50 protein-coding genes (1 of these 50 cut by a window edge) are annotated in these 57671 nt (G+C 45.0%); 28 read left to right on the top strand and 22 right to left on the bottom strand.

Annotation, left to right across the window (positions count from 1 at the left end):
- From C6Y39_RS03500 to C6Y39_RS03485, 4 genes are all read left to right on the top strand, one after another.
- Nucleotides 1-614 carry the 3' end of a tryptophan halogenase family protein gene (locus C6Y39_RS03500; protein ID WP_105929936.1) on the top strand. It extends 919 nt beyond the left edge of the window, so the window shows 614 of its 1533 coding nt (coding positions 920-1533); its start codon lies beyond the left edge, outside the window; it ends in the stop codon at nt 612-614.
- 13 nt (nt 615-627) lie between these two features.
- Nucleotides 628-1377, top strand: coding sequence for a SapC family protein (locus tag C6Y39_RS03495; protein ID WP_105929935.1), 750 nt, complete (start codon nt 628-630; stop codon nt 1375-1377).
- 19 nt (nt 1378-1396) lie between these two features.
- A complete protein-coding gene (locus C6Y39_RS03490; RefSeq protein WP_105929934.1) occupies nt 1397-2854 on the top strand; it encodes an SLC5 family protein in 1458 nt (485 codons plus the stop codon).
- Nucleotides 2855-3123: 269 nt separating this feature from the next.
- Nucleotides 3124-5253, top strand: a complete 2130-nt coding sequence (locus tag C6Y39_RS03485) for an alpha-galactosidase (RefSeq protein ID WP_105929933.1) — start codon at nt 3124-3126, stop codon at nt 5251-5253.
- Nucleotides 5254-5301: 48 nt separating this feature from the next.
- On the opposite strand, the gene C6Y39_RS03480 is transcribed toward C6Y39_RS03485, so the two are convergent.
- The 8 genes from C6Y39_RS03480 to C6Y39_RS03445 all read right to left on the bottom strand — a co-directional run bounded on the left by C6Y39_RS03480 (nt 5302) and on the right by C6Y39_RS03445 (nt 15433).
- A complete protein-coding gene (locus C6Y39_RS03480; protein ID WP_105929932.1) occupies nt 5302-6399 on the bottom strand; it encodes a tetratricopeptide repeat protein in 1098 nt (365 codons plus the stop codon).
- 152 nt (nt 6400-6551) lie between these two features.
- The gene (locus C6Y39_RS03475) at nt 6552-7838 is read right to left on the bottom strand and encodes an alpha/beta hydrolase family protein (protein ID WP_240618799.1); all 1287 of its coding nucleotides are present in this window, start codon (nt 7836-7838) and stop codon (nt 6552-6554) included.
- Nucleotides 7839-8102: 264 nt separating this feature from the next.
- Complete coding sequence (locus tag C6Y39_RS03470; RefSeq protein WP_240618798.1) at nt 8103-9059, bottom strand: hypothetical protein; 957 nt, start codon at nt 9057-9059, stop codon at nt 8103-8105.
- A 214-nt stretch (nt 9060-9273) separates the two neighbouring features.
- A complete protein-coding gene (locus C6Y39_RS03465; protein WP_105929930.1) occupies nt 9274-9858 on the bottom strand; it encodes a single-stranded DNA-binding protein in 585 nt (194 codons plus the stop codon).
- A gap of 265 nt (nt 9859-10123) precedes the next feature.
- Complete coding sequence (locus tag C6Y39_RS03460; protein WP_105929929.1) at nt 10124-11686, bottom strand: sodium/sugar symporter; 1563 nt, start codon at nt 11684-11686, stop codon at nt 10124-10126.
- Between the two features lie 368 nt (nt 11687-12054).
- Nucleotides 12055-13194, bottom strand: a complete 1140-nt coding sequence (gene galK / locus C6Y39_RS03455) for a galactokinase (RefSeq protein ID WP_105930017.1) — start codon at nt 13192-13194, stop codon at nt 12055-12057.
- Entirely contained in the window at nt 13187-14242 is a 1056-nt protein-coding gene (locus C6Y39_RS03450) for a UDP-glucose--hexose-1-phosphate uridylyltransferase (protein WP_105929928.1), read from the bottom strand. Before C6Y39_RS03450 ends, galK begins: the two co-directional genes overlap by 8 nt.
- 168 nt (nt 14243-14410) lie before the next feature.
- Nucleotides 14411-15433, bottom strand: coding sequence for an aldose epimerase family protein (locus C6Y39_RS03445; protein WP_105929927.1), 1023 nt, complete (start codon nt 15431-15433; stop codon nt 14411-14413).
- Nucleotides 15434-15755: 322 nt separating this feature from the next.
- Between C6Y39_RS03445 and C6Y39_RS03440 the strand changes: the two genes are divergently transcribed.
- A complete protein-coding gene (locus C6Y39_RS03440) occupies nt 15756-16757 on the top strand; it encodes a LacI family DNA-binding transcriptional regulator (protein ID WP_105929926.1) in 1002 nt (333 codons plus the stop codon).
- A gap of 401 nt (nt 16758-17158) precedes the next feature.
- Here the strand turns inward: C6Y39_RS03440 and C6Y39_RS03435 are convergent, their stop codons facing one another.
- Entirely contained in the window at nt 17159-18022 is an 864-nt protein-coding gene (locus C6Y39_RS03435) for an alpha/beta fold hydrolase (protein ID WP_105929925.1), read from the bottom strand.
- Between the two features lie 195 nt (nt 18023-18217).
- Between C6Y39_RS03435 and C6Y39_RS03430 the strand changes: the two genes are divergently transcribed.
- Nucleotides 18218-18835, top strand: a complete 618-nt coding sequence (locus C6Y39_RS03430) for a hypothetical protein (RefSeq protein WP_240618797.1) — start codon at nt 18218-18220, stop codon at nt 18833-18835.
- 12 nt (nt 18836-18847) lie between these two features.
- Here C6Y39_RS03430 and C6Y39_RS03425 read toward each other — a convergent pair whose 3' ends face one another.
- Both C6Y39_RS03425 and C6Y39_RS03420 read right to left on the bottom strand, forming a co-directional pair.
- The gene (locus C6Y39_RS03425; protein WP_105929924.1) at nt 18848-19432 is read right to left on the bottom strand and encodes an HAD family hydrolase; all 585 of its coding nucleotides are present in this window, start codon (nt 19430-19432) and stop codon (nt 18848-18850) included.
- Between the two features lie 29 nt (nt 19433-19461).
- The gene (locus C6Y39_RS03420; protein ID WP_105929923.1) at nt 19462-20799 is read right to left on the bottom strand and encodes an MFS transporter; all 1338 of its coding nucleotides are present in this window, start codon (nt 20797-20799) and stop codon (nt 19462-19464) included.
- A gap of 375 nt (nt 20800-21174) precedes the next feature.
- Between C6Y39_RS03420 and uvrA the strand changes: the two genes are divergently transcribed.
- Nucleotides 21175-24006: an excinuclease ABC subunit UvrA gene (gene uvrA, locus C6Y39_RS03415; RefSeq protein ID WP_105929922.1), complete on the top strand. Its 2832-nt coding sequence runs from the start codon at nt 21175-21177 to the stop codon at nt 24004-24006.
- A 203-nt stretch (nt 24007-24209) separates the two neighbouring features.
- Complete coding sequence (locus C6Y39_RS18710; protein ID WP_014947869.1) at nt 24210-24377, top strand: hypothetical protein; 168 nt, start codon at nt 24210-24212, stop codon at nt 24375-24377.
- A gap of 80 nt (nt 24378-24457) precedes the next feature.
- Here the strand turns inward: C6Y39_RS18710 and C6Y39_RS03410 are convergent, their stop codons facing one another.
- Nucleotides 24458-25960 (bottom strand): Hsp70 family protein, encoded by a 1503-nt coding sequence (locus tag C6Y39_RS03410; protein ID WP_105929921.1) that lies wholly within the window; start codon nt 25958-25960, stop codon nt 24458-24460.
- Nucleotides 25961-26145: 185 nt separating this feature from the next.
- Between C6Y39_RS03410 and C6Y39_RS03405 the strand changes: the two genes are divergently transcribed.
- Together C6Y39_RS03405 and C6Y39_RS03400 are read left to right on the top strand one after the other, a co-directional pair.
- Nucleotides 26146-26565 carry an acyl-CoA thioesterase gene (locus tag C6Y39_RS03405; RefSeq protein WP_105929920.1) on the top strand — a complete coding sequence of 140 codons (420 nt, stop codon included), beginning with the start codon at nt 26146-26148 and terminating at the stop codon, nt 26563-26565.
- Between the two features lie 22 nt (nt 26566-26587).
- A complete protein-coding gene (locus C6Y39_RS03400) occupies nt 26588-27286 on the top strand; it encodes a 2OG-Fe(II) oxygenase (RefSeq protein ID WP_014975360.1) in 699 nt (232 codons plus the stop codon).
- A gap of 19 nt (nt 27287-27305) precedes the next feature.
- Here C6Y39_RS03400 and C6Y39_RS03395 read toward each other — a convergent pair whose 3' ends face one another.
- The 3 genes from C6Y39_RS03395 to C6Y39_RS03385 all read right to left on the bottom strand — a co-directional run bounded on the left by C6Y39_RS03395 (nt 27306) and on the right by C6Y39_RS03385 (nt 29600).
- Nucleotides 27306-27791: a DUF3299 domain-containing protein gene (locus C6Y39_RS03395; protein ID WP_105929919.1), complete on the bottom strand. Its 486-nt coding sequence runs from the start codon at nt 27789-27791 to the stop codon at nt 27306-27308.
- A 137-nt stretch (nt 27792-27928) separates the two neighbouring features.
- Nucleotides 27929-28459 (bottom strand): inorganic diphosphatase, encoded by a 531-nt coding sequence (gene ppa / locus C6Y39_RS03390; RefSeq protein WP_014947861.1) that lies wholly within the window; start codon nt 28457-28459, stop codon nt 27929-27931.
- A gap of 163 nt (nt 28460-28622) precedes the next feature.
- Nucleotides 28623-29600: a class 1 fructose-bisphosphatase gene (locus C6Y39_RS03385; protein WP_105929918.1), complete on the bottom strand. Its 978-nt coding sequence runs from the start codon at nt 29598-29600 to the stop codon at nt 28623-28625.
- A gap of 316 nt (nt 29601-29916) precedes the next feature.
- Here C6Y39_RS03385 and mpl point away from each other — a divergent pair, with 316 nt between their 5' ends.
- The 3 genes from mpl (at nt 29917) to C6Y39_RS03370 (ending at nt 32792) form a co-directional block, all read left to right on the top strand.
- On the top strand, nt 29917-31275 hold the full coding sequence (mpl, locus tag C6Y39_RS03380) for a UDP-N-acetylmuramate:L-alanyl-gamma-D-glutamyl-meso-diaminopimelate ligase (RefSeq protein WP_105929917.1): 1359 nt from the start codon (nt 29917-29919) through the stop codon (nt 31273-31275).
- A gap of 72 nt (nt 31276-31347) precedes the next feature.
- Entirely contained in the window at nt 31348-31980 is a 633-nt protein-coding gene (locus C6Y39_RS03375) for a flavin prenyltransferase UbiX (RefSeq protein WP_105929916.1), read from the top strand.
- 2 nt (nt 31981-31982) lie between these two features.
- Complete coding sequence (locus C6Y39_RS03370; RefSeq protein ID WP_105929915.1) at nt 31983-32792, top strand: S1/P1 nuclease; 810 nt, start codon at nt 31983-31985, stop codon at nt 32790-32792.
- A 103-nt stretch (nt 32793-32895) separates the two neighbouring features.
- Here C6Y39_RS03370 and rraA read toward each other — a convergent pair whose 3' ends face one another.
- Entirely contained in the window at nt 32896-33381 is a 486-nt protein-coding gene (gene rraA / locus C6Y39_RS03365; protein ID WP_105929914.1) for a ribonuclease E activity regulator RraA, read from the bottom strand.
- A gap of 424 nt (nt 33382-33805) precedes the next feature.
- Here rraA and C6Y39_RS03360 point away from each other — a divergent pair, with 424 nt between their 5' ends.
- Genes C6Y39_RS03360 through C6Y39_RS03325 form a run of 8 tightly spaced genes read left to right on the top strand, consistent with a single transcriptional unit; the run spans nt 33806 to nt 40131 of the window.
- Nucleotides 33806-34318, top strand: coding sequence for a phosphatase PAP2 family protein (locus tag C6Y39_RS03360; RefSeq protein WP_167390612.1), 513 nt, complete (start codon nt 33806-33808; stop codon nt 34316-34318).
- Between the two features lies 1 nt (nt 34319).
- Nucleotides 34320-35387 (top strand): MJ1255/VC2487 family glycosyltransferase, encoded by a 1068-nt coding sequence (locus C6Y39_RS03355; RefSeq protein ID WP_105929912.1) that lies wholly within the window; start codon nt 34320-34322, stop codon nt 35385-35387.
- A 51-nt stretch (nt 35388-35438) separates the two neighbouring features.
- Complete coding sequence (gene lptM / locus C6Y39_RS03350; protein ID WP_240618796.1) at nt 35439-35636, top strand: LPS translocon maturation chaperone LptM; 198 nt, start codon at nt 35439-35441, stop codon at nt 35634-35636.
- Nucleotides 35636-36886 carry a diaminopimelate decarboxylase gene (gene lysA, locus C6Y39_RS03345; RefSeq protein ID WP_105929910.1) on the top strand — a complete coding sequence of 417 codons (1251 nt, stop codon included), beginning with the start codon at nt 35636-35638 and terminating at the stop codon, nt 36884-36886. Before lptM ends, lysA begins: the two co-directional genes overlap by 1 nt.
- A 35-nt stretch (nt 36887-36921) precedes the next feature.
- Nucleotides 36922-37752, top strand: coding sequence for a diaminopimelate epimerase (gene dapF, locus C6Y39_RS03340; protein ID WP_105929909.1), 831 nt, complete (start codon nt 36922-36924; stop codon nt 37750-37752).
- Complete coding sequence (locus C6Y39_RS03335; RefSeq protein WP_105929908.1) at nt 37749-38444, top strand: DUF484 family protein; 696 nt, start codon at nt 37749-37751, stop codon at nt 38442-38444. The genes dapF and C6Y39_RS03335 overlap by 4 nt, the downstream gene beginning before the upstream one ends.
- Nucleotides 38445-38449: 5 nt before the next feature.
- On the top strand, nt 38450-39370 hold the full coding sequence (gene xerC / locus C6Y39_RS03330) for a tyrosine recombinase XerC (RefSeq protein ID WP_105929907.1): 921 nt from the start codon (nt 38450-38452) through the stop codon (nt 39368-39370).
- 20 nt (nt 39371-39390) lie between these two features.
- Nucleotides 39391-40131: an HAD-IA family hydrolase gene (locus C6Y39_RS03325; protein WP_105929906.1), complete on the top strand. Its 741-nt coding sequence runs from the start codon at nt 39391-39393 to the stop codon at nt 40129-40131.
- A 99-nt stretch (nt 40132-40230) separates the two neighbouring features.
- Here the strand turns inward: C6Y39_RS03325 and cysE are convergent, their stop codons facing one another.
- The gene (gene cysE / locus C6Y39_RS03320) at nt 40231-41028 is read right to left on the bottom strand and encodes a serine O-acetyltransferase (protein WP_105929905.1); all 798 of its coding nucleotides are present in this window, start codon (nt 41026-41028) and stop codon (nt 40231-40233) included.
- A 416-nt stretch (nt 41029-41444) separates the two neighbouring features.
- Between cysE and uvrD the strand changes: the two genes are divergently transcribed.
- Both uvrD and C6Y39_RS03310 read left to right on the top strand, forming a co-directional pair.
- Nucleotides 41445-43616, top strand: coding sequence for a DNA helicase II (gene uvrD, locus C6Y39_RS03315; protein ID WP_105929904.1), 2172 nt, complete (start codon nt 41445-41447; stop codon nt 43614-43616).
- Nucleotides 43617-43658: 42 nt separating this feature from the next.
- Nucleotides 43659-44936 carry a GGDEF domain-containing response regulator gene (locus tag C6Y39_RS03310; protein ID WP_105929903.1) on the top strand — a complete coding sequence of 426 codons (1278 nt, stop codon included), beginning with the start codon at nt 43659-43661 and terminating at the stop codon, nt 44934-44936.
- 71 nt (nt 44937-45007) lie between these two features.
- Here C6Y39_RS03310 and rarD read toward each other — a convergent pair whose 3' ends face one another.
- From rarD to C6Y39_RS03295, 3 genes are all read right to left on the bottom strand, one after another.
- A complete protein-coding gene (gene rarD / locus C6Y39_RS03305; RefSeq protein ID WP_105930015.1) occupies nt 45008-45925 on the bottom strand; it encodes an EamA family transporter RarD in 918 nt (305 codons plus the stop codon).
- A gap of 230 nt (nt 45926-46155) precedes the next feature.
- Nucleotides 46156-47493: a magnesium transporter gene (mgtE, locus tag C6Y39_RS03300; RefSeq protein ID WP_105929902.1), complete on the bottom strand. Its 1338-nt coding sequence runs from the start codon at nt 47491-47493 to the stop codon at nt 46156-46158.
- Nucleotides 47494-47580: 87 nt separating this feature from the next.
- Nucleotides 47581-48081 (bottom strand): thioesterase family protein, encoded by a 501-nt coding sequence (locus C6Y39_RS03295; RefSeq protein ID WP_105929901.1) that lies wholly within the window; start codon nt 48079-48081, stop codon nt 47581-47583.
- 269 nt (nt 48082-48350) lie between these two features.
- Between C6Y39_RS03295 and recQ the strand changes: the two genes are divergently transcribed.
- Entirely contained in the window at nt 48351-50192 is a 1842-nt protein-coding gene (recQ, locus tag C6Y39_RS03290) for a DNA helicase RecQ (protein ID WP_105929900.1), read from the top strand.
- 53 nt (nt 50193-50245) lie between these two features.
- On the opposite strand, the gene C6Y39_RS03285 is transcribed toward recQ, so the two are convergent.
- The gene (locus C6Y39_RS03285) at nt 50246-50914 is read right to left on the bottom strand and encodes a glutathione S-transferase (RefSeq protein WP_105929899.1); all 669 of its coding nucleotides are present in this window, start codon (nt 50912-50914) and stop codon (nt 50246-50248) included.
- 104 nt (nt 50915-51018) lie between these two features.
- Between C6Y39_RS03285 and C6Y39_RS03280 the strand changes: the two genes are divergently transcribed.
- The 4 genes from C6Y39_RS03280 to C6Y39_RS03265 all read left to right on the top strand — a co-directional run bounded on the left by C6Y39_RS03280 (nt 51019) and on the right by C6Y39_RS03265 (nt 56676).
- Nucleotides 51019-51336: a hypothetical protein gene (locus tag C6Y39_RS03280; protein ID WP_105929898.1), complete on the top strand. Its 318-nt coding sequence runs from the start codon at nt 51019-51021 to the stop codon at nt 51334-51336.
- A gap of 135 nt (nt 51337-51471) precedes the next feature.
- Complete coding sequence (locus C6Y39_RS03275) at nt 51472-54312, top strand: putative bifunctional diguanylate cyclase/phosphodiesterase (RefSeq protein WP_105929897.1); 2841 nt, start codon at nt 51472-51474, stop codon at nt 54310-54312.
- 132 nt (nt 54313-54444) lie between these two features.
- The gene (gene ribA, locus C6Y39_RS03270) at nt 54445-55059 is read left to right on the top strand and encodes a GTP cyclohydrolase II (RefSeq protein WP_105929896.1); all 615 of its coding nucleotides are present in this window, start codon (nt 54445-54447) and stop codon (nt 55057-55059) included.
- 168 nt (nt 55060-55227) lie between these two features.
- Complete coding sequence (locus C6Y39_RS03265) at nt 55228-56676, top strand: DUF3300 domain-containing protein (protein WP_105929895.1); 1449 nt, start codon at nt 55228-55230, stop codon at nt 56674-56676.
- A 68-nt stretch (nt 56677-56744) separates the two neighbouring features.
- Here the strand turns inward: C6Y39_RS03265 and C6Y39_RS03260 are convergent, their stop codons facing one another.
- On the bottom strand, nt 56745-57623 hold the full coding sequence (locus C6Y39_RS03260) for an ATP-grasp domain-containing protein (RefSeq protein ID WP_105929894.1): 879 nt from the start codon (nt 57621-57623) through the stop codon (nt 56745-56747).
- Nucleotides 57624-57671 lie beyond the last annotated feature (48 nt).

Genomic DNA, 57671 nt, shown 5'->3' with positions numbered 1-57671 from the left:
AATACGTAGGCGACGAGTACGGCGACCTAAAAGCCCGCACAATACGCTTTAATTCTGGCTATAAGAAACGAATTTGGAAAGGCAACTGCATTGCTGTTGGACTCTCTGCGGGTTTTGTAGAACCTTTGGAAGCCACAGCTCTTATGCTTATTGAGATTTCGGCTCGCTATATTGCAGAGCAGATGCCGTTGCCTACATCGGCCATGCCTATCGTTAGTCAACGCTTTAACAAGCAAATGAATTATCGCTGGCAGCGTATCATTGATTTCTTAAAGCTCCATTATATTTTTAATCAACGCAGTGAACCTTATTGGGTTGCCAATCGCGATGCGGCTTCTATCCCAGACTCTTTAAAAGAAGACTTGGAAATATGGAAGTATCGCGGCCCCCAAATTGCTGATTTTTCAGCGGCTATTGAGCTATTCCCCGCCGCTAGCTATCAGTATGTACTTTACGGAATGGGATTTTCTCCAGACTTTTCTTTGCAATCCCATTTTTATAACGAGCGCGATCTAGCAGATAAAGTTATTAAACAAAATCAGCTTATTACGCAGCAAAAACTAAGCAGCTTACCTAACCACCGCGACTATATCGAGCAGTGGTTGGCAAGCTAACGAGAATTATAATATGCCAAAATTTGAAGTTTTATCGGCCGATGCCCACAGCAATATCACTATTGATGAAAGCAAGTTAGCGACGACTTTCTCTAAATTCCATTTAGTTAATATTGAAATTAAAGAGACCGTGCAGGCAGCGAGTGAATTCCCGCTGTTTTTTAGTAAGTCACCCGATGCAAAATATTGGACTATCTCGGCACTCTGTGGGTTAGCGCCGCAGGAAAATGTATTTGAAACCCAAGGCACGTGGCTAGGTCATTATGCGCCCTTAAGCTTGCGTACCCTACCTTTTATAGCCCGTGTGAACAATGACTCACAGCAGCAAGAAATTCTCGTTGATGTTGAATCACCTGCTGTTTCTTCACAAACAGGCGAGACACTGTTCTTAGAATCAAAGCGCCCAACTGCCTATTTAGATAATAAGAAAAAGCTACTTGAAGAGCGTATTGCTGCTATGCAACAAACCGCTGTCATGCTCAACCAACTAAACGAAATGGGGCTGATACACGCCGTCGATTTGATTATTGAATATAAAGATAACACAAATCAGCGAGTTGGAGGCTTAGCTACAGTAAACGAGCAGCGCTTACAAAATCTTAGTGGCGATGAGCTTGCTACCCTCAACCAAAAAGGGCTATTGAATGTGCTTTTCAGTATTCTCGGCTCAATTTTTCAAGTGAACCGCGTTATTCGCCTTCATAACACCAAGTTCCCTGGTCGTGCTGTTAACAACATTAAGTTCGAAACCAGCAAGTCATAACTGCCCCTAGGAGTACAACATGTTTTCCAGCACTATTCAGGTGTCTGTTTTTGTCTTTGTGACTGCTTTAATTGGTTTTCTTACCTATTTAAGTTGCCGCGGACAAAATAGAAATGCACAAAATCAAAACCGCGAATATTTCTTGGCAGGCGGTGGCCTGGCTTGGTATTTCGTTGCCGGTAGTATTACGCTCACTAATTTGAGTACCGACCAGCTTGTTGGTATGAACGGTAACCAAATGGCATTGCTTGCTCTTTGGGAGCTTTCTGCTGTGGTAGGTCTTTTCGTCTTGGCCAAAGTATTCTTACCCGTGTATTACAGGTTCAAGTGCACAACCACCACTGAGCTTCTAGAGCAGCGTTATCACGATAAGCATATTCGCGCTGTTATTAGTGCTTTGTTCTTCGCTGGTAGCGCTCTGATATTCTGCCCTGCGGTAATTTATTCTGGCTCTTTGTTTATGCAGTCTATGTTTAACGTTGAACTGCCGCTGATGTACATTGCAGTTATCTTCGTTATCGTTGGTGCCCTATACGCTATTTTCGGCGGTCTACGTGCGGTAGCGGTGTCTGATACCTACTCAGGCGTGCTGCTTTTATCCATGGCCGTACTAGTGGTTATTCTCGCGCTTCAAGCCATCGACTATAACTTTGACGGTATCCCACAGGAGCGACTCACGCTTATTGGCGATGATGAGTCTCCGATCCCCTGGCATACGTTGCTTACCGGCATGATCTTCATTCAAATGTTTTACTGGGGTACTAACCAAGTCATTACTCAACGCGCAATGGCGGCACCTTCTTTAAAAGAAGCACAAAAGGGTGTGTTTGCCGCAGCCGGTATTCGCCTGCTAATTGTGCCTGCTATTATCGTTATTCCAGGTATTGTTTCATATAAACTGTTTGGCGATATTGGTGATAGTGCTTACGGAAAAATCGTGGCAACGGTATTACCTGATTGGCTATCTGGCGTATTCGCAGCGGCCATGGCAGCTGCGGTGTTAACCACGTTTAACAGTAACCTAAACTCTGCAACAGCCCTTTACGTGTGCGACATTCACGAAAGCTATATCAACAAAACGCCAAACGTACCTAAGCTAAGTGGCTATGTTACGGTTTTATTGTGTGTAGTATCGCTAGCGCTAATCCCTGTATACCAACAAGCTGATAGTATTATAAATCTAGTTCAGAAGCTCTATGGCCTATTGAGCATGCCTATTCTTTCGGTATTTATTGTTGGCTTACTGTTTAGAAACGTCCATGCATTCGCAGCTATTGGCGCAGTGTTGTTCGGCGTTTCAATTTACGCATTAATGAGCTTTGAAGCTTCACCTCTATATGCGCCATTTGGACTTCATTACATACACCTAATGTTCGCAACCCTTATTAGCTGTGTCGCCTTTGCCCTTATTGTGAACCGCGTTGTGTTTAACCAAAAGGCAGAGTTTTCGTTAGAGCTTTATAGAAAAGAAGCTTAACATTTTAGAAACACATAAAAGAAGGATGTCTCTGGGCATCCTTTTTGTTTTTTACAAATTTTATCGTCTATATTTTATACCTGTTGGTCAGACTTCATTTCCCTTGCAATGCAGACTACCATTGAAAGTTAAACGTTTACCCTTTAAGTATAGAATCCGCAAGGTGGACGTGATTTAATACGGCGTAGTATGCAGTGAAAAGTCACTGCCTACGTTGTAAATATTTAGCTTTACCACCAAATTTACGTTTTATTAACGCTGAGGTTTTTATGTCGTCACTTTCTCAATTCGTACGCCTGTCGAACGAAAAAGTTACCTTAATATTCGACTGTCAGGGTCGTATGCCAAAAGTCATTTACTATGGTGCGCCATTGAGTGACAGCACAACGCCTGAAATGCTTAGCGTTTTAAACACACGCCAAGAAGCTAAATGTGCGCCAGTAATCGAGCCACCCATTACCTTAGTGCCTACCCATGGTGAAGGTTGGACAGGACAGCCAGGTCTTGAAGTTTCAGGTGATGCTGACCAGTGGTCAGCATGCTTTAGCTTGGTGGACATAAACCAAAGCGCGCGATCGGTGTCTTTCATCGCTGAAGACACCCACCGCGGAATGCGTCTAATCACTACCGTTGAACTAGACGCTGAAACGAGTATTGCTAAATATGTATCTCGTTTAGAAAACACCGGCAGCAGTGCACTAAACCTAAACTATCTAAACGCAGCAAGTCTTCCGCTTCCCTCAACGGTTAGTAAAATTAAAACCTTTGAAGGTCGTTGGTCTGCAGAGTTTCAAACCAAAGATCACGACTTATTCTTTGGAAGTTATGTACGTGAAAACCGTCGTGGCAAAACCTCTCACGACACTTTCCCTGGCCTGATTGCATTCCCTCAAAGTACGGGTGAACTTAACGGTGAGTGCTATGGTTATCACCTTGGCGCTTCAGCAAATCATAAGCTTCGCGCCGAACTCATGGCCGACGGTAGAAGCTATGTTCAATTTGGTGAGTTATTGTTCCCGGGTGAAGTGGTACTTAACGCTGGAGAAAGCTATACATCACCAGTGCTTTATACCGGCTATGGCTGTGAAGGTTTTTCTTCCCTGTCGCGGCAGTTCCACAATTTTATTCGTAGCAATGTGCTAAACCATAGCGCAGAGTCTAAGCCTCGCCCAGTGCACTACAACACGTGGGAAGGAATTTACTTCGATCACAACGAAGACGAGCTTAAAGCCTTAGCTGACAAGGTAGCGCCGCTAGGTATTGAACGCTTTGTATTAGACGACGGCTGGTTTAAAGGGCGCAGAAACGACAAAGCTGGGCTTGGTGACTGGTTTGTGGATGAAGCTATTTACCCTGAAGGGCTAGATGGTTTAATTGACCATGTGACTGGGCTCGGCATGGAATTCGGCATTTGGTTTGAACCGGAAATGGTGAACCCAGATAGTGATTTGTATCGCGCGCACCCTGAGTGGGCACTACAAACTAAGAACAACCCCCATGTGCCTTTTAGAAACCAATACGTGCTAGATTTAACCAACCCAGAAGTGGTTGAGTACCTGTATAAAGTGATTACTGATGTACTAAAAGCCTATCCAAAAATAAGCTACATCAAATGGGACATGAACCGCGACGTAAACCATCCGGGCAACCTACAAGGCAAACCGGCAATGCACGGCCAAATGGCAGCGCTTTACAGCTTGATTGACCGCGTAAAAGCGGCGAAGCCAGGCATTGAAATAGAAAGCTGTTGTTCAGGCGGCGGACGTGTAGATTTAGGCATATTGCCACACACAGATCGCTTCTGGACGTCAGACTCTAACGATGCACTAGACCGCTTATATATTCAGCGCGGCTGCTCTTATTTCTTCCCCTCTGAAGTCATGGGCGCCCACGTAGGACCGCGTGACTGCCATATTACGGGTCGTAACTTACCTATCGAGATTCGTTCAGCAGTAGCTTTGTTTGGTCATATGGGTATAGAAATGGACCCACGTGAACTTACGGAACACGAGCAAAAAGTACTAACCGACGCCATTTCACTTTATAAGAAATATCGTCACATTACCCACGGCGGCGACCTATTCCGCATGGATGATGACGGCATGAATGTGAAGTTTGGTTATGTGTCGAAAGACAAGCAGGAAGGTATTTTTGCCTATAACAGTGTTACAGAAACCGTACGTACCACGCCGAACCGTTTCTACTTCGCAGGGCTTGATGCTAACAAGCAATATACCCTTGAGCGTGTATGGCCTGAAAAGCTAAAAGAGTACACCCCATCAATTTTGCAACAAACAGAAGGGCAAGTATTCTCAGGTGAAGTGTTAATGAAATACGGTATGCAGCTGCCAGTACTCTTCCCGCAAACAGCCTTGATTTATACCGTTAAAGCGATTTAGCGCATTAACGCATAGATTAAAAGATGCGAAAAAACGAGCTTTGCGGTGCTACACCGCAGCTCGTTTTTTTATTGCCTTATTAATTTTTTTGAGGATCTTAGAAAACCGTTCGTCGTGCTCACCCTCTAACAAATTAACCATACGTTGCGCTTCATCTATTCTATCGGCATTTAAGTAAAGTTCAGCTAAACGCAGCTGCGCCCACTTAGTTGACGGCAGGCTTTCAGTATCTATGTTGGTAGTGGCATAGTCTTCTAAATATCCTTCTAGTGCATTAATGCCGACATTCGTATATTCGCCGCTTTCAACAGCAACCTGCCCTAAACGATATTTTCCATAGAGTAAATTACTCTTGGTTTTCTGATAAGCCTCCCATGCTTCGCTTCCTTTTTTTTCCACTTCGGCTAGCTCAACATCTACGAGGGGGGTCAAGATTTCATACGATGAGGCATACTGCTTATCGCCCAGATAGAAGCTGCCTAACTCAACTCGCCCTCGAATTCGCGTAGTTTCATCTTCAATTAGCTTGGCGAATAAAGCTTTGGCCTCTGCTTCTTTTCCGTCTTCTAGATACACTCGAGCGAGCGCAAATTGGCCTTCTTTAATATCTAGCTCAGAAATCTTTTGTGTGAGCTTTACTGCTTCATCAATATCACCACCAGCAATAGACGGCGCCATTAAATGAAATTGCATTAATGCTTGGTAAACCGCGATATTGTCAGGCGCAATCTCAACCGCTTTTTCTAGGCTTTTCTTCGCTTTTTTGGCATAGCTCAGCGCGGAAAAAATACTGCTCGATGCTTGCGCTCCCATCACGCTTGCATGCATGTGGTAGGCTTTAAAATCATTACTGTACACATGTATAAAATCCTCAGCGGCCTCTTCAGCTTCATCTAAATCTGTATTCATTAGCGCTGAAATGAGCATATTGTAATGTTTCGGAGTCTTATTTTTTAACGGCTTAAGCGTTTCAATAACTTTTGAAAATTCATCACGTTCAAAACTTTGTTTTAACGCTTCATCCTGCGCGGTCGTGTTTTCAATTGCAGCACGCTCACTTTCATTGGCGTAAGCATTGAGGGAGGATACAGGGGTTAAAAACGTCACCGCACACAACACTGTTGCAGCAAGGTTACTTATCTTCATTTCAAGTCCTTATGTATTTAAAAAGGTAACAGCACTGGTCAAGCAACGCCAAAAGGAAATGCTAAAAATCTACGTTAAAGCAGTAACATGTGAATTTCTAAGCAAATATGTAACAAGAAATAAAAAAGGGCGCATAGCGCCCCTTAAAATCATTATTTGCCTTGCATTTCTAGGCCTAATGCCCATCGGTCATCAAAGCCTTTCCACGGTTCAGGTTTCTTGCCATCAACCGGCTCTTGTGCGCTAGAGCCTTCAACATTCAGAAGTTCACAAGCATCGGACATCGATTTCACGTGACAGTTCATAAGTGCCAATGCAAAGTGCTCATTGATAGCGTTCAGCTTTTGCACTTCCCACGCAGGTTCTATATAGCTTCCCAAATCAAACTCGCTGCCATAGGCTTCTTTCGGTGCCGGATGAGGGGCTACATTATGGCGGGCGTTTTTGATGGTAAGTAGTTTAGAGCCTTCACTACCCGTATTTTCGAATAGCCACTTAATGCCCTCGTAACCAGATATATCGTCGTTATCACCCGCTACATAAAGAACCGGCACCTTAATATTATTTAGTGATTCAACATCAAATAACTGATGTTGCCCGCCCCATGGTGCCAGCGCAAGCGCTGCTTTCCATGCTGGAAGCACATCTTTACCACTGTCGTTACCACCTGCGCAGGTGTTTAGCGCGTCTTTGATAAGCGCTGCCACTTTAGGATCTTGTGTACCGGTGAAGGTCGCTGCCGCTTGGTCATTAAAAGCATAACAGCCGCCTACTGTGCTTACCGCTCCATAGCCTCCCATTGAGTAGCCGATAACCCCTGCCTTACTTGCATCAACGCTGTCTCTAAAAAACTCATGTTCGCTGATGCTGTTCAAGGTTAGAACTTGGTCTCGAGAGCGATTTAACAATGTGCTAGGAAAACCAGAATACGGGTTTTCTGCAAAATTCACGTCTTTGTTTGTGGAGTCTGTATGGTCGATGGCCGCAACTACATAGCCGTGAGACGCAAGGTGTTCACCTAAATAGTACATAAGTGTGCGATAGCCAGTATAGCCGTGAGAAATAACAATCACAGGGTAACTAGATTCTGCTTTAGCAATAGGCGCATCGCGGCTTGCATCAGCTTCAATTTCAAACACCTGACCGCTTCGCGTTTCATTCACATACGTTGCCGTTTTTGCAGCACTTGAAGCCGGATACCAAACCTCTAGCGTCAATTTGCGCTCTACATCATTTCCAGCAATATCTTTCACTTTTTCTGGGTAGGTCGCTTCAATGGTTTTTACGCCAACGACGTAAGCGCCTTTCTCGCTTAGCGATGGCATAACATCCGCTGGAAAAGGCTTATAAAGGTTCTGAGCTGCAGAAACCGGTGTAGGTAACAAAGTAGTACTAAACGCGAGTGCAGCAGCGCCGCAGAGCAGGGTTAACGTTTTCATAATTTGGCTAATTTTCTTGTTATTGACAGGCAAATTTATAATACCGCCTCACGAATTCCTTACAAGTAAACCTCCATTATTATTGCTGATTAAACGAAATAAGAAGCAGTAATAAAACAGCCAATATAAGGGCTCAGCAACAACGACAAAAGCTATACAGTTTACGTTAAAGGGTATAGGGAATAGGTTATGGACTATTTAGAAAGATCCACATAGCCCTGTAAGAAAGGCACTGAGAAAGAGGTTAAACGTGCTACCCAGCGTTTACTTTTTCGACAGAAAAGTATCCCATCGTTCATCAAATAAGGGCCTAAGGCGATGAGAATAACCATCGGCGCTGAAATTAGCATTTTTCAAAATTTCACTTTTTTCAGGATTGGCAAAAATACGCGCTAGCGCTTGATTCAAACTCGTTGTTACCTCTTGCCCTAGCGCTGTCTTTGAACATAGCAAGCGCTTTGTCCCTCTCAACTCTTCCGACAGTTCACTTACTTGATACACATGGAAGGTGTCGAGTTCTTCTTTTGATAATGCAGCTATTTCACGGGGACCGACATAACCAAAATCAATTCGGCCGGTTTTAAGCAATGCGATGGTATGCATGCCCAGGTCTCTACCTAGACTGTGCACTCTTAATACATTGGATTTTGTTGCCCACTGTTCGACGGTTCGTGCATAAGCGTTACTTACGTCTTTGTAGAGCACTGTTTTTAAGTTCTGATTGAGTACAGCTTGCAAAGAAACTGACTCAAACAAGCCTTTCACACTTTGTGACAAGCCGACATTTTCTTCATCATCGATTAAAGGTGGGAGCGCTTTTCTTGACACAACAAGTAAAGGCAAATTGATAGAGGTAGGTTCAGAATAATACCCCCATTTCGTTCTCTCTTCTTGGTATGACGCGCCGTAAAAACAATAGACCTTTTGAGACGACTTTTCATGTTGAATTAACGACCAGGCACGCTTAACTGGGTAGGCTTCAAATTGGTGGCTATAACTTTCAAGATAACTAGAAAGATGAAGCATGAGATCATACACCGGGCCAGATGTAATAGTAATACCAGGCCCTTCAACACCAAGTTCAGGTGGACGCATCCAAATAATGGTAGGCTTCTTCTCATCACAACCTTCAACGTCGCACTCAACATTATTTTGAGCTATTGAAGCGCTGATGTTAATACTGAAAAATGCAAAAACGAATAATCTTGCTAATACCGACACGTTATAAGACTACCCTTGGATGTGAAATTTAATGACGTTTATCCATCACCTGTCTAAATGCGGCGCTGTGGATATAACTAGAATGTGATCTTACATTAGTCGGATACAAAATTATTGGTTTCAGTCTCATAATTCGCTGAATTTAGCTCAAAAAAAAAGCCGCTAAGGAGCGGCTTTCTAGAGAATTTTTCAACATTCTACATTTTGTTCGTTCTTAGAACGGAATGTCGTCGTCGAAATCAAAATCAGGTTCAGCCATTGGCGGATTTTTAGGCTGAGACGGATTTCCACCTTGAGGGGCTTGATTATAGCCGCCACCTTGGTTTTGATTATAACCACCTTGTTGACCACCGCCTTGCTGTGGCGCTTGGTTATAGCCGCCCTGCGCTGGTGCTTGGTTATAGCCACCTTGATTGTTTTGAGGACGCTGGTAACCACCGTTACCGCCACCACCTTCACCGCCGCGACCGCCAAGCATTTGCATTTGGTCTACGATAATTTCAGTGGTGTACTTGTCTTGACCTTGCTGATCTTGCCACTTACGCGTTTGCAATTTACCTTCTACGTAAATTTGCGAGCCCTTTTTCAGGTACTCTCCGGCAATTTCGGCCAAGCGACGATACATAGTAAGGCGGTGCCACTCAGTGCGCTCTTGAACCTGACCCTGTTGGTCTTTCCAGCTTTCGCTAGTTGCTAGGCTTAAGTTCGCAACGGCGTTTCCGTTAGGCATGTATCTAACTTCAGGATCATTGCCAAGGTTTCCAACAAGAATAACCTTATTAACGCCTTTCGTTGCCATTGATGTCTCCTGTAACGTTTTTAGTGGCTTGCTGCATGAATCTTCTTATTCAGACATCAGCAAGCGCGAAAGTTCATCGATAATTAGCCCGCTAGTATATCGTATTTTGCAGGGGAAAATTATAGTTTTTCGACCCACTTTTTCGCTACTAACAGCAATGTCCCCTAGAATTTAACAAAATTCCTTATTGAGGTCCTCTGAACTTTCGCGTTGTTTTTAGCAAATCACGGTAAGACATTTATGTTAAAAACGCCCTTACTGCTAGCTACCACCACGTGATATAGAATGCAGCGGTGAGCAACACCACAGCAATTGACGCTACGTTAAATCCACTAGTGGTCTTAAACTGTACGTCATTCACGTCTACCGCATTTTCACTAATGCCTTTTTTCTCAAGAAGAGACACGACTACAGCTAGGCCTACACAAAGCAAGAATACAATACCGACTCGGTCGATAAATGGCAGCTCTGGCAAAAACTGTCTAAATAAAATGCTTAGAACAAAAGAGCCAAGTGCAGCAAGCAGCCCTCCGTTTGCGGTGGTTCTTTTCCAAAACATCCCTAATACGAAGAGAGCGCATATACCTGGCGTAAAGAAACCCGTGAACTCCTGAATGTACTGGAACGCTTGATCGAAGTTACCTAATAAGGGTTTGGCAACAACCATTGCGATAATTAATGCAACAAAACTCACGATACGGCCTACTTTGACATAGTGTTGCTGCGATTCATTCGGGCGCTTATCTTTATAGAGATCCATGGTGAAAATCGTGGATACACTGTTTGTCATAGACGCTAGTGATGACACAATTGCCGCTACTAAGGCTGCGAAAATGATACCTTTAAGCCCGACTGGCATAAGGGTCATTAAACTTGGATAAGCTTGGTCCGGCTTAGCTAAGTCAGGCACGATAAGTACCGCAGCTATTCCAGGCAGCACGACAATTAGCGGCATAAGTAGCTTTAGAAAAGCAGCAAATGCGATACCCTTCTGTGCTTCCTGAACACTTTTCGCAGCCAACGTCCGCTGAATAATGTACTGATTAAAGCCCCAATACGACAGGTTCATTATCCACATACCACCTACTAACACTGAAATGCCCGGCAAATCCATATAGTGTGGATTGTCTTTCGACAATATCATATCGAACTTTTCAGGCAGTTTATTCGTCAAGTCAATAAAGCCTTGAATCGCACCGTTACCATCACTGATAAGGTTAAGCGCAGTGTAAGAGAGAAATAATCCACCAAGAACAAGTAACACAACTTGAATAATGTCTGTCAGTGCCACCGCTTTCAAGCCGCCGTAAAGAGAATAAGTAAGCGAGAAAAGGCCAAGGAACATCATGCCGTAAATCATATCCACACCTGCGATGGTGTTAATTGCCAACGCACCAAGCCAAAGCACAGCCGTGAGATTTACGAAAACATAAACACCCAGCCAGAAGATAGCCATAACTTTACGTACGCGATGGTCGTAACGCTGCTCTAAAAACTGTGGCATGGTGTAAATTTTATGTTTCAAGAAAATAGGCAAGAAGAACTTACCTACGATAAGCAGCGTAACTGCAGCCATCCACTCGTAGGACGCAATTGCGAGCCCTAGTTGATAGCCGGAACCAGACATACCAATTATTTGCTCGGCTGATATATTGGCAGCAATAAGGGATGCGCCTATCGCCCACCACGGTAGGCTTGAGCCTGCTAAAAAGTAATCGTTGGTGTCTTTTTGGTGACCCTGCTTTTCACGAGATACCCACCACGCAATTCCAATAAGCGCGACGACGTATATCACAAATAAAGTGATATCTAATGATGCTAATTTCATAGTTTTTCCCAAAGTTTTTATTTTGGGTGCGGCGAATTTTTGTATGCAGGGTACACAGGTGAAAAATTGTTTTTATTATTTTATTTGGTTTTGCCACACCAGTGTCACGTCAATTTAAAAGACGCGTTAACAACCCACTAATTGCATAATCAACGCTCTAAGAACGTTCATATAGGCTGCTAGCGTTTGCGGCTCTATTAGTATCACACTTTGTTTACTTTTTTTAATAGGAAATGTGCGTTTTATGTAAAAAAAAGCCGCAACGTATAGATGCGGCCTAAGGGACACCAACAATTCTAACGAATAGGATTGTTTGGAAAAGGGAGAGTTTTGCGTTAAAAAACAGTAAACATTTCGAGATATTTAGCCTACGCAAATGCACCTTGTGTTGCGGTACACACGTAGATATCTGCATGGTAACCAGTTTCGTCAAAGTACTTATCTGCGACCACTTGTTTTACTGCATCGACTTTATCAGTGGGAGCTAGTGCAACTACGCAGCCGCCGAAACCGCCGCCAGTCATGCGAACACCGCCTGTTTTACCGAGTACTTCATCGATGATCTCAACTAAATAATCAATCGGGCGAACGGTAATTTCAAAATCGTCACGCATAGACACGTGAGACTGTGCCATGGCAGTGCTGACTGTTTCAATATCCCCAGATTTTAAGGCGTGGCTCGCGGTAAGTGTTCGCGCATTTTCAGTGATAATGTGCTTTGCACGACGATAAACCACTTCTGGCATATGGGCTTTCGCTTCTTCGAGCATCTCCATTGTTGCTTCACGCAATGATGTTACGCCAAGCAAAGAAGCCCCCTGCTCGCACTGTTGGCGGCGCAAGTTATACTCACTGTCCACCAAGCCACGTTTTACATTCGAATTAATGATAACGATTTGGTGCGATTCAGGTAGCGGGGAGTGTTCGATAGCCAGTGACTGACAATCAAGCAGCATCGCCATACCTTCATTACCCATGGCTGATATTAACTGGTCCATTATTCCGCATGAACAACCCACGAAAGTATTTTCAGCTTTTTGACCGAGAAGCGCAGCCTGCACACCGTCTAGCGGTAGTTCATATAAGGCGCTAAGCGCCTTTAAAATAGCCACTTCAAACGACGCCGATGAACTTAAACCCGCCCCTTGCGGTACGTTACCCGTTACCAGTAAATTGGCACCAGCAAAGTCTGGCATGGCCTCTTTTAATACTTTAACTACACCGCGAACGTAGTTTGCCCAACCTTGCTCTTCGTCGTAGTTAATATCTGACAATGAGAACTGGTTTTGCTGGTTTTCATAGTCCATCGCAGTAACCAAGATGTCATTATCTTCGCGCTTGGTTGCCGCAACCCAAGTACCAAAGTTAATTGCAGCTGGAAACACAAAACCTTCATTGTAATCGGTGTGTTCTCCAATTAGATTAACTCGACCAGGCGCATGCGCGATAAGTGCCGGTGCATGACCGTATTGCGCTTCAAACTTACTTGAAAGTACTTGGTTATCCATTTGCATTCTCACGTTTTTTATAATGCACTGTGGGAAGTGCTTTTAATCTGTCTGCTGCTTGTTCTGGCGTTAAATCTCTCTGCGCTTCGGCCATCATTTCATAACCAACCATAAATTTTCTCACACTGGCTGAGCGTAACAATGGAGGGAAGAAATGTGCATGTAGCGTCCACTCTGGGTGGCCTTCATTATCAAATGGCGCGCTGTGCCATCCCATAGAATATGGAAAAGACGTTTCAAATAGATTGTCGTATTTCGCCGTTATCTCACCAATAATTTTGGCAAGTGAAAGGGACTGGGAATCTGAAAGCTTATGCAAAGATTGAACATCAAAACGCGGCAATAAAAGAGTTTCAAATGGCCATGCTGCCCAATACGGAACTACCACAACCCAATCATCGTTTTGGCATACTACGCGCTCCTGCTTTGCTACTTCTTGCTCTGCATAGTCAAGAAGCATAGGCGTTCCATTATCACCAAAGTATTGTTTTAACTGCACTACTTTCTTCGCTGGGTCAGTAGGCACGTGTTGCTGTGCCCATACCTGACCATGAGGATGTGGGTTCGAACACCCCATCATCGAACCTTTGTTTTCAAAAACCTGCACCCAGCGATAGGTTTTGCCGAGTTCTTCGGTTTGCGCTTTCCACGTGTTTACTACGTCTACACGCTCATCGTCAGTGAGTTCAGGTAAGGTTTTACTGTGATCAGGTGAAAAACAAATGACGCGACTACAGCCTTGTTCGGTTTCAAACTGAAATAGGCCGCTTTTTTCACTTGCTTGTTCAGTGTCTTGCTTAAGGGCAGCAAAATCGTTTTGAAAAACAAATGTCCCTTTATAATCAGGATTAACTTCACCATTTACTCGCGTATTGGTCGGACACAAATAGCATGACGCATCATAAGATGGCTTTTGCTCATTGTTAGGCTCTTCTGAAGCACCCTGCCAAGGACGCTTCGCTCGGTGAGGCGACACTAACACCCACTCCCCCAACAACGGATTGTAACGGCGATGTGGATCATTTGTAGGGTCGAAAGGAGTTCCCATAATCACTCTCTCTGAATTGGCCAGCTACGCAATAGCGCGTAAAGCTCAAAGGGTTAAACGTTTACCCTTTCAATAATATATCAAGCTCCTCTTTTTATCAATTAAGGAACAAAGAAAATTAATTGTTAAATTGATAACAATTAATTTTCTTTTGCCATTATAGCCAATTCAAAGAGTGCTAAACGTATATTTAATTGAAGCTTTGAAAGTTTCATTAGGTTTTACAAAACAGTTGGGGAATTCGGGCTTGTTCGGTGCATCAGGAAAATGCTGAGGCTCTAAACACAGTGCGCCAAGCTGATCATCATTTTGAAGATTCCCTGTGTAGAACTGCAAACCGGGTAATGTTGTATATAACGCCATCGTAATTCCCGTATCAACAGCATTAACCGTCGCTTGTGGCTCTCTACCACCCGGCGCACGAAGCACATAGTTATGGTCGTAACCGCCCACCATATCAAATAGGGGATGTGATTGATGTTGAGTTGCTCTTTTCGCTATTGCCGTAGACGTTAAGAAATCGAACGGTGTATCGCGTACTTCAACTAATTTTCCAGTTGGTAGCAACGTATCATCAGCGTCTGTTACTGTTTCAGCATCAATATACAGTAGCGTTGTACCTACTTTTGCTTCTTCACTTAAAGTGAAATAAGCATGTTGAGTAAAACTAAGCGGTGTTTCTTTATCTGTTGTGGCTGATAGTTCAAGTGAAAGCTCATTATCGTTATTAAGAGTATAACGAGCGTAAACCTCTACATTTCCGGGAAAGCCACCTTCTCCGTCTGGACTGGTTAAGTTAAATGTAACGCTAGCACTGTCACTTAAGTCCTGCACATTCGCTTGCCATACTTTTTTGTGAAAGCCTGCAAGGCCGCCGTGAAGGTTGTGTTCACCGCCATTTTTATCTAGCTGGTATTGTTCGCCATTTAACGTAAAAGTGCCGTTTCCAATCCTGTTAGCATAGCGACCAACGATTGCCCCACGATAACTTGGGTCATCTATATATTCCTGCAACGTATCAAATGTCTGAACACAGCTTACTACCCTGCCCTGTGCATTGGTTACGTTTATTTCTTTAATAATACCACCGTAGTTAAGCAAAGTTACGGACATGCCATTGGTGTTATTTAACGTGTATGCACAAACATCCTTGCCGTCTACTTCACCGAATACAGAAACATTTATTTTCATAACAAGTTATTTACCTTAGTAAGTGCCAACAAGATAAACAGAGCGTACCTTTGGCATATCGCTGTGAACAACAGCTATCGAAATTAGTGTTTGAGCCGTAGAAAGGTTATACGTTTTCCATAAGCATTTACAGTCTTTAACCTGATAAAAATAAAAGGTGGGACCTCTTTAATTGTAAGCTTTCTAATGATGCGTTAGACATCATCTAAAACCCGCTTACCATTGCCAAATTGAGATGTTTTATCTTTTTTTGTAAATATAATGTACGCTATAGCTAACGCCTGTAACGGCCTTCCACGCAAAAAACGAAGTTAATAAAGACATGGCAACAATAAAAGATATAGCCCAGGCCGCCGGAGTTTCCCTGGCAACAGTATCCCGAGTGATTAATAACGGCCCTAAAGTGGGTAACGACACCCGAAAACGGGTTAAGAAAATCATGGAAGAAATGGGGTATCGCCCCAATGCTAATGCGCGTGCACTTGTAACTAAAAGAAGCGCGTCTTTAGGTGTAGTTATTGCCGAACTTCACGACCCCTTTTTTGCCATGCTCGCTCATGGTGTGGAATCAGTCACTCGCAAGAATAATGTACAAATACTTCTTAGTGCTGGCTCTATAGAAAAAGAAACCGAGCTTCGCGCTATTGAAACACTATTAGAGCACCGCGTAGAAGCCATGGTTGTTCACAGTAAGGCCTTGGATGATGAAACACTGATAGGCTTCGCCAAACAAGTTCCAGGCTTTGTACTTATAAACCGTTATATTCCTGAAATTGCAAATCGATGCGTCTGGCTGGACAACGTAACCGGCGGTCGATTAATGGCCGAGTATGCGATTAACCAAGGCCATAAGCATGTTGCCGTTATTAGCAGTCAATACCGAATAGACGACCCTAACCATCGTCTTGAAGGTATAAGAAACGCTATCGACAACGCAAATTTAAGTTTGCCTGAGAGTATGATTGAGTATGCTACGCCAGACCAAGAAGGTGGGGAACTGGCGATGCAAAATTTATTGGCAACTGGTGCTAAGTTTACGGCAGTGCTTGCTTATAATGATGCTATGGCATCTGGCGCAATGACCATGCTGCAAGACCACGGTATTGCCGTTCCCGACCAGGTATCAGTAATGGGTTATGACGATGTTCTCCTTGCCAAATACTGCCGTCCTAAATTAACAACCCTTCGCTACCCTGTTGAAATGATGGCAGCAAAAGCAGCTGAGTTGGCATTAAAGTACGCATCGGGAAGTATGCCAGAGGACGGGCTCACGTTTAAATATACGCCAACGGTAGTTAAGCGCGATTCAATCGTAAGAGTCTAAACTCACTTTCCAAATTTATCCTAGGGAAAAACATACCTGCAGACCGCGGGTATGTGCTTAAATTAACGCGAGCGCAAATGGCTGATTAATCGTATTTTGGTGCATTCTTGTTCAGCCACGTTCTAAAAAATTCATAGCACTAGTGTATTGACAAAATCATCCACTTGATCGTTTTGTTTTTAATTTTTATCCCCAATCAAGAAAATTGCTTGATCCTATGGACCTTTACGATCAAAAAACAATGTGATCTGAACCAATCGCGCTACAGCGCTTGATTTAACTAGCATTTCGTGATCCGACCAGCTGAAATCCGAATGATCGTGATCAGTTGCCGTATATGGCTATTAACAGACTTACCAACAAGGTTTTCCACTAGTTATCCACAGCGAGGAATATTGTGCTCAATTTGCGAATCTTGATAAAAACTGTCTGTATTGTTTAATCGCGTAATCACTTTTCAACGTTGCGCTATGTGTAGCATCAGGGATTACAGAAATGTATTTTTCGCTGCTTGCTGCATCTTCTAGCAACTGTTGACTTATAGGGTAAGGGGTAATTTTATCTTTCTCTCCTACTACTAACCAAAGCGGGCCATCGTAGTGGCGCAATATGGGCGCAATTTGCATGCTATGGACTTCGTCGTGTAGCTTCATCATGGTAATTGAGTTAGAGAACCCTGGCACCATGTTGGCAATCAAATCTGAAATATTATTGAAAGCCCCATCTAAAACCAAAGCATCAATTTTTCGATTCGCTGCAACATAACTGGCAAAATAACTGCCAATTCCTCGACCATGCACAATGGTTGGAATGGACGCATCAAAAGCACTTTCTACATAGTCAAATTGCGTTAAGGCATCTTGTTTAATAGCGTTAATGCTCAAGTCTTTTGCTTTATCACTGGCCCCCACTCCTTGATAATCTAACCATAAAATGTTGGCTGGCAACTTACCCAATCTGTGAATAACACTGTTGTTTTCACTTATAGGCATACGGTTGTCGGCAAAAAATACGATGTTAACAATTGGGTTGGGATAAGATACAGCAACGCCTCGTAGAACTAGACCCTCTTTATTCTTTACCTCAACACGGGTAATACCCGCTGCCGTTTTATCGTTTTGAATAGCCGCATGTAGCTTGGTGACATCCAACGGCTGTTGCTCTGAGTCTTGGTAGAAAAAAGCAGAGGGAGAAACGTTTATTGCGCATCCGCTAAGAGAAACACATAAAAACAAGCCGAAAAGTGTATTTTTAAAGGTCGTCATTTAAAAACTGTCCGTGTTGAGTCATTACTGTGAAATGCTGGAATGATTTGGCTCTCAATTACGCCATTGTTCAGATTTCACGCTAAATCTATGCTAAATAAGCTGTTACAGTTTGCAACAGTTGTTCTGTTTATTCGCGCTATTAATTTTCATATACTTGAGTGTAGTTTATCCGCACAGAACAAAAATAACTTAATGAAAAAATTAACATTTTCTATGTTTAAAATTAAGCCAGCGTCGCGCCTATTTTTTGCCTGTTGTGCACTAGCTTTGTTGATAGGCTGCGAGTCTACATCGCCAGAATTAGACTCTTCCCTGATCCCTGAAGCCCAGCGAAAAGAGTATCAACTCGCCATGTCTAAAGCTAAAGCGTGCCCGATAAACTTAGCAGAACTCACTGATTCACGCTCAAGTAAAGATTTACTTGTAGGAAGCAGAAATGTCACTGAAGATACTTTATACACGCTTTTGCAGCAAAGCCTAGAAGCTATGAATGTTAGCCCAAATAATGAAGCAGGCAACAGCGTGAAAATAGTGTTAAACCGCGCATTTGTGAAAAGCTTAGGGAGTAACATGGTTGCGACTGTCGTGCTCGACGTAATGTATAAACCCAGAAATGCTAACGAATTCTCACCTTCAGCTACGTTTCGCGGCCAAAGCGTGAATGTGATAGAGGATAGTAATCATAAAGACAGTAACGAAATTGCTATTGACGCGATGCAAACCGCCATTATTGATGCCACAAAACGCATAAAGTCTTCACTGTTACATAAGTGTGGCGATGCATTGAGCGAACTGGAGCACGCCGTCTAGCTTAAAATAGCGCTAATACACAAGCCTGTTGTTTTCGATCATAAAACACGACATTCCACCATCTAGCGCTGCTTTTCTTCCCATCTCAGTGTCTTCAAAAACTACGCAGAATTGTGGGTCAACACCCATGAGTTCTGCGGCTCGCACAAAAGTTTCAGGATGAGGTTTTCCATTAGCTACATCATCAGAAGTGACTAGGGCGGACAACTGAGATAAAAGACCGTGTTTATCTAATACCCATTGCGCATGTTGTTTGTCGGAACCCGTCCCTACAGCAATCGGCATGCTCGCTTTATAGTGATTAAATACCTCTAACGTGTCTTGTATTAAATTCGGTATATGATCCAAACGTTCGAACGCCTGTTTTTTATATACGGCAACCTCTGAAGGGTTATGGTTTTTACCGTACTTCGCATTCATCAATTGCACCGTTTCGATTGTAGGTACACCGCCGAGACTGTGCTGATATGCACGGTCAAAAGGATAATCGAATGCCTTGCAAGTCAGTTGCCACGCATCAATGTGTGCCCCCATTGAGTCGACGAGTGTGCCATCCATATCAAAAATAATGGCTTTGTAGTTACTTAAGTCAATCATGGCTGGGGACTTCCTTTCATAAAGTCTTTTTATGCTGTTAAAACATCTTTTGCTTTGACCGCGTCAAAATCTCGATTGACCTTTAAATAGACTGCGTTGCTTTCAGTGTTCAAGGTTACTTCAAGTACACCTGGTACCGACATTAATTGACCTTCGATAACATCAATATCAGTATCATTGAATTGTCCATGCATCATCACCCGTTTTACGCGGCTCACCTCTTTTACACCGAAAATGATGAAAAGCCATACGAGCGTGCTTGCAGCACCGATACCATAGGCCAGCTCTTGCGACCATATATCCGTAACCAATCCAGATATTACACCGCCTAAGAATGCGCCGAAAAACTGAAAGCTTGCATAAAGTCCCATCGCCGTGCCTTTTTGACCTGCGGGGGCAATGCTAGATACTAAGGCTGGAAAGTTCGCTTCTAAGTAATTAAACCCGGTAAAGAATAAGACTACCGCCGCAGTTACCCACCACCAGCTATTATCTTCTAAACTCAGCGCTAAAAACGCGCCACCCATTAACACAACGCCGGTTATAAGGAGTGATTTAGGCGTACGACCTCTTGCTGCTCCCATCATTACAATTAGACCAACAATTGACGCGCCTAGAACAGGTAAATAAACCGTCCAGTGACTGTCTAACGTCATATCAAAATTCAGAAGCGTAACCGGCAGTTGCACGAACAGTAGCGTTATCATCATATGCAAAATCATAACGCTAATGTTTAAACGCCATAATTGAGAAGAGAATACCAAGCGCTTTAACTGATCTTTTTGTGGCAGTGTATCGCCACTACTTAACTGCACACCGTTTGGCACTACCCATTTAACCAATGGCATACATAGGATGGCCAATATGCCCGTAATACCAAAAACACCAGCGAGACCATAGCTGTTGGCAATGAGCGGCCCTAGAATTACGGCTAGATAGAATGAAAAACCAATAGCGATCCCGATAATTGCTAAAACCTTCGCTCTCTGGCTTTCGCGGCTTACATCGGTAGCCAAGGCCATTATTGCGCCTGCTATTGCCCCAGCACCTTGGAGAATACGCCCTACAATCATCATGGCCATACTGTCGGCATTGGCCGCCACAAAGCTTCCTATTGCAAATACAGCAAGCCCTAACAAGATAACAGGCTTGCGTCCCCATTTATCAGACATCATGCCCATGGGAATTTGAAGCGCAGCCTGCGTCAAGCCGTAACCGCCCACAGCAAGTCCAACCAACAATGGCGAATAATCTGGATAGTCCATCGCGGCCACAGCCAACACGGGCATAACCATGAACAACCCCATCATGCGTAAAACGTAAACGGAGGCGAGTGCAAGCGCGGCGCGCAATTCCAAAGCGTTCAAAGCGTCTGTGTCCCTCAATAAATAGAATCAAAAAACAAAATCGTGCGCAGAGAACACCTGTTTCTGCAGCGATAATAACAAGGCCGCGAAGTGTAGCATAATACCAGTCCGCATAGACAATTGCCCACTTACCTTAAATTCGATTAATACAATTGGTGCTTTTCTCAATGATGAGATTGTTTTGGCCCTTTTGCACCTTAAGGGGTTTAAAAGTGGGGATAAAATCACCATTTTACAATGCAGTTCGGATGTTGTGTTCGTGAGCTTATTTCCGCGAGGTGATCTGCTCTCTCCACTCACAGTATAACTTGATTGTCATATCACTTTACTTGACACCTATGGCATACTGATTCTTTAACTCTCATTTAGGCTTCAATGGATAAAATCGAAATTCGCGGTGCTCGCACCCATAATCTGAAAAACATCGATTTAACACTGCCACGAGACAAACTGGTGGTGATTACCGGCCTTTCCGGCTCGGGCAAATCGTCTCTTGCATTTGACACGCTCTATGCAGAAGGTCAGCGTCGTTACGTTGAATCTTTGTCTGCCTACGCTCGTCAGTTTCTTTCTATGATGGAAAAACCCGATGTTGATCATATTGAGGGTTTGTCACCTGCAATATCCATTGAGCAAAAATCAACGTCACATAACCCTCGTTCAACGGTGGGAACGATTACCGAAGTTTACGACTACTTGCGTCTAATGTTTGCTCGAGTAGGCACACCTCGATGTCCTGACCACGATGTACCGCTTGATGCGCAAACGGTAAGCCAGATGGTGGATAAAGTGTTAGCCATGCCAGAAGGCAGCAAGCTAATGCTATTAGCGCCTATCGTGAAAGAGCGTAAAGGTGAGCACGTCAAAACCCTGCAAAATTTATCAGCACAGGGCTTTATACGTGCCCGCATAGACGGTGAAGTGTGCGATTTATCTGATCCTCCTCCGTTAGACTTGCACAAGAAGCACACCATCGAGGTGGTAGTGGACCGTTTCAAAGTACGCGACGATATGGCCCTTCGCCTATCCGAGTCTTTTGAAACAGCGCTTAGTTTGGCGGGCGGTAATGCAGTTGTGGCAGATATGGACGACAAGGATGCAGAGGAAATTATATTCTCTGCAAACTTTGCCTGCCCGCACTGTGGATACAGTATCAGTGAACTAGAACCTCGTTTATTTTCGTTCAACAATCCTGCCGGTGCCTGCCCTACCTGTGACGGTTTAGGAACGAGACAGTTCTTTGACCCGGCTCGGGTAGTGGGTAACACAGAGTTGAGCCTTTCAGGCGGTGCTATTCGAGGTTGGGATAAACGAAGCTACTATTATTTCCAAATGCTTCAAGCAGTGGCTGAACATTACAAGTTCAGCCTAACGGCTCCCTTCGAAGATTTAGATAAAGAACACCAAGATATTGTTCTTTATGGTTCTAAAGGCAAATCGCTTTCGTTTAAGTACATTAACGAGCGCGGCGATGTAATGGAGCGCAAGCATCCTTTCGAGGGCATTATTCCGAACATGGAGCGCCGCTATCGTGAAACAGAATCTAATTCTGTACGCGAAGAACTCGCTAAATATTTGAGCCAACAGCACTGTAGCAGTTGTAACGGCACTCGCCTTCGCGTCGAAGCGCGCAATGTGTTTATTCAGGACACAAATTTGCCAGCCATTGCAAATATGTCCATTGCTGATGCTTATAGCTTTTTTGAAACGCTGAATCTGGAAGGACAGCGTGCGCAAATCGCTGAGAAGATCCTGAAAGAGATTATGGACCGTCTGCGCTTCCTTGTGAATGTGGGTCTAAATTACTTATCAATGTCGCGAAGCGCCGATACTTTATCCGGTGGTGAAGCTCAGCGTATTCGACTTGCCAGCCAAATTGGCGCTGGCCTCGTTGGCGTAATGTACGTGTTGGATGAACCTTCCATCGGGCTGCATCAACGGGACAACGAGCGCTTGCTTAATACCCTTACGCATTTACGTGACTTGGGAAATACTGTTTTAGTTGTAGAGCACGATGAAGACGCCATTCGAGAAGCAGACTACATCGTCGATATCGGTCCCGGTGCTGGGGTACATGGTGGCGAAATTATTGCTGAAGGCTCTTTAGAAGATATTAAAAATAGTGAACATTCACTCACAGGAAAATATCTTTCAGGAAGAGAAAAAATTGACATTCCGGCGTCTCGTACGCCAGTTAAAGACGATAAGTGGTTAGAGCTTACCGGCGCAACGGGTAACAATCTACAGTCTGTGGATTTGCGCATTCCCACAGGCGTAATGACTTGTGTTACTGGCGTATCCGGCTCTGGCAAGTCGACGTTAATTAACGACACTTTCTACAAGATTGCACAGCGAGAATTAAACAAAGCAACCACAGCTGAACCAGCACCACACAAAGCGATGACGGGGTTGGACCAGCTAGATAAAGTGGTTGATATTGACCAAAGCCCAATTGGCAGAACACCTCGCTCTAACCCTGCTACCTATGCTGGTATTTTCACACCTATTCGTGAAATGTTCGCGGGAACGCAAGAGTCGCGTTCACGGGGTTATAAGCCTGGCCGCTTTAGTTTTAACGTGAAGGGCGGTCGCTGTGAAGCGTGTCAGGGTGACGGCGTAATTAAAGTGGAAATGCACTTTTTGCCAGACGTGTATGTGCCATGTGATGTATGTCAGGGCAAACGCTACAACCGTGAAACGTTAGAGATAAAGTACAAAGATAAGAACATTCATGAAGTGTTGGAAATGACTGTTGAAGATGCCCGTGAGTTCTTTGATGCAATTCCGGCTATTTCACGTAAATTGCAGACACTCATGGATGTGGGCTTGTCGTATATCCGACTGGGGCAAGCTGCTACTACTTTATCTGGTGGTGAGGCTCAACGAGTTAAGTTGGCAAAAGAGTTGTCAAAAAGAGACACTGGGCAGACGCTTTATATCTTGGATGAGCCGACAACAGGTTTGCACTTCCACGATATTAAACAGTTATTAGCGGTACTTCACCGACTACGCGATCACGGTAATACCGTTGTGGTTATTGAGCATAACCTCGATGTAATTAAAACCGCAGACTGGATTGTTGACCTTGGACCGGAGGGCGGCTCCGGAGGTGGCCAGATTATTGCAGAGGGAACACCAGAGCATGTGGCCCAACAAGAAGTTTCACATACTGGACGATTCCTAAAGCCCATGCTCAATCAAGCTTAAGCTTGCGTTGAGCGATTAACATCGTAATAAGACGCGCGGCTTTTATAATAGGTTGCTGTGTAAATTACACGGCAACCTGTAAAAAGTGCGTTTTATTCGATGATTTTTTCGTTTTTTCGCGCTGGTCAGAGCTTGTTTTGGCAAATCATACGTTACGATGATTTAAGTGAATTTTGCAGTTAGAATTGCTGGAGCGAAACCCAATGACTCAAACGCCGCCACTAGCCTTAGTGAAAACATGGTACCACCTACTTTCGTCATCAGAAGACAATGATGTAAAAGCACGCGCACAAGAAATGCTGTTAAAAGCTTTCGAGTCGCCAGAGGCTATCGCGATTTATCTCAAAGAGCACAATATTCTTAAGCACTGATCAAAAAAGCCTTAGCGTAGTAAGCGCTACTACGCTAAGGCTTAGTGCTAGGTATAATGCTTAAAGGAAGCTAGGCCATATCAAGCGTGCTTAGCCGCTTGAATAGCTAACCCTTCGCATACCGAGTTGAATGCGTCATTCTCTAACCGAGGTAAACCAGTAAGCAGGTTTTCATACAGCGCATCAACGACGATTGGCGATAAACTCATACCGCCGGTTATCATCACCACTTCTGGTTTTTCACTGCTATTTTCCAAACATTCCACTACCAACGCTTTCACTTTATCAAGCCAAGGTTTTAGTGCTTTTTTAAGTGAATCTTGAGAAATCTCTACATCAAAGTCATCTTCAATATAGTGCAGCGGTAAAGTAATGTTCTGTTTGCTAGAAAGTAGTTCTTTGGCTAATCGCGCTGAGTTGACAACGCGGGCAGACAACTTGTTCTCTTGCACAATAAGCAGGCGCTCTAGTTGAGCAGGCTCCTTTATTACCGACATGGTTTGAGAAATATCTAGCCCATAATCGTCAGAGAAAAAGCGGGTTAGTGCCGGGATGTTATCAACGGCGCACATGTCTGAAAAATAGGTGGGTGGAACGGGAAGCCCGTTAATCATTTTAAGACCCATACCCATTTCAGGCGCTATACCTTTTAGCACTAAGCTTTTATCGCAATCCATACCGCCTAAACGTCTACCTGTTACCGACAGAACATCATCTTTGCGATCAAGCTGGTTTGAACGTTCCGGCGAAAGCTTAATACAGCATATATCCGTTGTCCCCCCACCAATATCAACAATGAGCGTGGTGGTATCTTTAGGCAAAGTTTGCTCAATTTTGTACGCCGCAGCGATAGGTTCATCTAGGAAATTAACCCCTGAAAACCCGGCTTTAGTTGCCGCTTCCGTCATAATTTGAATGGCTTGGATGTTTCCTTCTTCACCGCGAGTACCGTGAAACTTAACGGGCCGGCCAATAACAGCGTTATTAACAGCTTTGCCTAACTGCTGTTCTGCACACTGTTTAAAGTATGCCAACTGCTTAGCAATAATACCGATGAACGCTTGTTTTTGGTCGCCGTCTAGCGATGCGCCTAAAAAGTTCTTAGGGGAATAGATAAGCCGGCCTTTATCAGGCATTTTAAGAAAGCGTCTAAACCCTTCTTCACCAAAGGCAAACTTGCCGTGTTCTACTAAGCGTAACAGCGGAATTTCATCTAGCGACATAGCATGCATCAACTGTGCAATAGCTTTGCGCTGTAATGCAGGCTTGTTATGAAGGTCACCGCGCAACGAGTCGATACGGTCGCTATACATCGCCTGTTCTTTTGGGTCTTTCGCCGAATAGTAACCGTCTTTTGCTTTATCTATTTGTTCACTGATAACGCGCTGTAGCTGTGCAACTTTTGCCTCGACCATCACATCAGGTGGCGGCGGCAGTTCATCTTCAAAATAGATGAACACCGAAGAACGGATTTTATTGCTCTTCTTATCTAGCGGGTCAAGCTTGATGTGCTGATGGGCCGTTCCATCAAAATACACAACTTCAGAATTTGATGTACCGTAGTCAATCCCAATCGCAGTCATAGTATGTTCGCTCAAAAAGTTAGAAGCGGATTGTAATGCAAAAGCACTTAACGGCACACCCCTGTAAGGTAATCAAAACACAACGATTTACCTTCAACACAATCCCTTACATAAGGGCCTACTGAAAACTCCCGCGCATAATGCTAGAGTGGAAAACAAACTAATAACAAAGCCTACAAAAATTTATGAGTAATACAGCACCACTTGTCACATCTTTTGATGTACGTTTTTGTGAAACCGATGCCCTGCAGCATGTCAGTAACACGGCACTAGTCGCTTGGTTTGAAGCGGCCCGAGAGCCCATATTCAGAATGTTTACCCCTGAGCTAGACTTACAAAACTGGCCGCTTATTTTAGCCAGCTATAAGGTCGATTTTTTAGCGCAAATTTTTTATGGCAAACCGGTGACGGTGAAAACCTATATTAGCCGATTGGGTAACAGTGCATTCGATGTGTTTCAAGAGTTATGGCAGGACGACAAGTTATGCTCAACCGGCGTGACCACTATGGTGCATTTTGACTACAAAACACAGCGCTCTGCGCCTATCCCAGATAACGTGAAGTCGGAACTACAGTCACACTTTAAAGAACTACCCACTAAATAATAAAGCGCCGTACGAGGTATCCATGAGCGATTTAATTGAAGTTATTGATGATGTGTTACCACCAGAGCTGTGCAAGCAACTCATGGAACGCTTCGAAAGCAGCCCTAATTTGTCTCAAGGCCGCACCGGTGGTGGCGTCGATTTAGATAAAAAACGCAGCATGGATGTGTCGATAAGCCGTAACCCAGAATTTAAAGACTTATTTCAGCAAGTGATGCAGCACACCGGTCAGCAGCTGGTCTCCTACATTGAAAAGTACTATTTTGCGCTTGTTGGGCCTATTGGCTTAACCGTACGCCATCCCAAAACTGGTGAGCCGGTAAAAGTAACAGGTGAGAACTTTGATGAAGTTGGGAAACCCAATTTGGCTAATTTGGTGAATTACTTGTTTCGAGTTGGCGATGTTAATGCCCAGCGCTACACCGCGGGCAACGGCGGTTACCCGTACTGGCACTCAGAAGTGTACCCGCAGCTTCAACATAACGATGCACTGCACCGCGTATTGCTGTTTATGTACTACTTAAACGACGTGGAAGAAGGGGGCGAGACCGAGTTTTATTATCAAAACCGTGCGGTCAAGCCCAAAGCAGGCAGAATGGTGATTGCGCCCGCCTATTTTACTCACACGCACCGCGGCCAAATTCCAAAAAGTAACGACAAGTACATTTTAACGTCTTGGCTTCTTTTTAACCGCGCTGAGCAGATTTATACGCAGGGCTAGCCTATTCGGCTAGCTATCCTTAAAAGCCTTCAACTGCTTCGCCTTTCAAACGGTAACCTACCGACGCAATATCGCCTTTCCAACCATCTGTCGACAGTTCACCGGTTACCCAAATCGCGTCGTAAATATTGTCTATGCGCACACCTTCTTCAAATTTCACGTACACAATTTGATTAGAAGGCGGTGGTGGTACGTGAATACAGGCGCCAAAATAGGGAACAAGTAAGAATTCGGTGGTGAGTTCTGCTGTACCTTCAAGCGGCACAACAAAACCAGGGATTTTGACTCGTTTGCCGTCAAAGGTATCGACCGTTGGCGCATCAGGCTGAAGCTGACTCATCTCGCCATTGTGTTGTACTGAAGGCGGCGCAAGCTCGTTAAAACCTTCAGGCACTAGGTCTTCCCAATATACTTCAATGGCAGTCTCATCTGCTGAAGCACTGAAGGTTACAACCATCATCAGTACGGCAAATAATGAGGTCACGGTTTGTTTCAGGTGGTACATACTGGTCTCTTTCAGGTATTTGTTTAGCTTTCTGTTGTAATGCCTAGTTTTAGTTATCAATCTTCACTTTTAGACCACATACAAAAAGGGCTGGTATTACACCAGCCCTTTGTATCATCAATTTAAAGCAGCGTGAATTATTCTGCTTCGAAACGCGCGATGCTTGCGGTAATTTCTTCTTTTGCAGCTGCAGCGTCGGCCCAACCGTCAATCTTCACCCATTTGCCTTCTTCAAGATCTTTATAGTGCTCGAAGAAGTGCTCGATTTGCTTAAGAAGAAGCGGAGGTACGTCTGCAATCTCTTTTACGTCACGGTAAATAGTAGAAAGCTTGTCTACTGGTACCGCTAGTACTTTTGCATCTTTACCAGACTCGTCAGTCATGTTTAGTACGCCAACTGGACGACACTTAATTACAGAACCTGCAAGTAGTGGGAAAGGTGTCATAACTAGTACGTCAACTGGGTCACCATCTTCAGACAATGTGTTGTTAACGTAACCGTAGTTAGTTGGGTAGTGCATGCAAGTTGCCATGAAACGGTCAACAAATAGCGCACCTGTGTCTTTGTCTACTTCGTACTTCACCGGGTCAGCATGTGCTGGAATCTCGATGATCACATTCACTTCATCTGGTACGTTTTTACCAGCAGAAATTGCACTCAAGCTCATTCTTAGGTCCTTTCAATGATGGATTAAAAATTTTGGTCGTAAGTATACGGTGACAGAGGCAAAATAAAAACGCTTTACGACCCATGTCGTACTAATCTCTTTATTTTTCGTTAAATTTTGCCGCCTTTTAACAATCAAATGGCCCTAACGGGCCATTTTTTCATTACTTCGCGTTGTCGTTGTAGCTTAAGCACATATCAACTTCGTCTTTAGAGCCGATGATGCAAGGTACGCGCTGATGAATTTCTTCAGGCATTACTTCTAAAATTCGGCCAGTACCGGTTTCTGCTTTACCACCGGCTTGTTCCATCAAAAACGCCATTGGGTTGGCTTCGTAGAGCAAGCGTAATTTACCTGGCTTTGACGGATCTCTGTTGTCGAATGGATACATAAAGATACCGCCACGACAAAGCAAACGATGAATATCGCCCACCATGGCAGCTACCCAGCGCATATTAAAGTCTTTACCACGTGGACCTTCTTTACCTGCTAACAGATCGGCAACATACGCCTGCATTGCCGGTTCCCAATGACGCTGGTTCGACGCATTAATCGAGAATTCAGAGGTTTGCTCCGGCACCTGTATATTCGGGTGAGTCAGCAAGAAGCCACCATGCGTTTTATCAAGGGTATAGATGTGCGTACCGCGTCCTGTCGTCAGCGCTAACATTGTAGACGGGCCATAAAGCACATATCCCGCTGCAACCATCTGTGTACCAGGCTGCAAGAACGCAGACGGGTCATCTGGCTTCATCCACTGCGGGGCGTGAGCGATAGAGAAGATAGTACCAATAAGGCTATTAATTTCAGTGTTTGACGACCCGTCAAGCGGATCGAAACTTACTAAGTAGTTACCTTCTGGATTGCACGGTACTACATCGTCTTCTTCTTCGGACGAAATGGCTTTAACGTAGCCAGATTCCCTTAGCGTGTCTTTTAAAATGTGGTTAGAGATAACGTCGAGCTTTTTTTGTGTTTCGCCTTGTACGTTTTCTGAAAGCGTTGAACCGAGCACGCCAGCAAGTGCGCCTTGACTCACGCGGAAAGAAATTTCTTTACAGCCCGCTAGCAGTGTACGAATGAGCAGAATTAACTCAAGTGGTGCACCGTCTTGTTGCAATTGGGAATTTAAACGTTTCATTGAATGTAAGCCTTTTTTTTCGTGTGTAGGGTGTCGTGCTAGCCATCGCTCAGCTTTCCTTACCGGCTTTTTTTATTAGCAAGCACGCACAGGTTTTTATACCTGCGGTTAGATTGTAACCGTGTTCACTGCGAAGTGGAACATACCAGTTCAATGACATACACACACCATACCAGTTTGCATCCCGCAGATGTCCTGAGGTGAGCGTAATTTAAAGGCATGACGCATATGTTTAAATACAAAAATTGAATTATCTATAGGTTGCAGGGTTCTGATAAAGTACCCCGATAACATGAAAATTCATTGAGAATGCGCTATGCATGTACATATTTTAGGCATTTGTGGAAGTTTTATGGGTGGCATTGCCGCCATTGCCAAAACACTCGGCCACAAAGTTACAGGCTCAGATAAAAACGTTTATCCGCCAATGAGCACCCAGCTCGAAGCATTAGGCATTGAGCTTACCGAAGGTTACGGCGAGAGCCAGTTTGACCCAGCCCCAGATATTGTGGTCATTGGTAACGCCATGTCGCGCGGTAACCCCGCCGTTGAATACGTGTTAAATCGCAATTTACCCTACACCAGCGGCCCTCAATGGCTGCTTGATAATTTACTCAAAGATCGTTGGGTAATTGGGCTGTCTGGTACCCATGGTAAAACGACCACCAGCAGTATGGTGGCGTGGATTCTTGAGCACGCGGGTCTCAATCCTGGTTATTTGATTGGCGGCGTGCCAGAAAACTTTGGCGTATCAGCACGCGTGGGTGAAAGCCCTTTTTTCGTGATAGAGGCTGACGAGTACGACAGCGCATTTTTCGACAAACGCTCGAAATTTGTGCACTATCGCCCGAAAACCTTGGTTATCAACAACCTTGAGTTTGATCATGCGGATATTTTTGCTGACCTTGCTGCTATTCAAACCCAGTTCCACCATTTAGTCCGAATGGTACCTGAAAACGGGCTTATTCTTACGCCAAACAATACACCGGCTATAGAAGATATGCTCAAGAAAGGCTGCTGGTCGACGCGCCAATCACTAGGCAAAGAGTGGCATGCTGAACTGCTAAAAAAAGACGGCAGTGCGTTCAACGTAGTGCATAACGGTGTTACTGCAGGAACCGTCTCATGGCCTTTGGTAGGTCAGCACAATGTAGATAACGGCTTAATGGCCATCGCCGCAGCTCACCATGCTGGTGTCACCTTACAGGATGCCATAGAAGCCTTATCATTTTTTAAGAATGTTAAACGCCGCATGGAAGTAAAAGGTGAAGTAAACAACATCACCCTTTATGACGACTTTGCACACCACCCTACCGCTATCGCAACCACACTAGATGGACTGCGCAAAAAGGTGGGTAATGCACGTATTCTGGCTGTGCTAGAACCTCGGTCAAACACGATGAAAATGGGCGTTCACAAAGATACGTTGGCAAATTCGTGGCAGAAAGCCGATGAGGTTTATCTTTACGAGCCAGAGGGAATGGATTGGTCACTTGTTGATTCCGTTGCCCATAGCAGCGCCCCGACGCATTGCTTTAGGGAAGTAGAGAAGATCGTTCAAGGTGTTTGTAACGTAGCACAACCAGGCGATCACGTACTTGTAATGAGTAACGGCGGCTTCGAAGGGATCCACGGCCGACTTTTAGATGCCTTAGAATCGAAGTTTAAATTATAAAAAGCACTAGTCTTAAAATTAGCTACAGCTAAAAAGCTAACACTAAGACGTAGTGTCTACAGAGGCAATGTAATGAAACATGACAAGCAAGTCACACTTGCTATCACAGGTGCATCTGGCGCACCTTACGCACTTACACTCTTGAAATCGCTGGTTAATGCAGATTATCAAGTGTACGTACTTATCTCTTCCGCGGCCAAGGTAGTCTTTGCCACTGAAGAAAATGTAAAAATACCTGGGCGTCCTGAGGACGCTGCCGCATTTTTTACCGAGCATTGCGGTGCCAAACCCGACCAAATAAAAGTGTTTGGTAAAGAAGAATGGTTTTCCCCGGTTGCGTCTGGTTCAGCTGCGCCTGCCAAAATGGTGGTATGCCCTTGCTCTACCGGCACCCTGTCTGCCATCAGTATAGGTGCGAGTGACAACCTTATAGAGCGTGCCGCAGATGTGGTGTTAAAAGAAAGAGGCCAACTTATTTTAGTTCCGCGAGAGATGCCACTTTCTTCTATACATTTGGAAAATATGCTTAAGCTGTCACAAATGGGTGCTACTATTATGCCCGCCGCGCCAGGCTTTTATCACAACCCGAAGACTATCGATGACCTAGTTGACTTTGTCGTGGCGCGCATACTTGACCATCTTGGCATTGAACAATCTCTTGTTGCTAGGTGGGGCTACCAATCATCCAAACATTCTAAGGATTAACCATGTTCGCGCTTAAAAACAGGACATGCGCAGTTGCGCTAAGCACACTTTTAACATTATGCATCGCTTCTCCCGCTTTTGGGTGGGGTCAAACGGGCCACCGCGTAACCGGCGCTATCGCTGAGCAGTACCTTAGCCCACTCTCACAAGCCGCACTTATGGAACTGCTGCCTCATGGCTCACTCGCTGAAGCTTCTACCCATGCCGATGAAATGCGCTCGAACCCCAGCGAATTTTGGCAGAAGACAGCGAGCCCTTGGCATTATGTGACTGTGCCTGAAGGCAAAACGTATAACGAAGTAAGCGCCCCTAAGCAAGGTGACGCGGTTACCGCTTTAAAGCAATTTACCGAAACGCTAAAAAGCGATGCAGCCAGTATTGAAGAAAAGCGCTTAGCTCTTCAGTTTATCGTGCACATTATTGGTGATCTTCATCAACCTCTACATGCAGGCAACGGCACTGATCGTGGTGGTAATGATGTAAAAGTGCGTTTTTTCTGGCAAGACTCTAATCTTCACCGCGTTTGGGACTCTCAAATGCTGGACCAGCGCGACTTGTCTTACTCAGAGTGGACTGAATGGCTAACAAAAACGATAGCGGCGAAGGATATTCGCAGTTGGGCAACCACCGACCCTCTGGTATGGATTGAAGAAAGCACCGCTATTCGCGATACCATTTATCCAGAAGATGCGAATAACATGAGCTATGACTATTTATATCACCATCTTCCTACTGCCAAAAAGCGCCTTCAAATGGCCGGTATACGCATTGCGATGTACTTAAACATGGTCTTCGATGAGGCTAACAATTAGCATTGACCACAATATAAATAAAAAACGGAGGCTAAGCCTCCGTTTTTTATTTGTTCTGTAAAACCTTTTGAGCTTTCGCTACAGGGTTAGGGCCTAGCGCAACCTAGTCTAAGTCAAGTGGTTCAGGTGAAAGAATGACCCCTGTACTATCAGCGTACAAATGATCTTCCGGTAAGAACGTCACGCCACCGAAGTTCACCGGCACGTCCACCTCACCAATACTTTCGCTTTCAGCGTTTACAGGAATAGCCGCCACCGCCAGCACACCAAGATCTAATTCGGCAAGGCTGTCTATTTCACGCACACTTCCGTAAATCACTACCCCTTCCCAATCGTTATCAATGGCCACTTGTGCAGAAGACGCATCAAATAGTGCCCGACGATTAGAGCCACCGCCGTCTATCAACAGCACTTTGCCGGCGCCGGGCTGTGCTAAAACGCGATCGATAAGCCCTCTATCTTCAAAGCACTTCACAGTGGTTATTTCACCACCGAAAGAATACCGGCCACCAAAGCTCGCGAAAATTGGGTCTACCACGTCAACGCTATCAGCAAACAAATCGCATAATTCAGATGTGTTGTATTCCATTATTTTGCCTTACTAAAAATTGAGAAGAGGGATAAAAGCTCTCTGTGCAGTTTCAATCTAGCATAGCATTAAACGCAGCGTTGCAAACGGTTGATTTAGTGCCTTTCGCTTTATTTTATTATTTTGTGAAACTTAACCTTTTTCTTTTCACTCGTGCGCATCACTGAGCACGTATTTTGCTTAACTTTTGCTTTCATAACGCGTTAAACGCTAATTGGATTAGCAGGCATAAATAACGTCTTTTTTGAGCCTTAAAGATCACTGATAAATTCTCAGTCCACTTAGCCATTTTTACTATCTGAACCCGAAGGACGACGTGAACCCCACTTTGCTGTCAAAAAAGTTTCTTTTTTTCGTCACCCACTGGTCACAGATTAACTTTAGCCTGTGCAGTAATTAACCGATAGGGGACAAGGCGATGCTAATGAAATCCTTGACCAAATACGATACTGACTTGTTTTATCGCCTGTATAAACTGACGCTAAAAAGAGACTGCCGCAGCATTATTTGGCTCTCTAAAACAGGCGACGGATACCTGTACTTCGTTATCGGTATGCTGCTTTGGGCTTTCGAGCCTGAACACGGTGAGCTCTTCCTTTACACAGCGCTGATGGCTTACGCGCTTGAATTACCCATTTATGTGCTGCTTAAGAAAATGTTCAAGCGCCCGCGCCCTTGCGATTTTCTAATGAATTTAACGGCACATGTCACCCCATCAGACAAATTCTCACTGCCATCCGGTCACACTGCCGCAGCCACACTGATGGCATGTATTGTTGCGCATTATTATCCATCGTTTGCGGTACTTGCCTATAGCTGGGCAGCGCTAATTGGATTGTCACGGGTGTTATTAGGCGTTCACTACCCATCTGATGTGGTAGCAGGTTCACTTCTTGGTGTCACAATTGCAACACTGAGTATTTCAATTCTGGGGTAGCATGAAATTACTGTATGGTGTGCAAGGCACCGGAAATGGGCATATTGCTAGAGCTCGTATAATGGCGTCAGCGCTCGCAGAGCGCGACGACATCAGCGTAGACTTTGTTTTTACTGGCCGCGCGCCTGAAAAATACTTCGATATGGAAGTGTTTGGAGAATACCGTACTTTTACTGGGTTGAGCTTTATAACAAAAGCCGGCCGCGTGGATAAGTGGGCTACCGTTAAGGAGGCTAACGTCAGCCGTTTAATTAAAGACGTAAAAGCCTTTGATACCAGCGGCTACGATTTGCTGGTTAACGATTTCGAGCCAGTGACGGCGTGGGCCGCCAAACGACAGGGGTTGCCGTCTATATCTATTAGTCATCAAGCCGCCTTCGCCTATGACGTACCTAAAAGTGGCAATACCATTTTTGATACACTATTGATGAAAGTGTTCGCACCTACTGAACTTCAATTAGGTGTACATTGGTATCACTTCAATCAACCTATCATCCCTCCGTTTGTGGCTGAAAAGCCGGTTTTGTCTCCGGGCAATGGGCATGTATTAGTATATTTACCCTTTGAAGACGTATACGATGTTCAGCAAATGCTAGAGCCACTAAGCGATCAAATCTTTCACTGCTTTCATCCTGATATCGATGAAACAAGAGAAGTAGGTCATATACATTGGCACCCGACATCTAAAAAACATTTTCAGAAATCCCTCCAGCATTGCAATGGTGTAATTGCAAATGGGGGGTTTGAACTGTCTAGCGAGGCATTACAGCTAGGCAAAAAACTCCTTATTAAGCCATTGCACGGTCAATTTGAGCAGTTGTCGAATGTACTCACCTTAGACAAACTTGATCTATGCCAAACCCTTTTTCAATTAGACACTGACATTGTAGAAGAGTGGCTTGAGGCCCCCGAAAACGAAGCGATTGCTTTTCCAGACAACCCTCACATTCTGATTGATTGGCTTAAAAGCAAAGACTTTTCTGATACCCAGAGCCTATGTGATGCGCTATGGAAAAACGTTCGATACGGTGATAAAACGCAAGAACGCTTATTGGCTCTTGCAATTTAATACCGCAATGCGATGATAGCGGCATTTGTCGTATTCTTCGCGGGATTTTTCGTGCTTAAAAAGTCAGTGGTTTTCTTGCTAACACTCACAGCATTGTGTGGCTGTGGTTATAAAGGGGCGCTTTATATTCCTGAAGCGCCTGCACAAAACACGTCGGCTGAACCAGCGTCTTCTAGCACGCTAGAAACCGACACTTCACCTGGCGATAACAACACTTCCCCCGCACCTACCTCTGGAGAACAGAACTAGTGGATTACTTTGCCTACAGCGAAGGTCAGCTACATGCTGAAAAAGTGGCTGTTTCTGATATTGCAGCGCAATACGGAACACCCGTTTATATATATTCACGCGCTACGTTAGAGCGTCATTGGCATGCGTTTAACGATGCAATTGGTGAGCATCCTCATCTTGTGTGCTACGCCGTCAAAGCTAACTCAAACATCGGTGTTTTAAGCGTTCTCGCTAAACTAGGCTCAGGTTTTGATATCGTGTCTGCTGGTGAACTAGCCCGTGTTATCGAGGCAGGTGGTGACGCCAGTAAAGTGGTATTTTCCGGCGTGGGTAAAAAGCACGACGAAATCCGCTATGCCCTTGAACAGGGCATCATGTGCTTCAACGTAGAGTCAGAGCCTGAACTGCATCGTATTAACGAGGTGGCTGGTGAACTGGGCGTTAAAGCGCCAATATCGCTTCGTATTAATCCTGACGTAGATGCCAAAACGCATCCTTACATTTCAACCGGCTTGAAAGCCAATAAGTTCGGCATTGCCCGAGAGCGCGCCCTCGCAACTTATGAACTGGCTGCGTCTTTACCCAACTTAAATGTAGTCGGTATGGACTGCCACATCGGCTCACAGCTAACGGAAATTGGCCCGTTTGTTGATGCACTAGAACGCCTGCTTCTGCTTATTGATGAGCTGGCCGAGCGCAATATCATTATTGAACACTTAGATGTAGGTGGTGGTCTTGGCGTAACGTATAACGACGAACAGCCACCTCATCCGAAAGCTTATGCTCAAGCCATGGCTGAAAAAATGGTTGGCCGCGAAAACCTGAAGCTTATTCTAGAACCTGGCCGCGCTATCGCCGCTAATGCAGGCATTTTGGTTACCGAGGTTGAGTTTATTAAAGAAGGTGAAGAGAAAAGCTTCGCGATTGTCGACGCAGCAATGAACGACCTATTGCGTCCAGCGCTTTACTCCGCGTGGCAAAAAATTATTCCTGTGAAGCAGGAAAGCTCGGCAACACCCCGCATTTATGATGTCGTTGGGCCCGTATGTGAAACCGGTGATTTCATAGGCAAAGACCGCGAATTAGCCATTGGACCCACCGACCTACTTGCTGTTCGCAGTGCGGGTGCCTATGGTTTCGTCATGGCATCAAACTACAATAGTCGCTGTCGCCCAGCAGAAATCATGGTTGATGGTGAAAAGGCAATTGTGGTTCGCGAAAGAGAAAAACAAAAAGATCTCTGGCAAGGTGAGCATAAACTTCCGTAAACTAGAGACAAACTAACAAGAAAGATGCGCGTTTAATGCAGGTTCAATTTTCAAAAATGCACGGTTTGGGTAACGACTTCATGGTTATTGATAACGTTACTCAAAACGTATTTTTCTCTAAAGAAAAAATTCAGCAATTGGCTAACCGTAATTTCGGCATTGGCTTTGACCAGCTGTTGATGGTTGAACCGCCTTACGATCCAGAGCAAGACTTTCACTACCGTATTTTTAATGCGGATGGCTCAGAAGTGGAGCAGTGTGGAAACGGAGCACGCTGTTTTGCACGCTTCGTCAAGCAGAAGGGATTGATTAACCGCAACAAAATTGTGGTGAGCACCAAAGCGGGGAAAATGGTGCTTTACCTAGAAAAAGACGGTCAAGTAACCGTTAATATGGGTAAACCAGAATTTGAACCGGCCAATATTCCTTTAAAAGCTAACAAACAAGAAAATACCTATATCTTGCGCGTAGGTGAAAGCACCTTATTTATCGGCTCGGCCTCAATGGGCAACCCACATTGTGTGATGGAAGTTGACGACGTTGATACTGCTAATGTCGCAGAACTTGGCCCTCTTGTTGAGAGACACGAGCGCTTTCCCGAAGGCGTAAACGTTGGCTTTATGCAGGTTATCAATGAATCTCACATAAAGCTTAGAGTCTTTGAACGGGGTTCTGGCGAAACCCTTGCCTGTGGCAGTGGCGCATGCGCGGCAGTTGCAATTGGTCAAATACAGGGTAAATTAGGAAAAGATGTAAGGGTAGACTTACCCGGGGGCAGTTTACGTATACGCTGGCCCGGCCCAGATAACGTACTCAAAATGACAGGGCCTGCCGAACACGTATACGACGGACAGATAAACTTATGAGCGACTTATCGGGGCAGTCTAACGCCACGCAATTAATTGAGCCATTTAACGACACATCTGAATTGTCGAGTTCAGATGTCCGCAGGTTTTTGCTAGAAAACCCCGAGTTCTTTGCCCAACACCCTGACCTACTCGAAAAAATTAAGCTTCCTCATGAGCACAAAGGCAGCGTGTCGCTGGTAGAAATACAAAGTGAGCAGCTGCGACAGAAAGTAAGGCAACTTAACTTCAAACTTAACCAGTTAGTGAGTATTGCCAAGCAAAACGAAAAAATTTATCGGGTTTATACCGACTTAAACGTACAACTCTTACGCTGTGAGAGCGTAGCCGAAGTGCAGTTTACGCTAGAAGATGTCCTTCAAGAGCGTTTGCAACTCTCTTCTGCCGTGATTAAAAGCTTCAAGGGTCCACACGCCATTCCGGAGCTACAGCAGCGTTTATTCACAGAGAAACGCTTTAAGAATACCAATTTCTTTTTTGGTCGATTGTCCCAGCACGAGCGCCAGCTATTGTTCGGAGAAAGCCCCGCTGAGTCTGTTGCACTGATGTTGCTTGGCGATAATCGAGAGCTAGGCATCTTGGGGATTAGCAGCAGCGACGCAAGTCACTTTACGCCAGATATGGATACCCTCTTGCTTCAACAACTTCAGCAAGTGCTTAATATTATCTTGCCTGAAATGATGGGGTATTAACGTCAGTGTCTGCGGACGCGCTTGTCAGTGAGTCTTGCCAGGCGTGGCTAGATAAGTTTTTACTTCACCTTCAGGTAGAGCGAGGTCTATCCCTCCACACTATCAAAAACTATCAGCGCCAACTCACTGAGGTTGCCAAGTTACTTGGCCTTTATGAATGGTCTGGACTTACTCCAACCGATACAAAGCGCGTTATGGCAGATGCGAAAATGTCGGGGCACAGCCCCCGCAGCATTGCGCTGAGATTGTCAGCACTGAGAACGTTCTGTCAGTATTTAATTGATCACCAACAGCTTTTCAGTAATCCCGTAGAAGGAATTCAAGCGCCCAAGCAAGGAAAACCCCTCCCTAAACAGCTTAGTGTTGATGAAATGCAGCAGTTGCTCAACGCCTCACCAACAAGTAGTGAAGATGATGAAGGAATGCATCTCAGAGATATCGCCATGTTTGAGCTTCTTTATGGCTGCGGATTGCGTTTAAGCGAATTGACCGGCTTGAACCTAGCAGACTGCCTCAAAGACGGCACAGTAAAAGTCATGGGTAAAGGCAGCAAACAACGCATTTTGCCACTCGGTCGACACGCACAAAGAGCACTTAATGCATGGTTAAAAGTACGCCCTGCCTACGCATCACCCTATGAAAGTGCGGTATTTGTGAGCAAACGTAAAACCCGCATTTCAAACCGACAGGTTGCTAATCGTCTTGATAAAATGGCAAAAGAGCAGTCGCTTTCACAAAAAGTTAGCCCTCACAAACTGCGCCATTCTTTTGCCACGCACGTATTAGAATCGAGCGGTGATTTGCGCGCGGTTCAAGAGTTATTAGGTCACGCTAATTTGTCGACCACACAGGTTTATACCCATCTCGATTTTCAGCATCTCGCCAATGTCTATGATGCGGCTCATCCTCGCGCGCACAAGAAGTAAAGCTAAACTAAGGGTTATCCATGCAGTTTTTTAGGTCTATCAACCACGTCGATGCCATGACATTCGACCTTGACGACACGCTCTACGATAATGAGCCTATCATTCGCCAGGCTGAGCAGGCGCTGCAGGCGCACATTGCAAAGCATCACAAAAAAGCGGCGGCCCTCACACCAAACGATTGGCAACATCTTAAACGTGCTGCGATTGCTAAGAATAAACGTTTAGCCTCAGATATGGGGCAGCTTAGACGTGTTGTTTTGACCGCCGCCCTTTCAGGCACCTCGGCAGATAAAGTCGAGATTGACGTAAGCAAGAGTGATGATATTAGCGAAGCGGTAGAAGCCTGTTTCAACTGTTTTTATGACGCTAGGAGCAACTTTGAGCTGGCTGAAGATGTACATCAAGCGCTTAAAACGCTGAGCGAACGACTGCCATTGGTCGGTATCACAAATGGCAATGTTAATGCCCAAAAAATAGGTATTGATGGCTATTTCGAGACCATACTACACGCCAGCACCACGCGACCAATGAAACCGGCTCGAGATATGTTTGATGAAGCTGCCACATGCTTGCGCATCGCGCCATCCCACATTCTTCATGTAGGGGATAATATAATTAAGGATGTAAAAGGGGCGATTAATGCTGGCTATCAGGCAGCTTGGTATGCCTGTAACAGACCGATGAAACTAGCGAATGAACCTGTAAGCGTGCTTCCTCACGTAGCGCTAGACAACCTCAACGAACTAACCCAATTCCTATGAATTTGGGGGGTCAGAGTACTTTAACCGTTTAAATCTGGGGCTAGGGTACATTAACCTTTGACGAAGGGTGAAGGCGAAATGAACTCAAACCCGCAAATCTTAGTTATCTTCTAGTACGTTTTGGCGCATAGATTCGCAGGGGCTTTCGCAAACCGGTCTGCCGACCACTTTAGCGGGAACGCCCACCACGGTAACATGGGCTGGTACGTTATTAAGTACCACGCTGCCTGCGCCAACTTTCGAGCCTTCACCTATTTCGATATTGCCTAAAATCTTCGCTCCAGCGCCAATTAACACACCTTGACGAATTTTAGGATGGCGGTCGCCCGATTCATTGCCGGTCCCACCAAGGGTAACGCTTTGCAAGATTGACACGTTATCTTCAACCACGGCGGTTTCACCCACCACAATACCCGTTGCGTGGTCGAACATAACGCCTTTGCCAATGCGCGCTGCGGGATGAATATCGACCCCAAAACTTGCTGAGTTACGACTTTGCAAAAACAGTGCGAGTTGATGGCGACCATGCATCCAAAGGTAGTGCGCCATTCTGTGCACTTGTACCGCGTGAAAGCCTTTAAAATGCAGTAACGGAGTGAGGTAATCATTTACTGCTGCATCTCGCGCTTTAATTGCGAGAATGTCTGCCGTAGCGGCTTCACTTATCCCAGGCTCTAGCAGGTAGGCTTCGTCAAATACTTCGCGGATCGCAATGGCAGGCATAACGTCATCTGCCATTTTGTTCGACAAGATAAAGCTCAACGATGACTCGAAGTTATGATGAGCAAGCACACTGGCATGCACATAACTAGACAGCAAAGGTTCTTTTTCTGCAACAACTTGCGCTTCTTGTTTTAGCGTCGACCAAAAGTCGATTGGCGTAGAAAGTGCGGTCATGAGCATGTTCCGTTAATGTATAAGTGTCACGTATGGTAGATTCGGTCTGTTAGCCACTGCTTAACAGTATTAATCTACGATTGAGTGCTGCGAAATAAAGCATGTCGATTCAGGTACAAAGTTTACCTGAGTTTGGTGTGGTGCAATACCGATGTGATACCGCCTTAGCGTTAAAATCGATCAATCTATCTGATTAATTTGTTATAGCAAAGGCCAACAAGATCTAACCGTTGCTAACGATTATAGCCCCTTCCCGTCTTTTGTAATTTGTTGTGTTACTGCTTGGTAATAAACGTTAAAAGGTAAAAGATTACGATAAAGGGTGTGTAGAAAACTAGACTGTATAAATTCACAGTCAGATGGCATAATAATCGGCTGCTGAATGTATAAAATTATCAACCAACAGGTACCACATTATGGATGTATCTCGACTGCTAGACGAGCTTAACGACAAACAACGTGAAGCTGTAGCAGCCCCATTGTCTAACGCTTTAGTACTTGCCGGCGCAGGTAGTGGTAAAACCCGCGTATTAGTGCATCGTATTGCGTGGTTGATGGAAGTCGAAAACATCGCGCCTTTCTCGATATTAGCAGTAACCTTTACGAATAAAGCGGCCAAAGAAATGCGCGGCCGTATCGAATCGCTTATGGGGCGCAGTCTACACAATATGTGGATTGGTACCTTCCACGGACTAGCACATCGCTTACTACGTGCCCATCACGCAGAGGCAAATCTTCCGGAAAATTTCCAAATTATCGATTCTGACGACCAGTACCGCTTAATTCGTCGAATTCTTAAAGCCATGAACCTAGATGAAAAACATTGGGCTCCCCGCCAAATCCAATGGTATATCAATGGCAATAAGGACGAGGGTTTACGCCCTCAGCACATAGAAACCCATGGCGATCATATCCAAAAAACCATGCGTGAAGTATATGCTGCATATCAGGATGCCTGCGACCGTTCTGGCTTAGTTGACTTTGCCGAGTTGCTATTACGGGCTCATGAACTGTGGGCTAAAAATCCAGAAGTACTCGCTCACTACCAACGCCGTTTCCGCGCAGTGCTGGTCGACGAATTTCAAGATACCAACAATATTCAATACGCTTGGCTTCGCATGCTTTGTAGTGGCGGTAATAACAACATTATGATTGTTGGAGACGACGACCAATCTATTTATGGCTGGCGTGGTGCAAATGTCGATAATATTCAGCACTTCCTCAAAGATTTTAATGAACCTAATACCATTCGTCTTGAACAGAACTATCGTTCAACCGGCAACATCCTAAAAGCGGCGAACACGGTTATCGACAATAACACGGGCCGTTTAGGGAAAGAGCTTTGGACCGAAGACGCTCAGGGCGAGCTAATTTCTGTATATGCAGGTTTTAACGAACTAGACGAAGCGCGATTTATTGTTTCGAAGATTAAGGACTGGCTTAACCAAGGCAATGCCCTAAGCGATACCGCAATTCTTTATAGAAACAACGCTCAGTCCCGAGTTCTAGAAGAAGCGTTACTCCACGAGGGATTAGCCTACCGTATCTACGGCGGCTTGCGCTTCTTCGAACGTCAAGAAATTAAAGATGCCCTAGGCTACATGCGCATGGTAAGCCACCCGCATGACGACGCAGCATTTGAACGTGTGGTAAATACCCCAAGTCGGGGGATTGGTGAAAAAACCCTATCACAGGTGCGCGAGACGGCTCGCGCGCACAACTGCTCTATGTGGCAGGCTTGCCAGCTGCTTATCAACGAAGGCGGGTTCAAAGGTCGAGCATTGAATGCAATGCAAAGCTTTGTGCTACTTATTACAGAGCTTGAACAATCGACCTTGGATGAACCGCTTGATCAACAAGCGGATAAAGCCATAAAACAATCGGGTCTTTACGCGATGTATCAAGCCGAACGTGGTGAAAAAGCGCAAGCTCGACTGGAAAACTTAGAAGAACTGGTTACCGCATGTAAAACCTTTATCGTGCCTGACGAAGCTGAGGAAATGACACCTCTTGCGGCGTTTTTGGCTCACGCATCTTTAGAAGCCGGCGAGACACAAGCAGACAAAGATCAAGATGCTGTGCAAATGATGACTATTCACACCGCGAAGGGTTTGGAATTTCCACTGGTATTTTTGGCCGGTGTGGAGGAAGGCATGTTCCCTAGCCAAATGACCAACGATGAGCCTGGCAGAATGGAAGAAGAACGCAGGCTTTGCTATGTTGGAATGACCAGGGCTATGCAAAAGTTGTATATCACTTATGCTGAAAGTCGTCGATTATATGGGCAGGACAAATATCACACCGCCTCTCGATTTATTCGCGAAATGCCAGCAGATTGCGTCGAAGAGGTGAGATTAAAGTCAACGATCTCGCGCCCGGTACATAACCGATTCAGCCAGGCAACATCACATGCGAGTTTTGAAGAAACCGGATTTAGTTTAGGCGAACGCGTTGTACACCGTAAATTCGGCGAAGGTATAGTGCTTAATTACGAAGGTAGTGGTGAGCACGGCCGAGTTCAAGTAAACTTCGATGAATTTGGCAGCAAGTGGCTGGTACTTGCTTACGCAAAGCTGGAGAAGGCGTAATTTATTAATGTGGCAAGGCAGCCTTAACCTTAGTTGGAATGTATGCAGCAACATGTGCTGATCATCGAAAATGGTGAAGGCAACCTTGAACTCATTGCGAAACTCGTGCGCCGTGCAGGCCTTACGCCTGTTGGTGCAACGTCGCTGATAGAGGGAAAAGCGCGATTTTCGCAAAACATGCCCGAAACCTTTTTATGCGCCATTGTTGCCTATTCACTTCCTGATGCGCCTAAAGGCGAGGCTATCGACTTTGCAGTTGAGTCTTTCATTCCCACCATAGCTACAACGGAAAGCCTAGACAACACTATTCGCGATAAAGTACTAGAACGGGATGTTGTCGATTATATTCCGAAAGAAAACTCTCAGAATTACGATTATTTAAATCGTCTTATTAGTCGGCTTGAGAAAAACAAGTCCACCGGCGTAGTCGTAGTCAGCACAAACCGAGTGCTTCGTACAAGAACCGTATCTCTACTTCAGCGCCATAACTTTATCGCTTTCGAGTGCTTAACTGCCACCGATGCTATGCAGTGCTTATCTGAAAATAAAAACGTGCGCCTTGTTATTACAGATAACACGCTTCCCGATATGACTGGTACACATTTTGTGGCGGGTTTAAGAAAGGCTTTTTCAAAAGAACAGCTATCGATAATGGGCATAGCGGGAGGAAAAGGCATGCTTATGTCTGCCCACTTTATTAAAAGTGGCGCTAACGATTTCCTTCGTGTGCCCTACTGTCATGAGGAGTTTTTGTGCCGCGTAATGCAAAATGTTGAGTATATTGAGAGTGTTGAGGAAATTCGCAGGGTTGCCAATACGGATTATTTGACAGGCTTACCCAATAGGCGTCACTTTTTCTACATGCTTACGGTTCAGCATCAAAATCTATCCGAAGATCATGCGCTTGCCCTTATCGATTTAGACTTTTTTAAATCGATAAACGACACCTATGGACATGACGCTGGCGACATTGTTTTAAAAGCAGTCGCAGCGCTGATTGAATTTTATTTTCCTGACGAGATCATTTCTCGATTTGGTGGCGAAGAGTTTTGCATTTATATGCCATCAACTTCACTTACCGAAGCTTGTGAACGCTTGGAAGACTTTAGAAAGGTCGTCGAAGCCGAAGTGATACAGCTGCCTAAAACAAACATTAAAGTCACGTGTAGTATTGGGGTAAGCGGCGCTCACACGCAGCGGGTCGATAAGCTGCTAAGCCTTGCTGACAAGCAGCTATACGCAGCAAAAAATAGCGGCCGTAATCAGGTCAAGTGCGAACCACCTGACGCGCCCAACTTAGAACAAGGCACACTGCTTTAACCCCACGACGATGAGCACCACAGCCTTAGTCTTACACCTCGAACCACACGTGAACGCAACTTTGAACTGATTTACTGCTCTACTGCGAGCTTACGAGCTTGACGCTGACTGCGATAATTTATTAGAGAATCGGCACTGAATAAGATAAGTGCTACCCATACGAAGCCGAAGGTCACAAGTCTCGACTCCTCAAGAGGTTCTCCGTACAAGTAGACAGCCAGCACAAACATCAGCGTTGGCCCAATATACTGAAAGAAGCCTAATGTTGAATACATAATTCGCCTTGCCGCAGCCGTAAAACACAGCAACGGGGCGGTAGTTACAATACCTGCTGCCACAATAAGCATGTTCAATGACACATCGTTATTGAATAAATTGCTGTACTCGGAGCCAAAAAATACCCAATAAAAAATGGCTAGCGGAGATAGCATAAGAGTTTCAATGAAAAGACCAGGTAGAGAATCGACCGCAACTTGCTTCCTAAGCAAACCATATACGCTAAAACTACCGGCTAACACTAGGGCAATCCACGGCACATGCCCGTAAGAGAAGACTAGAATAGCAACGCCAATAACGGCAAGCCCAACGGCTACACGCTGTAGATTGCGCAGCCTCTCGCCTAAAAACAATCGACCCAAGAAAACATTGATTAAGGGATTGATGTAATAGCCTAAGCTTGCGTCAAGAATATGGTCGTTATTAATGGCCCAAATAAACAAAAGCCAATTTGCACCAAGCAGAAGCCCAGCAATAAACAATATTTGCATAACCCGTTTGTTGCGAAACGCGGCGCCCACTTTGGGCCATTGTTTTAACGCGGCGATAAGACCAATTAATAAAATGACTGACCATATCACCCTGTGCATCAATATTTCAGCAGCCGGCAAAACCATAAGCTGTTTAAAATAAACAGGCGCTACGCCCCACATACTGTATGCGGCAATGGCACATATTACACCGACTTGAGCGGCACTGGCTTGCTTAGACAAGGCTGGCTCCATAGACTGTCAAGATAACAAGGCGCGTATTGTTTATCAGCTTCAAGAAATACACAACCTTTACCGCTTTCCAAAAGAGATAAGCAGGCATTAGACGAAGATTAACCACTCTTGCCTGCCGTTTTTAATCTAGTCCGCTTAGGCATGCCTCGCTAACTCGGCGCTCCGTTTACGCATGTTCTGACAAACCTGCTGTTTACGGCCTAATAAAGAAACCTAGTTCAAAGTAAAAACAAGGTACCCAAACCTAGGAAAGCCACAAACCCTACAATGTCTGTAACCGTTGTTAGGATAACCGAGCCCGATAAGGCCGGGTCTATTTTGAGCTTATCAAGAATGACGGGCACAAATACGCCTGCCAACGCTGCTGCCACTATATTGAATAAAATAGCTAAGCAAATAACCAGACCCAACATGGCATCAGTGAACCAAAAATAGGCAACAACACCTATCACTAACGCCCAAATAACGCCGTTCACACCGCCTACTTTGAGCTCTTTCACCATCAGCGCCCTTAAGTTAGCTGGGGTCACCTGTCCTAGCGCTAGCCCCCGCACAATTAGCGTTAACGTTTGGCTTCCAGCAATCCCTCCCATACTCGCCACTACTGGCATTAGTACGGCAAGGGCAACAACCTGTTGAAGCGTGCCTTCGAACAGACCAATAAACCACGAAGCTAGAAATGCTGTGAGTAAGTTAATGCCCAACCACAGTGCTCTGTTGCGTGCGCTTTTCGCCACTGGCGAGAACAAATCTTCGTCCTCATCCATACCTGCAGACGCCATCACCTGACGTTCGTAAAATTCATTCACTAATTCGCTAGCCGACGTCACATCCAAGCGACCAAGCAGCTTATTATTCTCATCAACCACCGGCAATGATGCCAATCCAGAGCGTTGAACAAGAAGCGACGCATTCATGGTGTCGTCGGCGCCTTGAATAGTTGTTACGTTTTCTTCGGATAAATCAAACAACGACACGTGATCTTGGGCAGTAAAGAGATGACTAATTTTTACCAGTGCAGAAAATTGCCCCGAGCGGTTGACCAGAAAAATACTGTCGCAATGCTGTGGTATCTCTCTTCTCAGTAAACGCAAGCCCTCACGCACTTTTGCATTGGACGGCAGAACTAGCTGCTCGTGATTTACCCAGTGACCAATTTGATTATCAGGAAACTGCGTGGCTTCTCTAAAATATTTACGTTCTTTAGAGTCAAGAGACTCATAGGCCATATCGACCAAGCGTTTTGGGAGTGAATCGAGAAGCTCTAGTAAGTCCTCGGCGTCAATGCCGTTAAAAATAGATGCCCACTCGTCATGTGGTGTATTGTCGATGAGAATTTCACGAGGGTCGCTACGCATCTCTACCAATACATCGAGCTTGCGGTCGCGCGGTATGCCTTCCCACACCGTCAAGCGCTTCTCTACGGGTAGTGATTCTAAAAGAGACGCAATGTATACCTCGTCTTGTCCTGCTAAAGCGGCCAACAAGGTTGCTGGATCATCACTCATACTGTCAGTAACAATCTCTTCAATTAAATCTGGTAATGGCTCTGCCATGCTGCACCTCCCGTTAATACCACTCACTTCCTTTACACAACGCAAGTACCGCTATACGGGATTGGTGAAAGCTTACTTTCAAGCATATTACCCGAGCATGTAAGTACCTGTCCCAAAGGCTATATGATCGCCTTTTTCATTGTGCAATTCCATTCTGCAAACCACTAGTTTACTGCCTTTGCGTATGACCGCCGCTGTTGCGATAAAACGCTCACCTCTTCCAGGTCTTAAGTAGTCAACGCGCATATCAATCGTGCCCATGGTAGGCAATCTAACTTGAAGGTCCGCAAGGTGTTCAAGTGCGGTTTGTTTGATGGTTTCTACAATCGAAACTAAACCGCCGATGGTGTCTAGCATAGTCGCTGTTACACCACCGTGTAGAATTTTTTGCATTGGGTTGCCGGTAAGCGTGGGCTGCCAATTAAGATGCAAAGAAATCTGCGTTTCTACCCCAGTGCCTTGCGTAATAAATTCTAAGCCCAACAACTGGTTAAACGGCATATTATCACGAAAAAGCGCAATCACATGATTGATCATAGCTTGGTGGTCTATTTTTTTACTAACCTTAGTATGCTCACTGAGTGACATGCTGAATCCCTTTATTGTCAAAGTATCAATAACGTTACTATTGAAGATAACGAGAAGGGAAATTCATCCAACCAATGTTAGTTAATCAGGATAAGTTATACGATTTGATCCGCCTGTGAGTTTACAAAACGTGAGAACTCCCAACCTGCTCAAAATCCAAACACCTATAACCACCTTCCGGTTGCTGAATCATGCTTACACTGAATTTTCGTCTAGTTTTTGCAATTGCCCCGTGAAGACATCGCCAAAAACGCGTAAAATCCAGCGCCATGACTACTGCAATAGCTTCATTAGAATCCGAGCCGCAATCGCGAAACGCAAAAACACCTGAAACTATCTTAAAAGATGTCTTCGGTTACGACGCATTCCGCGACGGTCAGGGCGAAGTCATTCACCAAGTATGTGAAGGTAAAGACGCACTTGTATTACTGCCTACAGGCGGTGGTAAGTCTCTGTGCTATCAGATTCCTGCTCTGGTGCGAAGCGGCACGGCCATTGTTGTTTCCCCCCTAATTTCCTTAATGCAAGATCAGGTAGAGCAACTTAAAGCCTTAGGTGTAAAGGCGGCATATCTCAATTCTACACTAGACATTGATGAGCAAGGGCGCATCAACGATGCATTGCAAGCCGGTAAACTTGACCTGCTTTACGTCTCACCTGAGCGGCTCATGCAATATCACTTTCAGCAGTCACTTTCACACGCTGACATTAGCCTATTTGCCATTGATGAAGCACACTGTGTGTCGCACTGGGGCCATGACTTTAGGCAAGACTACCGCGCGCTAGGTCAAATAAAGTCTCGCTTTCCTCATATCCCAGTTATCGGGTTAACCGCCACAGCAGACACTGCAACCCAAGCAGATATACTTACCCAACTGAACCTGCAAGACCCGTTGGTTTACAAGGGGAGCTTTGACAGGCCCAACATTCGCTACCGCGTTATGAGTAAGTATAAAGCCTTCGACCAGGTGGTTGCGTATGTAAAACAGCAAGAAGGCAGCGGCATAATTTATTGTAATAGCCGTGCGAAAGTTGACGACCTGCACGCAAAGCTATTCAGACAAGGCTTTCGCTGTGCGGCTTATCACGCAGGCATGGACAGTGATGAGCGAGAGTTGGTTCAGCGCCAATTTCTCAACGACAAGGTCGACATTGTGGTGGCTACCGTTGCCTTTGGAATGGGCATCAATAAATCAAACGTTCGCTACGTTGTTCACCACGATGTGCCCCGCAGTGTGGAAAGTTATTATCAAGAAACAGGCCGTGCTGGGCGAGACGGCTTGGCGTCTGAAGCGCTACTATTGTTTGATGAAAAAGATGCAGCCCGCGTAAAGCAATGGATTGAACAAGGCGAGATTGCCGAGCGAAATCAAATCGAGCTACAAAAGTTTGCAGCCATGGAGGCATTTTCAGAGGCACAAACGTGTCGTCGGCAAGTATTGCTCAACTATTTTTCGCAGTTCAGCGACAGCGCCTGCGGTAACTGTGATATTTGCCTCGACCCGCCGAAAATGATTGACGGTTTAGTGATTGCGCAAAAAGTCTTGTCCTGTGTACTTCGGCTTTCTCAACAAGCCGCTAGCCAATATGTTATCGATGTATTGCGAGGAAAGCAGTTGCGACGCCTACAAGAGGCAGGCCATCACCAGCTTTCCACCTACGGCATAGGCAAAGATAAGTCTGATAGCTACTGGCACAATATTATCAATCAGTTGGTACACAAGGGGCTTATTCGTGTGGACATCACAGCACACGCGGCATTGCGTCTAACTGAAGCCGCCCGCCCGGTGCTAAAAGGTGAAGTTGCTGTTCAACTTGCTGTACCTCGGTTGGAGTTCAAGCCTGATAAGCAAAAAGCCAAGCAGGCTCCAGCTAATTACGACAGAACATTATTCACTCGCCTAAAGCATTTGCGGAAAGTTCTTGCAGAAGAAAACGAGGTGCCGCCCTATGTCGTGTTTAGCGACGCCACCCTCGTTGATATGGCTTGCAAGCTCCCCACCACACGCAACACATTGCTGGACGTGAGTGGCGTAGGTCAAACCAAGCTAGAGCGGTATGGCGACGCGTTTATTCAGTTAATTGATGGTTATATTAACCGAGAGCATTAGGGGTAATTTCCCTCCTAACCCCTCTGTTAAACCCTTAAAGAGAAGCGCTGCATTTAAGCGTATGCGTATTCGCCGCCTTTTTCTAACGCCGCTTTGTATGCTTCTCGCGCGTGGACGCGCTTAACATAGCCTTGAATTGCGCTAAAATCCTTGGCTCTACCGCTCGCAACTAAAGATTCCAATGGAAAGATCATTTGCACATCTGCCCCGGTGGGTTCATTGCCAGCAAACCAGGTATTTTTCGATAGATAAGATTCTACGTAACGTAAGCTCTGCGCTAAGTTAGGACCATAATAAGCATTTAAAATACCGTCTATCAGTTTGTTGGTGACCGGCTTTATAAAAAATGGCTTGGACCCTTTTTGGCGTGCTTTTTCTAATACTAGATTCGCAACAAGAGGCGGCATTAGCGAGCCTTCTGCGAAATGAAGCCAAAACCAATACTGCTGAAGTGCTTCTGGGTCTTGCGGAACAGCAAACGACTCACTCGCGTGATGGCGCACGAGATACTCTACAATAGCGCCAGATTCAGCAATCGGGCCGTGGGGCGTGGTTAGAACAGGAGAGCGACCTAGCGGATGTACTGCCCGCAGCGAGTCTGGTGCCAAATTAGTTTGGCTATCTCGTTGATAGAATTCTATTTTATACTCTACTCCCAGCTCCTCGAGTAGCCAAAGTATTCGCTGTGAGCGAGAGTTATTTAAATGATGTAGTGTTAGCATACCCCGTCCTTAATGCGCTTGAATTAACGCTGTTGTTATTGTGTTGTACTATATACACTTATTAATGCTAGCAGGTTTACATAAACCGATAAATTGACAGAACTATGCAACCTTTTACTCTCCAAGATGTTCAACAATATGCCAGAATCAGCGAACAAAGTGTCGAAATTTGCCTTGAACTACCTGCCACACCACTAAAAACCCAACAGTGGGTATCGCACTTCTGTTCGCTATTTAATTTTTCGATATCTGAAACTGACTGGGGAGCAGATCGCTTTCAAGCCATTATCACAACGCAATCTAGCGATACTGCATTTCAATGCATGCTTTGTATAGAGTGGCTGTGCGAAGCAATCTGGCTAGAACCCATTGGCACGCAGCAGTCTACTCGCGCTATTTTTGATTATCTTACCCACGCCTAGGGTGATTTGCTTTGTGCTTGGCTTTTTACGCTGACTAGTATTATTCTAGAAAAACACTTGGGATTAGTGGACTTAGCGACTAATCGCATTTCCAAACCAAAGATCCCAATAAAGCGTGCTCTAAGGAATTAACGAGTGGTAATAGCCCGGCTAACAAAGTATGCAATAGCAATAATCATTGGTTGGGTGATGGTTTGTTGTAACGCGCTGGCTAGCAGCCAACTTGTTATCAATGAATCATTTGAGCGAGCCATCATCAACCAACATGCAGAGCTCTCTCTTGCGCCAAACAGTGCTACCTATTTTGATATTTTAAACGGCAATGCGTCCAAGCCTTCCTTGGCAAGCCCAAAAGCGCGTGAGCAAATTTGGTATTCCACAAAGCTAAATCACTCTGGCTACAGCCCTATCCCTCTAGTGCTGAATATTGAACGACTAAACATCGATGATTTACAAATTTATTTACTCGATAGTAGCCAACGTATTATCAAGTCTTATCGCTACCAAGCCGGTAAGGGCGACTTTTCGTTAAAACAACCTATTCCCAACATACGGCTTGGATTCACGCTGCAGCCCTATCAAAATGCTCAACTTTTGATTTCCGTAAAAGATGACGGTCTTGAATATTTCCCCATTGCCCTGTGGGAAAGAGACTTGCTAGCACAGCATGACACGAACATGTTGGTGTTACTCGGCGCGGTACTCGGCGCGCTAACACTCATTGCACTTTACTATTTATTCTCTTATTTGACTCAGCGCATCCCTACTCGCTTTTGGCTCACCATGGCCACCCTCGTAATCATTGCTCTGTTGTTTATTACAGAAGGGGGGCTTGCGCTCTGGCCTAACCTGACTAATGCCAGTGAACGTTTTTACGCGGTATGTCTGGGTATGCTTCTACTTTGTATTGCGAAAGTGAATCACCACCTCTTTTCACCCGTGCCACTCCTGTTGCGGTTGGTTAATTACGCTGTGCCAATCGCCGCTACCGTTTATTGCTTAACGACCAACGCCTATAACGCCACTATCTCGTTACTACTGCTTACTGCTGCAATGGGGCTTTATCATGTCGCTCTTGCACTTATTTTCAAAGACAAAGACACCCGCCTAGTTAGCACCACATATATACTCGCGTGGCTATCGTTTTTCGCTTTCTACGCATTAGTTACGCTCACCCTTTTCAGTGACCTTATCTACACGATTGAAGTCGCTATAGGCATGCTGATATTCATCACTCTCGGGTTCTTATGTTTTGGATTTTCTGTCATCGCCAGAGAGCAAGCAAAGAATCAGCGCAAGCTATCAACGCAGGCAGAGACCATTGCGAGTTTAAATCATTTCTACGATTTGTTCAGAAACTCGGCGGAGGGACACTATACCTCGACGTGGGATGGCCAATTAATATCGGTCAATCCCGCTATGTGTAAGGTGTTTGGTTACGAAAGCGAAGATGAAATGCTTCTGAAAGCGGCCAGTACGCTAACGTTTTATGCATCACCCGAAGACAGGCAAGTATTATTAGGTAAGGTATCCCAACAAGGCCATGTCACAGGTAAGGAAATTCGTGGAAAACGCAAAGACGGCAGCGAATTTTGGTTCTCTCTGTCATGTCAGATGCGGGAAAGCGAAGAGGGTAATTTTCTGTACGGCTCAATTATTGATATTACCGAGAAAAAGCAGTCTGATCTTAGCCTTCAATATTTGGCAACCCACGACTCGCTCACAGGGGTATATAACAGGCGTCAGTTTGAAACGTTATTTAAAGAGAAGGTAACCGCACCAAGCGCCTCCCCTGTTTGTTTACTTTTCTTAGATTTAGATCGTTTTAAAGTGGTTAACGACACTTGCGGGCACAAAGCGGGCGATGTGCTAATAAAAGACATATCGCGCTTAATTGAGAACACCCTTACCCCTGATGCACAAATAGGCCGACTTGGTGGCGATGAATTTGGCATTATGTATACGAAACTTAGCGTTGATGAAGTATACCTAAACGCTGTCAAAATATTGAATGCTGTGCAGGCCTATAGATTTATGTGGGACAACCGCATTTTCAATCTAGGAGTAAGCATAGGCATGGTAGTATGCGACGACACCGAAGTCAGTCCGGGTCAGTACTTGAGCATGGCAGATGCCGCCTGCTATTTCGCGAAAGAGCAAGGCAGGAATCAGGTTCACCGATACAATAAAGACGACGAAAGTATGCAGCGCTATCAGCGCGAACTAGACTGGGTTTCGTCCATTAACAACGCCTTAGAAGAAGGCCGCTTCGAGCTGTACTATCAATCATTGCGTCCTTTAAATAAAACCAGCGACGGTCATTACTACGAAGTATTATTAAGACTTCGAGAGAAAGACGGTACCTTGGTGGAGCCTGCTAATTTCTTGCCCACTGCAGAACGTTTCGAGATGAACGTGAGTGTAGACAAGTGGGTTGTAACAAACACATTTAAATGGCTATCAGAAAACCCTGAACACCTCGCTGAATTGCGACGATGCAGTATTAACTTAAACTGCCACTCTCTCGCTGACAGAGACTTCACATTATTTATTCTGAACGCCTTTGAAACATTTAAAATTCCCTATGACAAAATTTGTTTTGAGGTCATTGAGTCTGTCGCCATTATTAAGATGGAAGATACTCTTAACTTCATGAGTACTTTCAATCGCTTAGGTTGCTCCTTTGCACTGGACGATTTTGGCAGCGGATTCTCTTCTTATAGCTACCTTAAAAGTTTGCCCGTTAGTCAGGTTAAAATTGACGGCATGTTTATTAAGGACATGCTGAATGACAGCGTCGATACGGCTATGGTCGCTTCAATCAACGATGTTGCGAAAGCGATGGGTATGCAGACCGTTGGCGAATTTGTTGAGGACGAAAGCACAATGACCCAATTGGGAAAAATGGGAATCGATTTCGCCCAAGGATATGGTGTCGCCAAACCAGCTCCATTGCGTGACTTTCAGCCTTTGTGATAACCATCCTTGATAGGCTTTATACGAAAAAAGTGATAGCACAAGCGTCTACTCGCGTATAATAAAATGATAGACTTGCAAAAAGAGAAGTCATCCCCACTTAATGCCCACTGTCCAAAGTGTAGAAGTAACATGAGTAGCAAACAGCCTAAATACGAATATGTCAGTACCGCAAAATTACCCACACGTATGGGTGACTTTAAAATACACGGCTTTGTAGAAGCCAGCGGACAAGAGCACGTCGCGCTTTCCTATGGTGAGTGGAAAGAAGATGACGTTGTTCCTATTCGTATTCACTCGGAATGTTTGACCGGCGACTCTTTGTTTAGCACTCGATGCGACTGTGGTTTTCAGCTAGAAAAAGCCATGCAGAATATTGTCGATAACGGTTACGGTGTGTTGCTGTATTTACGACAAGAGGGGCGCGGTATAGGCCTTTTAAATAAGATACGCGCATATAATCTCCAAGATAGCGGCATGGACACGGTGGAAGCAAACGAACACCTTGGTTTTGATGCCGACTTAAGAAGTTACGATATCTGCAAACTTATGCTTGATACGCTTAACGTTAAGCACGTTGAGCTAATGACTAACAACCCTAAAAAGTTGGCCGCGCTTAAGGCATTGGGTATTGATGTGGTAGGACGAAAGCCAATCGACCACGGCATTACTAAAGACAACAAGCATTATCTGAAAACGAAAACAGAGAAATTAGGTCACGCATTCGACCCTCACGTTTTTAAATAATCTGCCTGTTAATCAGGTCCTCCCCATATTCTTTGTTAAAGCGCCCACCTCCAAGTGGACGTTTTCTATTCAGCTTCGGTTAATTATAAAGCGGTTATAACGTATACAGACTAACCACATTGCGCAATACGAATGGCTTTTTCTCGCTGCGCAATGTAAGGAGAATGTATGAAAAACATAGCCCTAACCGTGATAGTGGCACTTTCTAGTGCTACCGCACTTCCCGCGATGGCGCAATCAAACACGAATTTAACGCAAGCCACAGCGTCCACCGAGCAATACTCTGATGCTCAGCTAGACAGCATACTTGCCCCTATTGCACTTTATCCAGACACCCTGCTCACCCATATATTGATTGCCTCAACCTATCCTCTAGATGTGGTGGCTGCCGATCGCTGGCGTCAAAGCAACAAGCACTTAACACCTGAGCAAGTAGAAAACGTACTTACCAGTGTTTCTTGGGATCCCAGTGTGAAAGCACTCGCACCTTTTACCGAGCTGCTAAACACCATGGCCAATGATCTTGACTGGTTGCAACAGCTTGGCGATAACGTACTTATTGATCAAGGCCGCGTGCTCGACCGTGTGCAAGTGTTGCGTCAACACGCACACAATACGGGTAACTTAGTAACCAATGACTACATTGAGGTGGAAACCGAGCGAGAAAACACAAGGGAAATTATCTATATAGAACCTCGTCAGCGCGAAGTCGTTTACGTACCTTATTACGATCCACACGCAGTGTATGGACATTGGTGGCATGCTACGTCGCCAGTGCACTGGCGCCATCATGTGAGCTATCACCATCATAGCAATGTATTTTGGTCACCCAGTATTCGTCTTTCAACGTTCTTCTTTTTCGGCAGTGTTCACTGGCACAATCGGCACGTGGTCATACACCGTGAACCCGTGCGTCGCTATTATCACGGGAGCCCGAGAAAACGCGTGATCAATCGAGAGTATCGTCGTTGGGAACATAATACGACACATCGTCGAGCACGTTACTCTAATCATGTGGTTCATAGCGCACCATCACGCTATGAAAAAGCGGGGCAAAGGCGAGAACAATATGTATCGAATAAGCAATTTAGAACAATGAACTCACCTAGTCGCCAAGGGGAAAAACAGGCTGGCAAGCTAGCTACTCGCACTGTTGATAAGTTTCCTTCAACGCGCACTACTGAACCCAAAACAGTAACGCCTATTAGGGAAAGTCGAATTAAAAATGGGCAAGGCACAGTAAACCGCAAACAGTCTATTGAGCACGCGTTAAAGCGTAATCAGGCAGCGGCGAAAATTAACAAGCCAACGAAGGAAAACACCTTAACAAAGCTAAGAAAAGATAAGCCTGTCCGTGTAGCGTCTGATGCAAAAGCACCAAAACGGATAGAGCAAAACACGAGGGAGTCACGCTTGCCAAAACAATACACCAACAAAGAACGAGTGGTGAGAGCAAGCCCGCAACCTCGCTCTGTGGCCAAAGAGAGTAGTAAGCCAAGGCGCATTGAGCGAACTAGCAATGCCTATACACGGTCATCAAAACAAACTGGTAACTCGCAAAAACAGGTTATGCGGGGTGAGCGAAGTGTTGCTAAAAGAAACTATGAAAAGCGCTAGAACTTTAATATGAGGACGCTGGCTAGCAACCAGCGCCTCCTTACAGAATAGGACTTAGAGGCAATTACTTACTTATTAGTTTCTGCTTCATGGAACGCCAAAAGTGCTTCAACAAAGCGCACCGGGGAGTCTTCATCTAAATTAAAATACAAAGACGGTTCAATAAGCTCAAGCTCCATAATGGCCCAATTGCTGTTCTGTCTTACTAAGTCCACACGAGCGTAAAGCGCATTGCAGGGCATTGCCGAAAGCGCCTTTTCGGCGACAGCGAGTTGAACATCATCTACACTTATAGGATGTAAACGCCCGCCGTGCTCTTCTTGTACGCGAAAGTCTCCTTCTTGTGGCACTTTCTTGATGGCATGACTGAACGCACCGCCAAAATAAAACAGCGAATATTCACCTTCTTCCACAATGCTAGACAGAAAGGGCTGAATCATGAAGTCTCGCTGCTTAAAGGTGTTACTTAGAACACCGGCGCTTTCTTTCCAGGTTTCACGTTCAAGCTTAAACGTGTCGTCAGCGTTAGCACTTAAGACGGGTTTTATGACAATCGCATCACTGCTAAATTCATCAAATGCCTTACCTATAACGGCGTTATCAAACGTTGCTTCCCATATTGTTTTTACAATGGGAACACCTTTTTGCTGCAAGTCCTTCAGATAATACTTTTCTATATTCCATTGCATGAGCCTCAGCGGGTTTAACAGCGTCGTGCTTGATGCATCTATCTGTTTTACACAGGCGAGAAATGCTTCGGCGTGTTGCTGGTAATCCCATGTACTTCGCACGATAACATAGTCAAACCGCGCCCAGTTTTCCGAATTCGTATGCCACGATACGGTTTCTACTTTCCAACCTTTTTGATTGAAATAGGGTACAAGTAATTCGTCATAAACAAAGAAATCTTCGAGGTTGTCAGTGGAAAGAAAAGCAACCGAAGGCATGTAACTCTCCCTAAAAAAAATAGCGCTGGGCCTTTTAGAATAAAGACG

It is taken from the genome of Alteromonas gracilis, assembly GCF_002993325.1.
Classification (GTDB): Bacteria; Pseudomonadota; Gammaproteobacteria; order Enterobacterales; family Alteromonadaceae; genus Alteromonas; species Alteromonas gracilis.
Note: the sequence above shows the minus strand (reverse complement) of the source record. Positions and strands in the feature narration are given on the sequence as shown.

Coding starts and splice junctions, on each gene's coding strand:
- dapF (WP_105929909.1), top strand. CDS start 36,922: ATGCAGGTTCAATTTTCAAAAATGCACGGTTTGGGTAACGACTTCATG.
- C6Y39_RS03450 (WP_105929928.1), bottom strand. CDS start 14,242: ATGGGAACTCCTTTCGACCCTACAAATGATCCACATCGCCGTTACAAT.
- C6Y39_RS03445 (WP_105929927.1), bottom strand. CDS start 15,433: ATGAAAATAAATGTTTCTGTATTCGGTGAAGTAGACGGCAAGGATGTT.
- galK (WP_105930017.1), bottom strand. CDS start 13,194: ATGGATAACCAAGTACTTTCAAGTAAGTTTGAAGCGCAATACGGTCAT.
- C6Y39_RS03355 (WP_105929912.1), top strand. CDS start 34,320: ATGAAATTACTGTATGGTGTGCAAGGCACCGGAAATGGGCATATTGCT.
- C6Y39_RS03490 (WP_105929934.1), top strand. CDS start 1,397: ATGTTTTCCAGCACTATTCAGGTGTCTGTTTTTGTCTTTGTGACTGCT.
- recQ (WP_105929900.1), top strand. CDS start 48,351: ATGACTACTGCAATAGCTTCATTAGAATCCGAGCCGCAATCGCGAAAC.
- C6Y39_RS03325 (WP_105929906.1), top strand. CDS start 39,391: ATGCAGTTTTTTAGGTCTATCAACCACGTCGATGCCATGACATTCGAC.
- C6Y39_RS03435 (WP_105929925.1), bottom strand. CDS start 18,022: ATGACGACCTTTAAAAATACACTTTTCGGCTTGTTTTTATGTGTTTCT.
- C6Y39_RS03295 (WP_105929901.1), bottom strand. CDS start 48,081: ATGTCACTCAGTGAGCATACTAAGGTTAGTAAAAAAATAGACCACCAA.
- C6Y39_RS03430 (WP_240618797.1), top strand. CDS start 18,218: ATGAAAAAATTAACATTTTCTATGTTTAAAATTAAGCCAGCGTCGCGC.
- C6Y39_RS03360 (WP_167390612.1), top strand. CDS start 33,806: ATGAAATCCTTGACCAAATACGATACTGACTTGTTTTATCGCCTGTAT.
- ppa (WP_014947861.1), bottom strand. CDS start 28,459: ATGAGCTTGAGTGCAATTTCTGCTGGTAAAAACGTACCAGATGAAGTG.
- C6Y39_RS03485 (WP_105929933.1), top strand. CDS start 3,124: ATGTCGTCACTTTCTCAATTCGTACGCCTGTCGAACGAAAAAGTTACC.
- C6Y39_RS03440 (WP_105929926.1), top strand. CDS start 15,756: ATGGCAACAATAAAAGATATAGCCCAGGCCGCCGGAGTTTCCCTGGCA.
- mgtE (WP_105929902.1), bottom strand. CDS start 47,493: ATGGCAGAGCCATTACCAGATTTAATTGAAGAGATTGTTACTGACAGT.
- cysE (WP_105929905.1), bottom strand. CDS start 41,028: ATGACCGCACTTTCTACGCCAATCGACTTTTGGTCGACGCTAAAACAA.
- uvrD (WP_105929904.1), top strand. CDS start 41,445: ATGGATGTATCTCGACTGCTAGACGAGCTTAACGACAAACAACGTGAA.
- rraA (WP_105929914.1), bottom strand. CDS start 33,381: ATGGAATACAACACATCTGAATTATGCGATTTGTTTGCTGATAGCGTT.
- C6Y39_RS03385 (WP_105929918.1), bottom strand. CDS start 29,600: ATGAAACGTTTAAATTCCCAATTGCAACAAGACGGTGCACCACTTGAG.
- C6Y39_RS03285 (WP_105929899.1), bottom strand. CDS start 50,914: ATGCTAACACTACATCATTTAAATAACTCTCGCTCACAGCGAATACTT.
- uvrA (WP_105929922.1), top strand. CDS start 21,175: ATGGATAAAATCGAAATTCGCGGTGCTCGCACCCATAATCTGAAAAAC.
- C6Y39_RS03280 (WP_105929898.1), top strand. CDS start 51,019: ATGCAACCTTTTACTCTCCAAGATGTTCAACAATATGCCAGAATCAGC.
- C6Y39_RS03395 (WP_105929919.1), bottom strand. CDS start 27,791: ATGTACCACCTGAAACAAACCGTGACCTCATTATTTGCCGTACTGATG.
- ribA (WP_105929896.1), top strand. CDS start 54,445: ATGAGTAGCAAACAGCCTAAATACGAATATGTCAGTACCGCAAAATTA.
- C6Y39_RS03265 (WP_105929895.1), top strand. CDS start 55,228: ATGAAAAACATAGCCCTAACCGTGATAGTGGCACTTTCTAGTGCTACC.
- C6Y39_RS03375 (WP_105929916.1), top strand. CDS start 31,348: ATGAAACATGACAAGCAAGTCACACTTGCTATCACAGGTGCATCTGGC.
- C6Y39_RS03400 (WP_014975360.1), top strand. CDS start 26,588: ATGAGCGATTTAATTGAAGTTATTGATGATGTGTTACCACCAGAGCTG.
- C6Y39_RS03460 (WP_105929929.1), bottom strand. CDS start 11,686: ATGAAATTAGCATCATTAGATATCACTTTATTTGTGATATACGTCGTC.
- C6Y39_RS03260 (WP_105929894.1), bottom strand. CDS start 57,623: ATGCCTTCGGTTGCTTTTCTTTCCACTGACAACCTCGAAGATTTCTTT.
- C6Y39_RS03405 (WP_105929920.1), top strand. CDS start 26,146: ATGAGTAATACAGCACCACTTGTCACATCTTTTGATGTACGTTTTTGT.
- C6Y39_RS18710 (WP_014947869.1), top strand. CDS start 24,210: ATGACTCAAACGCCGCCACTAGCCTTAGTGAAAACATGGTACCACCTA.
- C6Y39_RS03410 (WP_105929921.1), bottom strand. CDS start 25,960: ATGACTGCGATTGGGATTGACTACGGTACATCAAATTCTGAAGTTGTG.
- C6Y39_RS03475 (WP_240618799.1), bottom strand. CDS start 7,838: ATGAAAACGTTAACCCTGCTCTGCGGCGCTGCTGCACTCGCGTTTAGT.
- C6Y39_RS03425 (WP_105929924.1), bottom strand. CDS start 19,432: ATGATTGACTTAAGTAACTACAAAGCCATTATTTTTGATATGGATGGC.
- C6Y39_RS03480 (WP_105929932.1), bottom strand. CDS start 6,399: ATGAAGATAAGTAACCTTGCTGCAACAGTGTTGTGTGCGGTGACGTTT.
- C6Y39_RS03495 (WP_105929935.1), top strand. CDS start 628: ATGCCAAAATTTGAAGTTTTATCGGCCGATGCCCACAGCAATATCACT.
- mpl (WP_105929917.1), top strand. CDS start 29,917: ATGCATGTACATATTTTAGGCATTTGTGGAAGTTTTATGGGTGGCATT.
- C6Y39_RS03310 (WP_105929903.1), top strand. CDS start 43,659: ATGCAGCAACATGTGCTGATCATCGAAAATGGTGAAGGCAACCTTGAA.
- C6Y39_RS03370 (WP_105929915.1), top strand. CDS start 31,983: ATGTTCGCGCTTAAAAACAGGACATGCGCAGTTGCGCTAAGCACACTT.
- C6Y39_RS03465 (WP_105929930.1), bottom strand. CDS start 9,858: ATGGCAACGAAAGGCGTTAATAAGGTTATTCTTGTTGGAAACCTTGGC.
- C6Y39_RS03335 (WP_105929908.1), top strand. CDS start 37,749: ATGAGCGACTTATCGGGGCAGTCTAACGCCACGCAATTAATTGAGCCA.